Genomic DNA, 55,566 nt, shown 5'->3' on the forward strand with positions numbered 1-55,566 from the left:
GCCGCGGGAGTTCAGACGTGCGATGGCCTTATCAACCTAAGGGTGTGACCGTGTCCGGGGACACGGGGGCAAATCCACTACTGCAAATCGACTTTCTGCTGGAGACATGGGTGACCAATCCACCGCCGACAGCAGATGGGCGTATGCTGCATCTTGGCACCCTCTTGGGTGCGTGTGACGAGTGGATGAAGATTAAGGAGGGGAAAGAATCGAAGAACAGCGCGTTGCGAAGCGTTGCTGTGCAGGACCTTCGCAAGCAGGTGCTCTTACTTATGAATTACGAGCAGTTCCAACGCAAGAAGCAACTCTACGGCCCCCGCATAGGCGTTCCCCTTCAACCTGGCTACTCCGTCGAGCGAATGCTGTTCATTCAAGCTAGGAACCAGTTTCGCGACGCGAGAACGTATGGATTGGACGTGACGATTTCGCCGGTGGGCGGAAGCTTCGCCCATGATGTTCACACAAGGCAGCCATCTCCGTTGGTCCAAGGTCGACCGTTCGATCAGTTCAGGCCAGAGGACTTCACTGCCTACGAGAAGCTGGCTCCCATCTCGAGCCAAAGCATGTATGTCCACTATATGCGCAAGCATGAGCGCCTTGGAACGATGCTTACCGTGTCAAATGGGCGGCTTAGCCGCAACGGTGCCTGGTATTCGACGCCCAAGGGCATCACGATCTATGCCATGGATCTCTACGGAAACCTGTTCGTGCAGAACAGCACCGAAAACGGGCGCCTGGTCGGCAACGTCAGCTCGCAATTCAATCACTCGTCGCTCAATGCTGGCAATAGTGTGATCTGCGCTGGCGAGATTGTGGTCAAAGAAGGCATCCTTCGCGAAATCTCCAACGCCAGTGGGCACTATCGCCCTACCAGAGAAAATCTAATCGAATGCCTGCGCGTACTAGCGGATGATGGCCTGAACATGGACGAAGCAAAAGCGATCGTCCATACGGCTACAGGGGACGAGCACGATTCTGTCGCCGCCCTTTGCGCGCCGGGGCAAGCGGCCGCTTCGACCCCGCCGCCTGGCAGGCCGCGAGCGAACCGCCACGCGCCGCCGCCTCGATTTGAGCCTGCCGCCGAGCCGAGTCGCGGATGGACGAGGGGCACGAAGCCTCAGACCCCGCCGCCTCAATCAGAACCCGTCGCCGAGCCGAGCCGCGGATGGAACAACGGTAAGCCATTGTAAGGTTGAGCCTACAAATGGCTTAGAGCTACCTAAGCCCCTGGACAGCCGCTTGCGAGCGGTCACAGCCGGAGGTGTAGTGCATGGGTCACCCCGCCCGGCTCATCATCGAGCATGGCTTTGGCGCCACCAGCGTGGAGGCCATTGCCGCCGCCGGCATTTCCAAGAAGACCTACTACACCCGCTTTGCCGGCAACGCAGAAGTCTTCAAGGCGGCCATGCAGTGCTACGCGGCGCAGAATCTGCTATCTGGCCTATCTGGGCGGAGTTACTTTCGCCAGCCCATGGGCTAGGCGACTGGGAAAGATTGGCGTCGCCGCTGGGTCGCGGTGGCGAGCCTCTCCCAGGCTCCATTTATGAAGCGGGGTCAGCAAGCGGGAATCTCCCCAGGACCTGCAACCACCCCAGATCGCCCAGCTTCGCAGCGCGCACTTTCATTGCACCATCCGGATTCACGTGAGTCCCCATCGACAGGCATTGCAGCATGTTCACGCAGGCCAACGGTTAATCGCAAGCTGCCCCGATACCGCCCGGTAGCTCATATCATCCAGGCGCTTGCACACGTCGCGCCACCGATCATCATCCAGTGCACAGTAATCGAGCAAGAAGCGAATCGAGTTAATCTCGTTAAGTAGGATCAGAAGCGAGATTGCATGGCGGAAGGCCAGAGATCCATGCAATGCCGGCATGTAGGCACTGACGAACGCGCGCCACAAAAAGGCCGCATCGCATCTGCCGTCAATCTCAAGCCACCATCCAATGGCGGCCAGATCGAACCATTGCAGCCCGCATCCGCAATCGTCGAAGTCCAATAACGTGATCCGGGGGCCATCGATCCGCATGTTCCCCACACGATAGTCGCCGTGGCAAAAGCCGAACGGCATCTCAGCAGCCGACCAGCCCGCCGCCACCAAGCGCTCACAACGCTCCCGAACCGCAACCGACGGCACTTCCAGCGAAGGTGAATTTTTCTGCTAGACGGTTCAGCGTCCGACCAGCTTCACGAATATCTGCGATTTGCCTGCGAGGCGCGTAATCCTTTAGCGACGGCTGGTCATGAAGGCGTTTCAGCGCCTGCGCTGCCACGCCAAGATCATCCCTCGTCATTTCCAACGGACGCCCGTCTGCCCCATAGAACAACGCTGCATGACGCATCGCGCCATCCGACAGGGCAACACGAAAGCTACGCGCTCCTTCTAGCGTTGGATGTGCGACCGATACTGCCAGCACCTCATCCTGCTCGATCCGCTCAAGCAACCGCAACTCGGCGTCAACATCGTCTTCGCCCCGGCCATGGGTTCTGTACTGGCGAAGATAGTACGTCCGATCGCCAGAGTCGCAGAGGGAGAAGGTGCGGTTCACCCCCCGTACGACTTCACGCACATTGATCACGTCTATGCCATAGGCGGCCACGATGGCCTGGCACACGAGCGCGACGTCGTTGGAGGAAGCGGCTTCGCTGTCCGATGTCATAGCTTATGCGGTCAGTCGCATGAATCGTTCAATGGAGCCGGGCGAATATATGGACGCAATTTCAACGGCCACTTTAGGATTTGCCTGATTGATTCCATACCGCACGGCTAGTTCCATGTCTTGGTGGGCGACCTGCCATGCTCATGGAACACGGAAAATGGCCTCAATCAGAAACGATAACCTTCATCTTGAGAGATCGAAAGACCTCTGCCCTGCGCCGATCTTGGCTTACGTTCGTTCCGACGCTGAGGGCGCGCCATGGTGACCCGAACCTATCTGGTCAGAGGCGACAAGGCCGACAACGGCGCTGTCATCGTTGGCGGCAGCAGTTCCTACTTCTGGCACAGCAAGCCAGTTGCCCGCGAGGGCGATGCCGTCTACTGCCCTGTATGCAAGCGCCCGGGCGTGATTGTCTGTGTCGGTCCGCGCATCCCCTCTAGAGATAGAGGCAAGGAAGTGGCCCTCAGCGGAGACATCTGTGCATGCGGTTGCCGACCAGCGCCTGTCTTTCATGCCTCGCGTCCGTTCACGATGACTATCACCGCGGACCACATTGCGAAGCTGCGTGTCGCTATGCCCAGCGGCTTTGCTGCGACCACGCAAGCGTTGCACTCAGGCGAGCCCGCCAGCTACGACCAGCGCATCCAGTTGCTTGATGAAGGCAGCGGACGGCCCTTGGCAAACTGGCGGTATCGCCTGATCGGCGATACCGGAACGCATGAAGGCCACACCGACAGCAACGGCTTCACCACACCTGTGTTCGCGGACCGTGCGGCGACGGTCAGGCTTGAGGTCTTTGGGGAGGGTGCGTAACCATGCAACCGCTCAAGACTGTCAACGTCCGGCTGACGCCGGTTTCGGATAGGGAACCAGTCAAGGTGTACCTGTTGCGGCCGCGGGGTACATTGTATTGGGGTGGTGCTGGGCTGGATGGCCAATACGTCCAACCTCAGCTGGCAGCCTTCCGTCGAGCCGGCATTTCCCAGTGCTTTGCCGGGCTGACCAACTCTGCAACGCACGCGTTGCCGCAAGACTACGCCTTGGGTGGCATGCTGCTGGATGCCATCCGGTCTGGCATGGTGATCCGAAACCGCGACGATGGCGAATGGACAATCACCAGCGGCATGGCTGCGGAGGCACCTCAGTTCAACCTGATCGGCTACAGCTATGGGTCATTGCTGGCCGCTCAGACCGCGTGGTCATACGCCAGGCAAGGGCATATCATCGACCATCTGGTTCTGGTAGGGTCGCCAATCGCCGAAGCGTTTCTCACGGACCTGCGCGGCCATCGGAACATCCGGAAGGTTATCGTGATTGACCTGGTGCAGTATGGGGATCCGATCCATGCAGGCATTCCGTGGCTGGAGTTGGTGGCTGGTGCCCCATTGCTCAGCAGGCAGATGCTTGCAGGAAAAGGCGAAGGACATTTCTATTATGCTCATGTCGTTTCGGACAGTCCGCGACGTTGGGCGGCACTGGCGGAACGTCTTGTTGCCGAAGGGCTTAGGTAGATGAAACGCAAAGCAAGTAAGGTAGTTCGCCTAGTGGATCTATGTGCCATGGCCATGACCTTGCTGGGTATAACGTTCGCGGTGATTGCCGCTCGGACGCCCGTTACGCTCGCACAGGTCACAACCGGCCCATTGGCTGCGATTGCTGGCATCACAGTCTTCTGCGCAGCTGTATTGGCGCTCTGCGGTCTGCTGCTTTTGCTGTTTGTCTTACTGCGCCGGCCGGGCGAACGGTTGCGGGCATCTCTCTCCTACGCCCTTGGTGTCTGCCTATTTGTAGCGGTGTTTCTCGCGACTGATCGATGGGTTACTCGTCAGCTTCCTGAGCGGCATAGCGCCGCACAAATTGATGCGCCGCGGATGCATTCCAACACCCTTGTCATCGCGTCGCAAAAATGTCGAGCACATCGCGGGCCACATTGGCCCTTCTGAGTAAGTTGGTAGCAGGGCTCTGGCTCGAGTCCTGCAAAGAAGCGTTGCGCAGAGCGAGCTGATCAGGCTTGTCGTGAAAGCGAACGGCTGAGAGCAAGATGTTCCTCCAATGCGGCAAACGCTCAGGATTCTGGAGCCGGCAATATCAGCCACCTTGGCGGAGCAGTCCGCGATCTCCTGGGACGGGATGAAAGGGTCCCCTTTCTCCCATCGGCCTGCCGTGCCAGTCAGTATCGCCCGCCCCTATCACGCACCCGCAAGCGTCCTGGGCATCCCCGCCCCCGAGTACGCACTCAGGTTGTGCTGATAAGTCGTCTCCCCCTTGAGCGCCGCGATCTGCTGATCGAACGCCGCCAGCGTGGCGGCGATCTTGCGTTGCCGGACCTCGGGGTCGCTCCGCTCAAGCAGGCGCTGGTAGCGGTTCGAATTGGCGAAGACCGGCATCAGCCCGCTCCACCAGTTGCGTTGCACGCCCAGCTTGTCGGCAAAGTCGTCGCCGTGGAACAGCCGGCAGAAAGCGTGCATCAGACCCACCGCCGCGTCTGCGGGCATCCCCAGGGCAGGCCCCAGGCGTTGGGCGGCCGCATCCAGCATCTTGGCCGTCAGCGTCGCGGCGGCCTGATCGGGCTCGCCGGCGGCGGCATCGATCAGCGCCAGCATTTCCGCGCCGGACGCCTGGTCGGTCACCCGGCGGTAGTAGCGGTCTTCAATCCCCAGCAAGTGGGCCACCAGTTGCCACACGTGGTAGAGGTCGCGAAACTCGTCGGCATCAAATTCAATGCCAATCTTCTCCAGCGCGTTGAAGGGCACGTAGGTGAAATCCAGCCATGTGCGCAACATATCGAGCTGGCTGATGGGCATGCCGCGTTGCGCGGTGTCCCATCCGCGCGCCAGCAAGCCGACCCGCACGCGGGCGTGCAGAATGCGAACCTGCAAGGTATGTATATAGCCTTGCGCGCCGGCCGCCAGGCCGCCCGGGCGCAGCGTCTGCTGCTGCCAGACGGCCGTTTCCAGCAGGCGCCGCGGAGATTGCGCATTCAGGTTGCCGGTGGCCACCAGTACGCTGGCAATGGCCGGAGAACTATAGGTATGCGCCAGCGACCCCGGGCCAAGCGAGATGCTCGTCCACAGCGCGCCAATGCTCAGATAGGCTTCGGCCCCGCGCCGTATGCGTTCGGGATCCACCCACGGCGGAATCGACTCGGCCTGCCGGAGCAAGGCGTCGATGGCCTCGGGCGGGCCCGACAGGCTTGCGCGCCCTTCCCGCAGACCCGCTTGCAAGATCGCCGGATGGCCGGCCTGTCCGCTGTTCAGCGCGGCGATGGCCACATCGGCCAGCGGATCGGCGCTGGCGGCCATTTCCATCACCAGCGCCGTGGCTTCGGCGCCGAAACGCGCCGCAAGCGCGGCCTGGTCAATTGCACGGCCCGGCAACGCGGGGGACAGCCTGCCATCATGCGACATTCGGGTCTCCTGGATCAGCGGGAGAGCTGCATGCAGCCCTCTTATAATTCTTGGCCAAATGGACGGGTCGTTCTATAAAGAAAACGACAAAGGAAACGACATCGTTTCCTTTATAGGACGCCCGATGCCGATGCGCAAGTCCATGCTTTCCCTATGCGCAGATGCGGGCCCGCATCTGCCGTGGCACTCCCCCAATCAGGCCGACAGCGGAGAACAGTATTGCAATGCGCAAGGGCAGAGAAACCGCAATGACGGCAGCGCCATCCAGACAACCATCCGTGCGGCCATCCGGACGCCCCTCGCTGGAACGGGCCGGGCAGCTTGCCGACACCATCATGGATCACGCCACCCGGCTCTTTATCGAGCATGGCTTTGGCGCCACCAGCGTGGAGGCCATTGCCGCCGCCGCCGGCATTTCCAAGAAGACCTACTACACCCGCTTTGCCGGCAAGGCAGAAGTCTTCGAGGCGGCCGTGCTGCGCTACGTGGCGCAGAACCTGCGAACCGGACAGCCGGCGCAAGCCGACAGCGAGCCGCTGGAGGAACGCCTGGTCCGCATGGCCTGCGAGCTGCTCGAATGGATCCTGCGACCCGAGGTCCTGGGCCTGTATCGCGTGACGATTGCCGAAGCACCACGGTTTCCGCAACTGGCCCGAACCGTGGTCGACTTTGCCATCCTCGGCGCGGCACGCTCATTCGAGCCGGTATTCCGCACATGGGCTGCCGGCAATCCGAGCGATGACGAGATCGCCTTCGTGGCCTCGCAGTTCCTGCAGAGCGTGGCGGCCGAGCCGTTCCACCGGGCGGTTCAGGGATTGGATGCAGCGGGGTTGGATGCGCCGCGGCGGGAGAAGGTGCGGCGTGCTGTTCGGTTGTTTTTGCGGGGGTTTTCGCAGCGGGGTGAGGGCTGACCGACCGCGTCGGCAATCCTGTGTGGTGAACTTAGACTCGTCTCATTCTCCGACATGCGCGTGACGCGTAGGCTTGCCCATGGTGCTGAACACACCTCTGGTAACGGCCTCACCGCGCCCGTCAGCCTGCGGTTCTTCTATCCATAGATTTGCAGAGGCCGGGTAGCGCGCATCGATACAAGACCCGCGAGGGAAAGGATGCGGGCCGATTTGCCAGCGGTGTTCAAGTACCCGGCCGCCCTCTGAACAGGGGCGAAATGACAACCTCTTGGGAGGATTCGTTATGGCAAAGCGATCGAAGATTGAACACACGCGCACCATCAAGACTGGGCGCACTTACTTTCCCGTCATACCAGGTACTAGCAATGGCTTTACCGGCCTGCGGGCGATACCGTGGATTCGCCTCCGGGGTGTTTGGTTGGAAAAGGCGGGTTTCAGCGCGGGGCAAGCGCTGAAGGTTAAGGTACAGCGAAAGAAGGTAGTTATCTGGGTGATGGGGTAGCAAGAAAAGACGGTGAGAACGAGCGGTCGGCTCCGACCGCTCACAATGCAATCCCTTCAGCATTCCGATACTGCACATTATGATGCCCCGCCAAACCAGACCCAGCCCTCAGAACTCTAGAGAGCAAAACCAGGCGCAGTCGCGTAGGGCCTCAAAAAGAGCGATCTTCCAAGAGTTGCACTGATGTTGGCGCTCGGCGCGCAGCCTTCTGTCCAGTGTGTCCTGAATCTCATGCGGCTGCATCGGCGGCGATATGAAGTAGTGAATGAGTGCACTAAGTTCACTTGCCGCCTCTACGCCGAAACGCGAAGCAATCTTGTAATCGCGAAAGTGATTTGCAGCTCGTAGCGCCAGCAACTGGTTCCAGTGGAGGGGAGCTTGTACGAAGTATCTAACGCTGATGGGGACGGTTCGCAGCACCTCAGCAAAGATCCATTGTTCCTGCATCAATGGTCCAACATCGTAATATGGATGAAAACTCTGCGCATCATTAGCGGCGCGAGCCATCTTTCCCGTATTGCAGTCCCGACAGGACGGAACCAGATTCTCTGGAAGAACTGAAAAAAAAGGAAACGCTGACTTCGGCAAGAAGTGATCGATGGTGTAGACATGACCGAATCCACACGTCGGGCATCTTCCACCCGGAGCGGCGGAGCGCAAGTTATCGTAGATCTCGCGAGCGGATTTGTTTCGGGGAAGCATCTGGTGGTCATACAGGTTCTTCAACTCCCCTTTAGTTACCTGTCCTATGACCAATTCCGTATCGCGCTGATCAGATCGAGGCACTTCATGCAATTGTCCTTGATTAGCCAGGTTGTCGTAATAAGTGGCGACGTTGATCATATCGGGCGCGACTGCATTTAGCCGTGCCTTGAGCCCTACGTCGGCCGTGTCGTTAGCACATGCGTCAAATGCGGCATTTGGTGCGTACGTCGGTTTCTGTATCGCACGCATACTAATGCCCCCGCGAGGCGTAGAGCGAGCGTAGGATCGCTTGGCCTTCAAGGCCTATTTGATTTCCATAGTTAGCCAGAATCTGCTCGAAGCCCCCCCCGCTTTCGACCGCCTTAGCTAGCATGTCATGAAACCCCGATTTGCTAACTTCGAGGCCGAAGATCTCCCGAGTCAATGAGCCAACATTTTCACCAAACGTCTCAATTTCCGGCCGCTCGGCGCAAGTTGCGCTCCGGTATCGCCTTATCTTCCAGACACAACGCCTTGGCACCTCCTGCAATAGCACGGGAGAATGAGTCGCGATTAACGCTACCGCATTTCGAGTCGTCAGGAGTTCAGAAAGTGCTCTTGTGAAGGCTGATAGTAGCGGTGGATGCAGATGGCTTTCCGGCTCGTCTAAGAGCACGAGACTCTTCTCTTCGACAGTCTCGACGAGTTTCGTAATGGTCAACAACACAATCTTATGACCGGAGCTCATAAGGCGGAATACGCCTTCGGCGTGCTGAACTACGGCATTCGGCGCGAGGCTCTCGTCGACAAGTGACGAAAGGTTCATCTCCGAAAAATTCTCATCGAACTCTAGCGCGCTGATTGCCTTCCGCCATTGATGCCGCTTCGTCTCCATGCTTAAGCAAACCTGAAGACTTCCCAAGAATTCATTGGAAAGCTCGGTTAGTGGCTTCAGCACGAAATCATTAGGGGGTGCGGCACCAGTTCGCTTCTTTAAACCAATGTAAAAATAACTGATACCTTTAGTCCTATCTGGCTGATCAGGAGGCGGATTAAACGGATCGAATGCACTAAATGCGACCGACGTAACGCTGCTGAAGTACCCGAGTGGCATGACCGTTCGTGGCCCATACGCGTTTTCAGCAATCTCGAAACTACCAACGTCATGGGGAGGACGGCGCTCAACAATTGCTCCCACGATTGAGTTGAGCAGGGTGGTCTTCCCAACCCCATTTCGACCAATGATCACATGTATGTTCGTCGGCGGCAGGGAACCCGGCACCACCTCAAAATTTAAACGCATCGGCCCCGCACTGTCACCAAACTGGGCAGTGTAGTAGAAGCGATACTCAGTCAAAACCGCTCCACCACCGAGAATGCGACGGAACTGCCCGTCAATAGCGGAACGGCTAACGCTCCGGAGAAGTGATGTTAAAAATACATCTTGGTCTTTCGCCTTATCCTCGCGAATGGGGTCGAAGACAACGTCGCGCACGCGCTTAAGGTATTCTTCCCGCAGTGTGGTGGGAAGGAGCATCAATCGCTGATAGTACTCTGGCTCTTGTCCTAATGAGAAATAATGGTCAGGGAGTTCAGGGAAGGTCGGGGGAAGGCTGTCACGAGTGCGACCATGCCGCTGGCCAAAATAACCAATCTTCACGCTCCCCAAGTTGTGAGCCTTCCCGCTCTCATCATATATGCATACGGTGAAGAGCGTTTTAAAAGAGTAGTCATCCCAGTTATCTGGTAGCAACATGGCCGTACTCGCGTACCCAGCATCGTTGGCCGATATCTGGTTGACTTCGAATTGCAATGACATGCCAACCCCCGATAAATGTTAAATTCTATCTAGCAGCCGCCTTCCGATTTTCCGATCTCCTTGGAAAAAGACGGCAAATTGGGGACGGATCTATTTCTGATCTCTGATCTAGATCTTGGAATAGATCTGTCCCCTTTCTCGTAATATGCGGAGTTTCCCCGAATATGGCTCAGCTCACCATCCACCGAAGCTCGACGCCCTGCGCAGTGAGACTATCGTTGGCTGCGGCCATGACGGCACGCACGTTCTCAGCCAACCCGTTCGCTAAAAGTCCTGGCTGCACAGCATGCACAGATAGGGAAATGGCAATGGGATCATGCCTACGCACCAGATCCAGGATGGCATCGCGGTTGCTGATCAGACAGGGGGAATGGCCGCGATTCCGCCGGGGCAGCGTGCGACGTTCGATATGCCGAAGCAGTTCGTCCTTCCGTTGGAATCTGGCGGACTTCACTGCCTGCCCGGCCAACTCGTATACGTCGTCGACGCGCTCGCCGGATACCGGCCCGCCGGCGCCTTTGCAGTGATAAAGCGAAATAGCGAGACGATTGCTAGGTAGTGCTTTGCCTACGATGAAGTCGGCAGCCTCGCCTGACCGATGGTCAAAGATTATGAAGTCAGCCCCCAAGGTACCGGTGAGATGGTCTTGCAGGAATCGCTGTACGGTCATGCGATTGGGGTTGGTTGTGTCAAACTCGACGTGGGTCTCGCAACCTGTCCAGTCGTGGACGAGCAAGCTTTCCGGACGGATTGCTGTGCGCGCCAATCTGCGCTGCAGCGTGCCATGTGTGAAGGTGTCCAGTTCCTTCGTAAAGAAGACGAGGCCGTGCTCGTCAAGCCATTCGTCGATGGATACGTCGCCTTCTGAGGTGGCGACACGTAAGCGCGGGCTCTCTTCCAACAGCTCATAATACGGACTGCGATGCAGGCGGTATCGCACGCGTTGTGAACGGCTATCGTCGCCGATACGAAAGGTCAATACAGTGCCGTCCCCATTGACGGCGACATCCGTCATTTGCAGGTCAAGCAGACACGTAACGATCCGGTCTGCATCATCGCCAATAGTGACCTGTGGATTGTCGCGGTAGGCGACCTTCGGCCAATCCGTCATGCACGTCGACGCGGGAATGCGTTCGAGCGCCTCCCCGAAGGGCAGCAGATCTAGCCCCGAACGGCCAATATTAATCTGGTTTGCTGTCATACGCCCATGAAGCGCCGTCATCCAGTCCAAGATGTCCGGTATCGACAGCTTGCCGTTTGACCAGATGCGGCCGCCCGCGCTTGCGCCGATCACCTCGGCTTCGCCGTTGACTTGGCCCCGTCCCATAAAGTGGCCTTGTGAAAAGCTTGCTGCGTCGGTGTCACGCACCCCGCGGTCAGCATTGCTGCCTGCAACGATGCGGTAGGACTCGGTGGTGGCGGTCGGGGACGTGCTGCGGATGCCAATGCTGTAAAACTCTTGATCCGTCATGCCGTTGAGCACCTTACGAATTTGGCTGAACGCAAGCGGGGAAGCGTTGCCCCCGAAAAAGAATTCCACCAACTCGACGTAATACCGGGCCGAACGCTCAGTGGCGGTAATGAATACGAGCTGCGAGGCTGGAAAGTAGCGAACAAGGAAGCACGCATGAGCGGCGTCGACGAGGTGCTCGTCCCTGTACCAGACGGGTGATCTGACTGACTTTGCGAGCAGCAGGTATGTCAAATGATCATCGCTCAGCCAGGCGTTGGTGACCTGCAGCGATTTGAGCGTTTCGGGCGCCTTGGAGAAATCGGGAGCTTGACCCGCACGGTAGACGGCTATGTGCTGCGACAAACGAAATGCGCCGGGGTTGACTGCTTCGTAGTCGGCGTGCGGGTGCCCGGCCTGCGCGAATGACTGCAGCGTCTCGCGTTGTTGAAGGGACAACTGTTGCCGCGCCTCAACTACGTCGGCCAGCAGGACATCCCAGTCGACGCCATCGCGATAAAGCTCCGAGCTCTCGGCGTCAACGTCCCGAGGCACTGCAAGGAATGTAGCGGTGCCGGTTTGCTCGTCATTGGTACGCGCAAAGCGCCCAATGAACTGTAGGGTCGGCACGAGCGACTTGTGTGCACTGTGTAACACTGCAATCTTGAACTTGGGGAAATCATAGCCCTCCCCAAACATATCCACGCAAACGACGCCGTCCAGTTCCCCTGCCGCCAATCTGCGCTCGATTTCTTCGATCTGCTGCTTGGACCTGCGACTGGAAACTGCCTCCACGCGGAGCCCGGCGTCGACATACTGCTGTGCCAAGTGTTCCGCGCCCGAGATTCGCGCCGTACGCGCTAGCAGACGGTGTTGGAGTCCGGCTGCCGCGTCCCGGCGAAACACTTCAACTGCTCTGGCGACGAGCGCCTCGTCCCTGGTCTCGGGCAGCGCGTCTTCGTCAACGATCACGGGACTGAAAGTTACCTTCCCGAAGGCATTCTCTGAGACGGCCTGACGCAGGGCGTAGTAGAAGATCAGGCGCCCAGGTAGCTGCCGACGGTCTCGACGAAAGGGTGTGGCTGACAACAATACATGGCGGGCGTTTGGAGTCGCCCGAATAAAGGCGGCCCAAGTTTTCGCTGGCGAGTGATGCCCTTCGTCTAAAAGCACTAGGTCGAACATGTCCACTGGCGGGGGGGCGACGCCATCTAGTTCTGGACTAGCCGAATAGGGAGTGCAGATGACGACGTCGCTATTCTCGAGGGCCTGCCATTGCTGCGACGACGTCATGCGCTCCTCAACCATCGCAACACGAGGCCCCGGGAGCTCAGTCTCCGCCGGCAGCGCGGTGAGTCGCCGCAGGGTGTCGAGGGTGCGAAAGGCGCGCGCGGTCTGCGCCCGCAGCGTATTGGTCGGTGTAACGACCAGCACCCGACGCGCTTGAGCAAGAAAACAGGCGGCAGTCAGGACGGCCGTTTTCCCGTAACCCGTCGGCAGCGAAATCAGCGCCGGATCATGGCGCTCAATGAAGTGAGCCGCTAACGCGTACAGTGCCCCGACTTGCCCCCTACGCAACCCAGTGTTCGGTGCGTGGCCTTCACGCAGGGTCAAACATCTGGCGTTTTCGGCAAAGTATGCCACCCTGAGCCTCCCTAAAAATTCTGCGTTTGTTTTTTTGAATTCTTATGCCGAGTTTTTTCTCTACGCAACCCATCTGAAGACCGGTCTAGCTCTGAGTTCCGGGCCCCGCTTCTTGATCTGCGGCGAAAGAGGGACAGATCTATTTCTGCTGAATCTTGAAATAGCTCTGTCCCCTTTTTTCCGCCCCTGGCCGGCGGGCAGTGCCATGGATTCGATTGAAAGGCGTGTGGTTGGAAACCGCCGGATTCACGATTGGGAAATTGGTGGAAGTTGTGGTGCAGAATGGACGAATAGTTGTCCTAGCGAAATAGCGGGCTCGCAGCGACGAAGCTTGCCGATCTCGAATCGAGCATCGTGCATGTGCGCGTGATCGAGACTCCACGGAACGGCGACCCCAATTTCGTCCGCGAAACGCGTAGCGATTGGGGTCGCGTGACAACTCTGAATACTACTCGCCTGCCACCGCTGCTATCGTTGGCGCTTGGATGGTCTGCTTCCGCCAACTATCCACAGCAACGCCCAGCCCACCTACGTTCGCATCCGTTCCCCAACGCTCCCAGAAATCTACCGTCCCGCTATTGGGCCGCTGACCGGGCTCTTGAATTCGGATTCGGGTTGGAAGCAAACTTGCATCGCCTACGACCAAAGCTTCGCCGGTGTCTAGAATTGGCAGCAGATCTCCAAATCCCCCCAAACTATCCGGCAGCAGACGCCGAACGACATTTTGGTCATCGCCGTTTGTGAGACGCATTGCTACCAGGTTGTTGCACTGGCTAAGGACGGTTCGATTTACTTCAGACGGTCGCTGGCTGATCACCACCAATCCCACGCCGTACTTGCGGCCCTCTTTCGCAATGCGCTCAAAGATCTCCACTGAAATCTCACCGGCGCCACCAGATTGGTGACGTTCGGGGATATATAGGTGGGCCTCATCACAGAAGAGAGCGATAGGGTGCCGGACGTCAACGTTGGTCCATTGCTGCACCGAGAATGCAAGCTTTGCAACCAAACTCACAATGAGCGGCAGAATATCAGAAGGCACCTCCGAGAAATCGATGATTTTCACACCCCCGACACCATTGCCTTGATCTTTTGTACCGGCCAAAAGTGCGACAATGAGCCGATCGAGCCAACCGTAGTCCAGCGTCTCATCAGTCCCTTGAAACAGGAAGCCAAGTCGGCGATCTGTCCGTTTGTTCTCCAAGCGCTGGATTAGGCGACTGAGCTTCCCGTAGAACTCCCCTTGCTTTTCGCCTTTAGCACCCGGCACCATCTCCGTATTCAGACCGTTCAGTGCTCCTAGGACGGCATCAAGGGAAAAAGGAATGGGACTATCAATGGTGAAATTAGCCAGGACATCTTCGTGCCCCCCTGCAGTCAAATATGCCTCCTTGGCCTCCACAACCGAACGCGACATAACCATTGCCTGATTGGGAGCATTCTGATCGCTTCGGTCGACGAACATCGATGTCATCGCCTCGTAGCCCAGTAACCAATATGGTAGATAGATGACCCCATCGTCCAATGCAGCACCGTTCCCCAAGTCGGCGGGCCCGGCTATGCGGAAGTGACGAATACCCACACCATTCAAAGGGGAATATTCCCCATGAATATCAAAAACAATGGCGTTTGCATTCGGCAGCGTTGATACCTGCTCAAGGATTCGAGCCGTGGTCCACGACTTGCCTGAGCCAGTGCTACCGACAACAACAGCATGCCGCTGGAAAAATTTGTTCCCGTTTAAAAACGCCTCCGCCTTGTCATCAAGCGTGTAGTGACCAAGAGAAAGTTTTTGTGCCTCTGATGCGATATTGGCTATAACCTTCATGAAGTCGGTCAGCCTGTCACCCTCCAACGCAAAGCAATAAGCATCAATCTCCGGAACCGTTTCAAGGGTTCTCAGGAACACGTTATCCTTTTCCCCCAGCTTGTCGACAAGCGTGCCGATCAGCGCAATACGCACTACGTTGACTTCGGCGAGCTGCTCTTCTTCGCCATCATCTTCGTTCCCAGGCTGCGACGCCGCGGCACTGCGAATGATCCGCTGGATGATTCCTATGAGGTGTTGCCCTGCACGGCTGCTCTGGAGGACGGCTAGTCGATTGACCTGCAGCTTACGGAGTCTATCGATATCATCCACCGCAACTGATACTGTAGCAGTGTCCACTGCGCGCACACGCCCCAATGCCTCCGCGTCGCCATACTTCAGAATTCCCATCCCATCCTCACATGATTAAATCAAGAAACTCCCCGAGCTGCCAGAAGCTGGCACCCGGCAACACCATTCCCTGAGGAAATTCGTTTGAGAATGCCATTGTTCCCTCGCTGCACTCCTCAAGAGCTAAGTATCGACGGCATCGTCCGCTGTTGATATACCGCCGCGCTGTGGCGCTGATCTCTTTCGTTATTAGGATAAGAGGTATACCTTCAGCCTCACAGCGCTGAACAAGCAGCGGTTGAAGATGTTCGTCGTTAAATCCATATCCGACGCAAAGAAATGATGCAGCATCCCGGATAGCCGCATCCGCACTCTGAATGATGGTCCGAAACGGCTCGCCATGAGTACGGCGGTACTTATCGATGCCCGGCGTCACGATTAGAGGTTCAAGACCCGGCGGTATCCGGTTCATCGGAGGCAGTGACACAACGGCGCCCCGGTCGTCAGAGAACCATCCGAAAGAACCGTGGACCTTCCATACATTCACCGCTCGTACCGGACGCCCTCCGATGTAGATCTTTGGAGGACTATGCTGTGCGCGATGGCCAATGAGGCCGTGCGTGAAGCCCGTGTATGCGCAAAATTGAGCGCCCTCTGCTGCGTATTCCGCAACACGATCATAGTTTGGCGTTACGACCTGCACCGTCTGCGTCGTACTGGCTAGCAAGTGCTGGAACAACCTGCTGAGCGGAAGAATCGATCGATTCTTAATCACTTCATGAAATACATCGATGTCGTGCTCGTTCAGAAATTGCCAGGTCACACGAACAACGTGTGAGGTCACTCGCTCAGTTAACGTGACCTCAGTAAGCGCGGACTCTAAGTCCGTATGAGGAATCCGATCACAAAAGGTCGCCCATCCGTGGCGATCTTTTTCATCCCATTGAGCAGGAATATCCGAGTTTCTCAAATGAGTGGCGAGTGGCCCCATACCAGGTATTCCGTACGGGACGGAAGCACCGCTACCCAAGACTATAAGAGGTACCCTTGCGGCACACTCTTGAGAAAAAGCCCGCACATGCTTTATCGCGTCCATTGATACTCTTCTTCGACGGAGTTTTTACGCTAATAGATTAGCGGCTTCAATTGCCAGGTTATTTCATCCCTCACGGGGATCTCATAGATAGATCAAAATTAATATCAAAGCCTTATCGAGCCACGCTCGTAAGTCGCACGCCAAGGCTTTGCGCATTACCAAAAAAATGGGAGCAATCTGCTCCCATTTTCATCAAACAACAACATTCAATCCCAGCTCAACGCCCCACCCGTCTGATACTCAATAACCCGCGTCTCAAAGAAGTTGCGTTCCTTCTTCAGATCGATCATCTCAGACATCCAAGGGAACGGATTCTCCTCATTCGCGAACAACTGATCCAACCCAATCTGCTGGCACCGCCGATTGCAAATGAACCGCAGATACCCCTTAAACATCGGCGCATTCAACCCCAGCACCCCACGCGGCATCGTGTCCTCCGCGTAGCGATACTCCAGATCCACCGCCTTCTTGAACAACTCCGTAATTTCAGCCTTAAACTCCGCCGTCCAAAGATGCGGATTCTCCAGCTTGATCTGATTAATCAAATCAATCCCAAAATTGCAGTGCAACGACTCATCCCGCAGGATGTACTGATACTGCTCCGCCGCCCCAGTCATCTTGTTCTGCCGCCCCATTGCCAGGATCTGCGTAAAGCCCACATAGAAGAACAGCCCTTCCATGATGCAGGCGAACACGATCAGGCTCTTCAGCAGCTTCTGGTCGTTTTCCGGCGTGCCGGTCTTGAACGACGGGTCGGTCAGGGTGTCGATGAACGGGATCAGGAACTCGTCCTTGTCGCGGATCGACTGCACTTCGTGGTACGCGTTGAAGATCTCGGCTTCGTTCAGGCCCAGCGACTCGACGATGTACTGGTAGGCGTGGGTGTGGATGGCCTCTTCAAAGGCCTGGCGCAGCAGGTACTGGCGGCATTCCGGCGCGGTGATCTGGCGGTAGGTGCCCAGCACGATGTTGTTGGCGGCCAGCGAGTCGGCGGTGACGAAGAAGCCCAGGTTGCGCTTGATGATGCGGCGCTCGTCCTCGGTCAGGCCGTTGGGATCTTTCCACAGGGCGATGTCGCGGGACATGTTGATTTCCTGCGGCATCCAGTGGTTGGCGCAGCCGGCCAGGTACTTTTCCCACGCCCACTTGTACTTGAACGGGACGAGCTGGTTGACGTCAGTCGAGCCGTTGATGACGCGCTTGTCGGCGGCGTTGACGCGGCGGTTGCTTTGCGCGGCGGCGGCGTTGGGGTTGTTGCCCAGGATGCCGGCTTGCGTGGCGCTCGGCGGCAGGACGCCTTGCTGGTCAGCGGTGGCAGCCGATGCAGCGGGTTGCAGGGCAGGCTGCGGTGCGGCCTGCGGGGTGGCTTGAACGTCGTCGTCCCAGCTCAGCATGATGTGGTTCTCCGTGATTCGGTTTGGGGGCGGCGGTGGTTGGTCAGGTTTGACGCTTCACTTCGTTGTTGCGCCGGCCCTCACCCCCGCCCCTCTCCCGCAAGCGGGAGAGGGGAGCAAACAAGGGGTGGTTCTTGCTCTCTAGTCTTTCCTTGCCTTATTGGCAGGCTTCGCACTCTTCGAAGCCGGGGTCGCCCGGGCGCATCGTGCAGACCGCGCCTTCGGCTTCCGGCATGGCCGGGGCCGAGGCGGCCGCTGCGTCCAGGGCGGAGCCGCTGTCGCTGCCCGACGACACCGCGTTCAGCGAGCCGCGCGACACGGTGGACTTTTCCACGTGGGTGGCGGCCATCGTGCGCAGGTAGTACGTGGTCTTCAGGCCGCGCACCCATGCCAGCTTGTAGGTGTCGTCCAGCTTCTTGCCCGACGCGCCGGCCATGTAGATGTTCAGCGACTGGGCCTGGTCGATCCACTTCTGGCGGCGGCTGGCGGCTTCCACCAGCCAGGTCGGCTCGACTTCGAACGCGGTGGCGTAGATGTCGCGCAGGTCTTGCGGGATGCGGTCGATGCGCGACAGCGAGCCGTCGAAGTACTTCAGGTCGGCAACCATCACTTCGTCCCACAGGCCGCGTTCCTTCAGGTCGCGCACCAGGTAGTCGTTGACCACGGTGAACTCGCCCGACAGGTTGGACTTGACGTACAGGTTCTGGAACGTGGGCTCGATGCAGGCGGACACGCCGATGATGTTCGAGATCGTGGCGGTCGGCGCGATCGCGATGCAGTTCGAGTTGCGCATGCCGTGCTGCTTGATGCGGGCGCGCAGGCTGTCCCAGTCCATCGTGCTCGACAGGTCCACGTCCAGGTAGCCGCCGCGCTCTTCGGCCAGCAGCTTGAGCGAGTCCTGCGGTAGGATGCCGCGGTCCCACAGCGAGCCGGCATAGGTCTCGTAGCGGCCACGCTCTTCGGCCAGCTCCGTGGAGGCCTGGTAGGCGTAGTAGCACACGGCTTCCATCGAGGTGTCGGCGAACTTCACTGCGGCATCGCTGGAATACGGCGTGCGCAGCACGTGCAGGCAGTCCTGGAAGCCCATGATGCCCATGCCGACCGGACGGTGGCGCAGGTTGGAATTGCGCGCCTTGTCCACGGCGTAGTAGTTGATGTCGATCACGTTGTCGAGCATGCGCATGGCGGTGCGCACGGTCTTCTGCAGCTTGGCGTGATCCAGCGCGTAGGTGCCGTCGGCCTGCTTCGCCATGTGGGCGACCAGGTTGACCGAGCCCAGGTTGCAGACGGCGATCTCGCTCTCATTGGTGTTGAGCGTGATTTCCGTGCACAGGTTGGAGCTGTGGACGACGCCGACGTGCTGCTGCGGGCTGCGGATGTTGCAAGGATCCTTGAAGGTGATCCACGGGTGGCCGGTCTCGAACAGCATGCCCAGCATCTTGCGCCACAGTTGCAGCGCCGGCAGCTTCTTGAACAGCTTCAGTTCGCCGCTGGCGGCCTTGGCTTCATAGCCCAGGTAGGCCTTCTCGAATTCCTTGCCGACCTTGTCGTGCAGGTCCGGGCAGGTGGCGGGCGAGAACAGGGTCCACTCACCGCCTTCCATCACGCGCTTCATGAACAGGTCCGGGATCCAGTTGGCCGTGTTCATGTCGTGGGTGCGGCGGCGGTCGTCGCCGGTGTTCTTGCGCAGTTCCAGGAACTCTTCGATGTCCAGGTGCCACGTTTCCAGGTAGGCGCAGACGGCGCCCTTGCGCTTGCCGCCCTGGTTCACGGCCACGGCGGTGTCGTTCACCACCTTCAGGAACGGGACCACGCCCTGGCTCTTGCCGTTGGTGCCCTTGATGTGCGAGCCGAGCGCGCGCACGTTGGTCCAGTCATTGCCCAGGCCGCCGGCGAACTTGGACAGCAGCGCGTTTTCCTTCAGCGCTTCGTAGATGCCTTCCAGGTCGTCCGACACCGTGGTCAGGTAGCACGACGACAGCTGCGAGCGGCGGGTGCCGGAGTTGAACAGCGTCGGCGTGGACGACATGAAGTCGAACGACGACAGCAGCTGGTAGAACTCGATGGCGCGCGCTTCGCGGTCCTTCTCGTTCAGCGCCAGGCCCATGGCCACGCGCATGAAGAAGGCCTGCGGCATTTCGATGCGGGTTTCATCGATATGCAGGAAGTAGCGGTCGTACAGGGTCTGCAGGCCCAGGTAGTTGAACTGGAAGTCGCGGCCGGCGTCCAGCGCGGCGCCCAGGCGGGCCAGGTCGAAGGTGGCCAGCTTTTCATCGAGCAGCTCGGCTTCGATGCCGCGGGCGATGAACTTGGGAAAGTACTCGGCGTAGCGGCTGGACATCTCGCCCTGGGTCACTTCGGCACCCAGGATTTCCTTGCGGATCGTGTGCAGCAGGATACGGGCGGTAACCTGGCTGTAGTTCGGGTCCTTTTCAATCAGGGTACGCGCGGCCAGGATGGCGGAGTCGTACACCTGCGTCATCGGCACGCCTTCGTACAGGTTCTTCAGGGTTTCCTTCAGGATCGGCTCGGCGCTCACTGCGTTGCCAAGGCCGCTGCAGGCGTTGTCGATCAGGTCATGCAGCGCGGCGATGTCCAGCACGTGCGTGACGCCGCCATCGGTCACGTTGACCGAGATGCCGCCTTCCTGCACGCGGGCCACGGCCTGGGCGTTGGCCTGGGCGCGCTCGTCCTTGCGCTTCTCGCGGTACAGCACGTAGGCGCGGGCCACTTCATGCTCGCCCGAGCGCATCAGCGCCAGTTCCACGTGGTCCTGCACGTCTTCGATATGGATGGCGCCGCCGTTGGGGCGGCTGCGCACCAGTGCGCGCACGACGTTGTCAGTCAGTTGCTCGACGATCTCGCGCACACGCGCGGACGCGGCGCCCTGCCCGCCGTTCACGGCGAGGAAGGCCTTGGTCATGGCAACGGCGATCTTGGACGGCTCGAAAGCCACCACGGCGCCGTTGCGTCGAATGATCTTGTGATCCGGGTAGTTCGTATTGGCGGCGTTGGCGGGGGTCTGCTGCGCGGTCGGTGCAATACCGGCGGCGGCGCCACCCGTGGTGATTTCGTTCTGGGCCGTTTGCATGAGAACTCCTTTTTTTACCCTGGAAATAAGAGACAAAAGAGTCCCTGGCGAAATGCGGCGAAAAGAACGTCCCTCCCGGCGTGAGGTCGGGGGCGGATAGACTGCCTTTACGTGAACATTTCGCCAGGGACTCTTGTGATTCGCTGGCCTTAGCGGGCGGTTTCGAGACGATGCACGAACTTCGTGATCCCTGACTCACCCTTGGGGCCGGCTCCCCGGTTTGACTACTAGATATAGTGTGTGATGCGTGAAACTGGGCTAAGTATAGTGAAACGAATCCGAATGACCAGTCTTGACAAGCGCTATTTCGGGGGCGGTTGCGCCGATGCGGCAGCGCCACATGCCCGCAAGCCTAATACTCGCAAGGGTTTTCGCCAGACCGTTCGCAACTGCACATTTCACAAAAATTTTTTTGATTGTTGCGAGGTTGCGATAGCCCCACCCCGAGGCAGGGCATGTGCGCCGGAACGGGGCGCACGGGGATGGGGAATGACGTTAAGAATTCGTCACCTGGCCAGCCGCGCCAGGGCACTGGTAGGGCAACATGCCGGGCGCCACGCCGGCCTGCCTGGCAAAGCGTGCCCAGTCGAAATGCGGGCCGGGATCGGTCTTGCGCCCCGGGGCGATGTCGCTGTGCCCAGCAATCGCGCGCACCGGGTAGACGGCCAGCAGCGCCGGCACCAGCGCGGCCACGGTGTCGTACTGGGCCAGGGTGAACGGCAGGTCGTCGCAGCCCTCGATCTCGATGCCGATGGAGAAATCGTTGCAGCGGGCGCGGCCGAAGAAGTCGGACTGTCCGGCGTGCCAGGCCCGCTGCGTGCACGGGACAAACTGCACCAGTTCCCCCTCGCGCGTGACCAGGAAGTGCGCGGACACCTGCACCTGGTGGATGGTGGCAAAGTACGGGTGCTTGTTGGGATCGAGCCGGTTCTGGAAGAAGGCCTCGATGTCGCCGCTGCCGAACTGGCCGGGCGGCAGGCTGATGTTGTGCAGCACCACCAGGTCCACCGGCATGCCGGCCGGGCGCTCGTCAAAGTTTGGTGACGGCACGCGGCGCGCGGCGGGGACCCAGCCGTCGGCCTCTGGCAGATAGCGGTGCTCGGGCTTGCTCATGACGTGCCCTCGCCTTCCACGGTGCTGCGTTCGGCGGCGTCCATGGCCTCGCGGATGCCCAGTTGCTGGATACGGTAGCGCAGCTGGCGCAGGTTCAGGCCCAGCAGCGGCGCGGCCGCGGTGCGGTTGAAGTTGGTCTGCGCCAGCGCCTGCAGGATCAGCTCGCGCTCCACGGCTTCCAGCCTGGCTTGCAGGTCGATCGGGAAGACGATGCCGCGGCAGGCGCGTTCGGCGGGATCGCCGGCGGGCTCGGGTTCGGGCGCGCTGGCCGGGGCGGGCACCACGGGCGGCGGCTCTGCCGGGGCCGGCGCGGGAGCGGCGGCCGGCGGCACCGGCGCCCACATGCCTGCGGCGCCCCAGGGGGCGGAATAGTTGGTGGGCGCCATCGCCGGCGCGGGGGCATGCATCAGCCCGGCGCGCTCGGCGCCGGCGTCCAGCGGGCCCAGGTCGGCCAGCTCGATCTCTTCGCTCTCGGCAAAGGCGTAGGCGCGCTCCAGCAGGTTCTCCAGCTCGCGCACGTTGCCGGGGAACGGATAGGCCACCAGCCGTTGCAGCGCCGCCGGCGACAGCCGCTTGGGGCGCGGGTCGCCGTAGCGCACCGCCAGGTGGTCCAGGATGGCGCGCGCCAGCACCGGGATGTCTTCACCGCGCTCGCGCAGCGTGGGCATGCGCAGCGCCAGCACGTTCAGGCGGTAGTACAAGTCCTGCCGGAACTGCCCGGCCGACACCATCGCCGCCAGGTCCTTGTGGCTGGCGCACATCACGCGCACGTCGACGGCGTCTTCGCGGCTGGCGCCGATCTTGCGCACGCGGCGCTCCTGCAGCGCGCGCAGCAGCTTGACCTGCATCGGCAGCGGCAGGTCGGCCACCTCGTCGAGCAGCAGCGTGCCGCCGTTGGCGGCCTGGAAGAAGCCGCCGCGCTCCCCGTCGGCACCGGTGAAGGCGCCTTTGACATGGCCGAAGAACTCGGACTCCATCAGGTTCTCGGGGATGGCGCCGCAGTTGACGGCGATAAACGGATGCGCGGCCCGGCCGCTGGTCGCGTGGATGGCGCGCGCGGCGCGCTCCTTGCCGCTGCCGGATTCGCCGCTGATCACCACCGGCGCCATGCTGCGCGCCAGCCGCGACAGCGAACGGCGCACCTCCAGCATGGCGGCGGAATGGCCGGGCAGCAGGGCGGCGGCGCGGTCGGCGGCCTGCTCGGCCGCGGCGGCTTCGGCATCGGTGCTGTCGCGTTGCTGGCGGCCCAGCGCGTTCAGCACCAGGCTGCGCAGCTGCTCCAGCGATACCGGCTTGGCGATGTAGTCGAAGGCGCCGGCCTTGAGTGCTTCCACGGCGTTGTCGGCGCTGCCGTAGGCGGTGATGACCGCCACCGGGATGCGTTCCGGCGCGGCCGACAGCTGGCGCACGATCTCGATGCCCAGGCCGTCGCCCAGGCGCATGTCGGTCAGCACCAGGCTGTAGCGGCGCTGCGCCAGCTTCTCGCGCGCCTCGGCGAGCGAGCCGGCCAGCACCACGTCATGGCCCATGCGGCGGATCGAGATGTCCAGCAGCTCGCGCAGGTCGGCCTCGTCGTCGATGACCAGGATGGGATCGGGCGCTCGGGACATTCGGGGTGGCATGGGGTGGTGGCTGGGTTGGGACAGGTCAGGCGGCGGCCGCATCGGCACTCTCGATGCGCAGCGTCAGCACGAAAGCCTTGGCCGGCAGTGTATCGCGCGCGGCGGCGGCCAGCATGCCAGTGCGCTCCAACAGCGCCGGCAAGGCGATGGCGCCGTAGCGCACCTGGGCGTCATTGGCGCCGCACAGCTCGCGCGCCATGAACAGGCCCAGCCCGGTGCCCTGGGCGTTGCTGGTGAAGAACGGTTCGAACAGGCTGCGCTGGTGCTCGCGCGCGACTTCGGCGCCGTCGTTCCAGACGATCAGCTCGGCATGGTGCTGGTCCAGCGCATGCGCCAGCAGCCGGATCGATCCCGGCAGCCGGCTGCAGTAGCGCCAGGCGTTGTCCAGCAGGTTGCCCAGCACCTGCTGCAGCTGCGAGGCGTCGAACACCACCGGCTGGGCCACGTCCACGGTCAGCCGGATGGCATTGGCGTTGATGTCGGCCCGGCCCGCCGGGCGGGTCTCGCCGGCGCGCGGGCGGCGCGAGCGCATTTCGGCGCGCCAGCGCTCGACGATCTCGGGCAGCGCCTGCGCCAGGTGCACGGTGCTGCGGCCGGTGCGCGGGCGGCGCGACATCTGCAGCACGTCTGACACCACCTGGTCCAGCCGGCGCACGTTGTCGTTGATGATGCGCAGCAGGCGGGCGTCGATATCGACATCGGCGCCGCCATGGTCCTGCGCGGCGGGATCGCGCCGGCCGGAATCGCCCAGCAGCTCGCTGGCCTGGCTGATTGCCGCCAGCGGGTTGCGGATCTGGTGCGCGATGCTGGCCACCAGCCGGCCCATGGCGGCCAGCTTTTCCTGCTGCACCTGCTCGGCGATGCGTTCCCAGCTTTCGATATGGACCAGCACGGTGTCGCGCATCTCGTTGCGCAACAGGGCCTCATCCTCCTGCGACCAGGCCATGGCCTCGTTCTGGGCGATGGCCAGGCGCAGGCGGCCGGCGGCTTCGGGCGACAGTTCGCTCCAGGCGGCGGTATCCAGCGTGGCCGGCACGGTGCGGCCATGCGCCATGGTCGAGCGCAATCCTGCCAGCCCCGGCAGCACAAAGCGCAGCCGCAGCCGGGTGTGCTGCATGGTGCCGTCGGCCAGCGCGGTGCCGGACGCCATCGGCAGCAGCTGCAGGATGCGCGGCACGTCGTCCTTGCTGTGCAGCCAGTCGCGCAGCATCTCCATCAGCGGCTGCAGGCGCGGGATGCGGCGCAGGTCGAACAGCACTGCTTCTCCGCCCTGACCTGCCGCACCACCCAGCCGGCGCGAGTAGATGCGCTCATGCGGCTGCACGCCCAGCAGCACCACCGCCGCGGGGTTGGCGGCCACCACCGCGCCGTTGGCGCGCACCAGCATCACGCCGTCCTGCATGTCGTTGACCATGAGCCGGTTGACCAGCTGCTGCAGGCGCAGCTCCTGCTCGCGCGCCAGCGCCAGGCGCTCCTGCGCGATCTGGCGGTTGGCCAGCATATACATCAGCAGCGCCGCGATCATGAACACCAGGCCGAACAGGCCCGAGCCCAGCAGCCCGGCATCGGCCTGGTGCAGCAGGATGGTGTGCATGAAGGGCCCGCTCATCACCACCAGCGCGGAGATCGACGCGGCAAACAGCGCGAACAGCAGGCTGGTCAGTGCGCCGGCTTCCAGCGCGGGCAGCAGGAAGATCATGGCCAGGCCCTCGGCCTGCCCGCCCCGCCCCAGCACGCTGAAGACCAGCGCCAGCAGGGCCAGGTCGGCCAGCACCTGCACCCGCACGCGCAGATGGAAGTGCCGGCGCCACAGCGTGCCGGCCAGCATCGCCACGGCAATGCCAAGATAGGGCACGGCGATGGTCATGGCCGCCGCGTGCTCGATGCCGCCCAGGCCCCCGAGGTCGAACGGCACGGGCGGGATCGCATTCGTGATGGCGGTGACGGAGGCCGGCTCGCCGCGCCGCATCAGCGCAAAACCGACCAGCAGCAGGCCCACGGCCACGCGGGTCCAGCAGAAATAGCGCAGCAGGCGCCAGTGAAAGTCAGGCGGCTCGGGCTGGCGCCACAGCTGGGCCAGGCCGCGCCAGGCGTTCAGCCGCTGCCAGCCCGACGACGCCGGCTCTGTCATGCGCGGGGGCCGCTGCTGCTGTCGCTGCCCTCGGCCCGGCTTTCGTCAGGCAGGTGGCTGCGGCGGCAGTAGTGCAGGCCGCGCCAGGCAATGGCCTCGCCCTGCGGCAGGTGCACGCCGCACTGGGCGCACTGGACCATGGGTTCGGCGGTGGCGTCGGCCGGGCCGGCGGCGGCAGTGCGCTCGCTGGCCTCGCGGGCCTGGCGTGCGCGGTGTTCAGCCAGCCGCGCCTCGGCGCGGGCGCGCAGCCACCAGATGACGCCCAGCACCACGGCCAGCAGGATCAGGATACGTGCCATGGGGAATCAGAGGCGATGCAGGACGACTTCAATCACGAAACGGCTGCCGACATAGGCCAGCAGCAGGATGCCGAACGAGGCGATGACCCAGCGCAGCGCCACCTTGCCGCGCCAGCCGCGGAAGATGCGCCCGGCCAGGATGCCGCCGAACATGGCCCACGAGATCAGCGCGAACACCGTCTTGTGGTCCAGCCGGAAGGCGCGGCCGAACAGGTCTTCAGAGAACAGCAGGCCCGAGCCGATGGTCAGCGTCAGCAGCACAAAGCCGGCGCCAATCAGCCGGAACAGCAGCTTCTCCAGCGTCAGCAGCGGCGGCAGCAGGTCCAGCCAGCGGCCCAGCCATTCGCTGGGTTGCTGCTCCGGCGGCCGCGCCGGCGCGTGCCGGAAGCCATGCAGGCGCCGTTCGGCCAGCAGCATCAGGAAGGCGTGGAACGCCGCCAGCGTGAACAGCCCGTAGGCCACGTTGGCGATGATGAAATGCAGCTTGAACAGCGGCCGCGCCGCGTAGCCCAGGATCTGCGAGCCGGGGAAGGCCAGCGGCATCAGGCTGGCCACCAGCGCCACCGGGATCACGATCAGGCCCAGCCCCGCCAGCGAGAAGAAGAAGCTTTCGATCCAGTAGATGCCCACGCCCAGCCACAGCATGGCCGACAGTGCGAAGGCAAAGCCGAACATCATGCGCTCGGCCGGGAAGATGGTTTCATGCAGCAGCATGCCGTGGCTGGCCAGCGCCGCCAGCATCAGCACGTGCCACCAGGCCGGGCGCCCTTCGCCGTGCGCGCCGCCCGCCGGGGGGATGGGGCCGCCGCCGGCCACCAGCACGGCCGAGGTCGCCCCCCCTGCCGGGCCGGCAGCGGTGGCAAGGCGTGGGTGGCGCGTGGCCCAGCCGTGAAAGGCCAGGCCGCAATAGAGAAGTGCCGTCAGGGCATACAGTACAATGACCATTTACGCAGTTTACCTTAGTGCCCACGGACGGTGGCGGCCCGCTTGAACCGGTGTAGCAGGTGTTCCAGGCCCGCCCCGTGTGCAAGACTGCCTCCGATTTCAGCCCCGAGCCCTGCTCCGACTTCTCCCCCGATTCCTGCCATGCTGGACAATCTCACTCAACGCCTGGCGCGTGTGGTCAAGACCATGCGCGGCGAGGCGCGCCTGACCGAGGCCAACACCGCCGAGATGCTGCGCGAAGTGCGCCTTGCCATGCTCGAAGCCGACGTGGCGCTGCCGGTCGTGCGCGAATTCGTTGCCCGCGTGAAGGAAAAGGCCATGGGCGAGGAGGTTGTCAGCAGCCTCACCCCGGGCCAGGCCCTGGTCGGCGTGGTCCAGCGCGAGCTGACCGCCGTGATCGGCGGCGCCGACGCGGCCAGCGGCAACAACAAGGAAGCCGAGCTGAACCTGGCCGTGCAGCCGCCCGCCATCATCCTGATGGCGGGCCTGCAGGGCGCCGGCAAGACCACCACCGTGGGCAAGCTGGCCAAGTGGCTCAAGGAAAACAAAAAGAAGAAGGTGCTGACGGTCTCGTGCGACGTCTACCGCCCCGCCGCTATCGCCCAGCTCAAGACGGTTTCCGAGCAGGTCGGCGCTGACTTCTTCCCGTCGCAGCCGGACCAGAAGCCGGCGGACATCGCCCGCGCGGCGGTGGACTGGGCGCGCAAGCACTACCACGACGTGCTGATCGTCGACACGGCCGGCCGGCTGGGTATCGACGAGCTGATGATGCAGGAAATCGCCGCCCTGCACGCCGAGCTGAAGCCCGCCGAAACCCTGTTCGTGGTCGACGCCATGCTGGGCCAGGACGCGGTCAACACCGCCAAGGCCTTCAACGACACCCTGCCGCTGACAGGCGTGGTGCTGACCAAGCTGGACGGCGACGCGCGCGGCGGCGCGGCGCTGTCGGTGCGCCATATCACCGGCCGCCCGATCAAGTTTGTCGGCGTCGGCGAAAAGCTGGACGGCCTGGAGCCCTTCTACCCCGACCGCATGGCCCAGCGCATCCTGGGCATGGGCGACATCCTCGCGCTGGTCGAGGAAGCCCAGCGCGGCGTGGACATGGAAGCGGCCGAGAAGCTGGCCAAGAAGATCAAGAAGACCGGTGACTTCGACCTGGAAGACTTCAAGGCCCAGATCGGCCAGATGAAGAAGATGGGCGGCCTGGGCAGCCTGGTCGACAAGCTGCCGGCGCAGTTCGCCCAGCAGGCGCAGGGCGCCAACATGGACCAGGCCGAGAAGCAGGTGGCCCGCATGGAAGGCATCATCAACAGCATGACGCCCACCGAGCGCGCCAAGCCCGAGCTGATCAAGGCCAGCCGCAAGCGCCGCATTGCCGCGGGCGCCGGCGTGCCGGTGCAGGAAGTGAACCGCCTGCTCAACCAGTTCGACCAGATGCAGTCCATGATGAAAAAGCTCAAGGGCGGCGGCATGATGAAGATGATGCGCCAGATGGGCGCGATGAAGGGCGGCATGAAGGGCCTCTTCAACCGCTAGAATCCGTCCGTCGCACCCCGACTTGCCTCCCCCCGCAAAAGAACAGGAAAGACATCATGATGAGTGCCGTACAGGCCCGCGAGCTGTGGGCCAACTCCGAGGAAATCGTCTCCGCCGCGGAAGTCCAGGCGTCGCTGGACCGCATGGCCGCGGAAATCACCGCCAAGATGGGCGATGCCTTCCCGCTGGTGCTGTCGGTGATGGGCGGCGCGGTGGTCTTCACCGGCATGCTGCTGCCCAAGCTGGCCTTCCCGCTGGAGTTCGACTACATCCACCTCTCGCGCTACAACAACAAGACCGTGGGCGGCGAGATGCAGTGGCGCGTGGCCCCGCGCGAGTCGGTCAAGGACCGCGTGGTGCTGGTGCTGGACGACATCCTGGATGAAGGCGAGACCATGGCCGCGATCCGCGAGCGCATCATGGACATGGGCGCCAAGGAATTCCACGCCGCGGTGCTGTGCGAGAAGACGCTGACCAAGATCAAGCCCATGCATCCGGACTTCTGCGGCTTTGCCGTGCCGGACCGCTATGTGTTTGGGTGCGGCATGGATGCCAAGGGCTACTGGCGCAACCTGGACTCGATCCGCGCGCTGGTTTGATCAGTTAATACAGGCACCCGCCCGGGTGCCTGCCCCGGCGCCATCCTCAGGCGCCCAGGATCGGCCACAGCGAGGCCAGCAGCAGCACGGCCATGCCGATATTGAAGGCGCGCAGCACCCGCGGACGCGCCAGCCAGCGCCGCAGCGCAGAGCCGCACAGTGCCCACATCGCCACGCTGGGCAGGTTCACCACCCCGAAGATCCCCGCCAGCAGCAGCACGTTGAGCCACAGGTTGCCGTGCAGCACATAGGTGCTGCACGCACCCACCGCCATCACCCACGCCTTGGGATTGACCCACTGGAACGCCGCCGCCGCCCAGAAGCCCATCGGCCGCTTGACCTGCTGGTCCTGCACGCCGCCGGCGGTGGCCAGCTTCCACGCCAGCCATATCAAGTAGACCGTCGCCACCACGCGCAGCACCTGCCAGGTCCACGGGAAGGCGTGGAACATCGATCCCAGCCCCAGCCCGACCAGCCCCACCATCAGCGCAAAGCCAATGCTGACGCCGAGCAGGTGCGGCACCGTGCGCACGAAGCCGAAGTTCACGCCCGAGGCGAGCAGCATCGTGTTGTTGGGACCGGGGGTGATCGACGACACCAGCGCAAAGCCGGCAAACGCGGCAAAAACACCGGTTCCGGCGGCGAGTTGGGACACTTCCATGACTGACTCCAGGACGTTCAGGGAAATCAGTCTACGGTCAGTTAGCGGTACAGTACCGGTACAATTTTTGGAATTAATGCCGATACGGCGCCGGGCACTGGATCAGTACCGCGCAGTGCGCTCCTGCGAAACACAATCAGGCGTCGCTGCGGTACGGCCGTTCGCGCAGCCATTTGGTGGCGATCCACTTCTCGCCGGATGCCACCGGCAGGCCCGCGTGCAGGGTGCGTTCGTCCAGCGTGCCGTCGGGCAGCAGGTAGCTGAAGTACACCGCGTTGCCCTTGACCGGCGCCACCTCCAGCCCCACGCGCGGGAACGCGGTGGCGCCGCCCGCCTCGGGCGTGTTCAGGTAGATCACCAGGGTGGCGATGCGCTGCCCGCCGACGGACAGCTGGCGCGCCTCGCCGGGGCGCTGCGGGTTGAAGTAGTCGAAGTGCGGCTGGTACTCGCCGCCGGGCTTGTAGTTGAGGATCTGCAGGCCTTCGCCGTGCTCGGCGGGCACGCCGGTGACGGCGGCGATGCGCGCCTCGATGCGCGCGATCAGGGCGTGCTCGGCCACCTGGAACATCGCGCCCATGCTGGTGCGGGCGTCGATCAGGTTCTCGTCGCCGGTATCGGGGTTGACCACCGGCGAGCGCGCCAGGCGGCCGCGCGACAGCGCCACCAGGGCATCGCACTCGTCGTCGGTCAGCAGTTGCTGGAACAGCTGGACCTGCGGCGACGCGAGCCGGAACAGGATCGGCACCTGGCGGTCGCCGCCATCGGCCGCGTAGAGCGCGGGGGGGCCGGCGGTGGCGGCAGGGCGGGCCGGCGCGGCGCCATCGGCGCCTTGTGCGAAGGCCGCGGCCACGGCCCGGCGCGCAAAGGCGTCGTCATAGCCCGAGCGCAGCATCGACAACACCAGCGCATCGGCGGCAAAGCCCTGGGCGATATGCCGGGCCAGCCATTGTTCAAGTTCGGGCGAGGATTCGGTGTAGCCGGTCTTGCCGCCGGCAACGGATGCTTCGCGGATCATGACGGATTGGCGGTGACGCGCTGCGACGAGAACGGGTTGCGGGCAGGCGGCTCGGACACCGGTGCGCGCGGGCGCGACGGCGCGATCTCGGGCTCGCCGGCCACGGTGACCGTGGCTTCGGAATACTGCCAGCGCTTCCACGCCGCCAGCACCGCGTTCGGATATTCGGGGCGGCCGCGGCTGCCGTTGTAGCGGCCCAGCGCCAGGTACAGGTCGCCCTGCTCGCGGTCCAGGTAGTAGCGCAGGATGGTGCAGCCGTAACGCAGGTTGCTCTGCAGGTGAAACAGCTTGCGCGGGTCGCTGTCGCCGATGGCGCGCACCCAGAACGGCATCACCTGCATCAGCCCGCGCGCACCGGCCGAGCTGATCGCGTACTTGCGGAAGTTGCTCTCGACCTGGACCAGGCCCAGCACCAGCGCGGGCTCCAGCCCGGCGCGCTTGGCCTCGTAGTAGGCCACCTCGATCAGTTCCACGCGCACCTGCGGCTCGGGGATGCGCGAGGCCAGGCGGGCGGACATCTCGCCCAGCCATTTCAGGTAGGCCAGGCGCTCGCCGCCGGACGCAAATACCGGCCGCGTGGGCCGGTCATCGGCGATGGCGGCGGCCAGCGCGCCGCGCACGGAATCGGCGAGGTCTTCTTCCTTCTGCGCGCCGGCGTGGGCTGCCATGGCCGCGACGGCCAGCAGCAGCCCGCCCGCGCAGCGGCGGGCGGCACCGGTCATGCCGCGGGCGGCGCGCATGGGGCTCAGTTCGCCAGCTGGCTGCGCACGTGGCCGACCACGTCGGCCACGCTGACGGCGGTGGCCTGCGCGTCGCGCCGGCCCTGGTACTCGACCTTGCCTTCCTTCAGGCCGCGGTCGCCCACCACCACGCGGTGCGGCACCCCGATCAGCTCCCAGTCGGCAAACATCACGCCCGGGCGCTCGCCGCGGTCGTCCAGGATGACGTCCACGCCGGCGGCCAGCAGCTCGGCATGGATGCGGTCGGCCTCGGCCTTGACGGCTTCGGAGCGGTCGTAGCCCACCGGGCAGATCACCACCGCGAACGGCGCGATCGCGGCCGGCCAGATGATGCCGCGCTCATCGAAGTTCTGCTCGATCGCCGCGCCCAGGATACGGGTGACGCCGATGCCGTAGCAGCCCATCTGCATCGGCTGGGTCTTGCCGTTCTCGTCCAGGAAGGTGGCGTTCATCGATTCCGAGTAACGCGTGCCCAGCATGAACACGTGGCCCACCTCGATGCCGCGGCAGATTTCCAGCGTGCCCTGGCCGTCCGGCGAGGCGTCGCCGGCGACCACGTTGCGCAGGTCGGCCACGACCGGCTCGGGCAGGTCGCGGCCCCAGTTGACGCCGGTGTAGTGGTAGTCGCGGTAGTTGGCGCCGCAGACGAAATCGCTCATGTTGGCGACGGTGCGGTCGGCCACCACCTTGACCGGCTTCTTCGCGCCGATCGGGCCCAGGTAGCCCGGCGGCGAGCCGAAGGCATCGACGATCTCGTTCTCGGTGGCGAAGCGGAAGTCGGCCAGGCCCGGCACCTTGGACGCCTTGACCTCGTTCAGCTCATGGTCGCCGCGGATCAGCAGCAGCCAGATCTCGGCGCCGGCCTCGGTGTCCTTGGCCAGCACGATCGACTTGACGGTGCGCTGCAGCGGGATGCCCAGGAACTCGGCCACGTGCTCGCACTTGGCCTTTTCCGGGGTGGCGGTCTTGACCAGGTCTTCGGCCGGCGCGGCGCGGCTGGCCAGCAGGGGCAGCGCCTCGGCGGCCTCCATGTTGGCGGCGTAGTCCGAGGTCGGGCAGTAGACGATGGCGTCTTCGCCGGTGTCGGCGATCACATGGAACTCATGCGAGCCCGAGCCGCCGATGGCGCCGTTGTCGGCCGCCACGGCGCGGAATTCCAGGCCAAAGCGGCGGAAGATGCGCACGTAGGCGTCGTACATGTTCTCGTACGACTTGCGCAGGCCGTCCGTGTCGCGGTCGAAGGAATAGGCATCCTTCATGGTGAACTCGCGCCCGCGCATGATGCCGAAGCGCGGCCGGCGCTCGTCGCGGAACTTGGTCTGGATCTGGTAGAAATTGACCGGCAGCTGCTTGTAGCTGCGGATTTCCGAGCGGGCGATGTCGGTCACTACCTCTTCCGAGGTCGGCTGGACCGCGAAGTCGCGCTCATGGCGGTCCTTCAGGCGCAGCAGCTCGGGGCCCATCTTGTCCCAGCGGCCGGTTTCCTGCCACAGCTCGGCCGGCTGGATCACCGGCATGGACAGCTCCACCGCGCCGGCCCGGTTCATTTCCTCGCGCACGATGTTCTCCACCTTGCGGATCACGCGCAGCCCGATCGGCATGTAGTTGTAGATGCCGGCGCCCAGCTTCTTGATCATGCCGGCGCGCATCATCAGCTTGTGCGAAACGATTTCCGCGTCGGCGGGCGCTTCCTTGAGGGTGGAAATGAAGAATTGCGAGGCTTTCATCCGTAATTTCTCTCTGGGCCGCCGGGCTCGGGAAAACCCGTCCCGGCAAAATCCGGGGGCCGGCGGCACTGAATTGTGGGCACGCGCCTGAAACTGCCCTTCCGCTCGGGGAAAACCAGCATCCCCCGGTCCGGGCCCGGCTGCGCGCTTCCTTTATAATCAGCGTAATTCTAAAGGATTCGAGGTGCAGTCATGCTCGATCGTGAAGGCTTTCGCCCGAACGTCGGCATCATCCTCCTCAACGCACGAAACGAGGTTTTCTGGGGCAAGCGAATCGGCGAACACTCCTGGCAGTTCCCGCAAGGTGGCATCAAGTACGGCGAAACGCCTGAACAGGCCATGTACCGCGAACTGCATGAGGAAATCGGCCTGCTTCCGGAGCACGTCAGGATCGTCGGTCGCACGCGCGACTGGCTGCGTTACGAGGTGCCGGACAAGTTCATCCGCCGCGAGATCCGCGGCCACTACAAGGGCCAGAAACAAATCTGGTTCCTGCTGCGCATGGCCGGCAGGGACTGTGATATCCATCTGCGTGCCACCGAGCACCCTGAATTCGACGCCTGGCGTTGGAGTCATTACTGGGTGCCGCTGGAGGCGGTGATCGAGTTCAAGCGCGATGTCTACCAGCTGGCGCTGACGGAGTTGTCACGCTTCCTGAACCGGCACGCGCGTGTGCCGCTGAGTCCCTATGGCACACACGGCACGCACGGCCCCCACGGCATGCATGGCCGGCATGGCGGGCCGCGCAGCCAGGCGCTCAGCCGCGCCCAGCAGGCGCAGCAGGCCGACGCCGACTGCAATGCCGAGGCCGCGCACGCGACCGAGCACGATTCACCGGCAACGCCGGTTTCCACCTCACGGAGCACTGATGACTAGTTTCACCGGCCTGGGCCGCCGCCGCGGCCTGACCGCTGCCGGCATGCTGATTGCCGCGGCCAGCCTTGCGCTGGCCGGCTGCAAGACCACCGGCAAGGAGATGGCGGAGGAAGAAAGCACCTGGCTCAACCCGTTCGCGCCCAAGACCTTTGATGAGGCCAAGGCGATGCTGCCGGCACCGCCTCAGGACGCCAACCTGATCCCGTTCTCGGTGTCGGGCACCGGCTCGCTGTCATTCGCGGTGGACGGCAAGTCGGTCTCGGTCGGCAAGGACAACGTGGTGCGCTACACGGTCGTCACCACCAGCCAGAGCGGCGCGCGCAACGTGACCTTCGAAGGCCTGCGCTGCGATGCGTTCGAGCGCAAGCTCTACGCCACGCTGCCCAAGGGCGCCACCGAGTGGGTGCCCAACAGTAGCGACTACGGCGAGACCTGGCACCGCATGGAGACTGGCGTGCGCAATGCCTATGCCGCCACGCTGGCGATCGATTTCTTCTGCGAGGGCCGTACCGTGGCCGGCACCGCCGACGCCATGGTGCGCGACCTGCAATCGCGAGCGCCGCGCAAGCGCTGAAGCACGCAGCGTCGACATAAAAAAAACGGCGGGACTGCCTGGCAGCCCCGCCGTTTTTGTTTGCGCCCGGCCTGTACGCCCGTCAGACCAGCACCAGGTTGTCGCGATGGATCAGTTCGGGCTCGTTCAGGTGCCCCAGCACGGACTCGATCTCGGATGAGGGCTTGCGCGCGATCAGCCGCGCCTCGGCGCTGGAATAGTTGGTGATGCCGCGCGCCACCTCCTTGCCCTGCGCGTCGACGCACGCGATCACCTCGCCGCGGGCGAACTCGCCCTGCACTTCCGTCACGCCGATCGGCAACAGCGACTTGCCGCCGCTGGTGAGCTTCTCGACCGCGCCGTTGTCGATCACGACCCGGCCGCGCAGCTGCAGGTGGTCGGCCATCCATTGCTTGCGCGCCGTGAGCCGCCCGGTCGGCGCCAGCAGCTGGGTGCCGATGGCCTCGCCCGCGGCCAGGCGCTCCAGCACGTTGGCCTCGCGCCCGGAGGCGATGGTGGTATGGGCGCCGGACTTGGCTGCGCGCTTGGCCGCCAGGATCTTGGTCAGCATGCCGCCGCGCCCGATCGACGTGCCGGCGCCGCCGGCCATGGCTTCCAGCTCGGGGGTGCCGGCCAGGGCCTCGTCCACGAACTGCGCGGCCGGGTCCTTGCGCGGGTCGGCGGTGTACAGGCCGCGCTGGTCGGTCAGGATCACCAGCGCGTCGCCTTCGATCAGGTTGGTCACCAGCGCGCCCAGCGTGTCGTTGTCGCCGAACTTGATTTCGTCGGTGACCACGGTGTCGTTCTCGTTGATGATCGGCACCACGCCCAGGGACAGCAGCGTGAGCAGGGTCGAGCGGGCGTTGAGGTAGCGTTCGCGGTCGGCCAGGTCGGCGTGGGTCAGCAGCACCTGCGCGGTGCGGATGCCGTAGCGGCCGAACTGGCTTTCATAGACCTGCGCCAGGCCCATCTGGCCGACGGCGGCGGCGGCCTGCAGCTCATGGATTTCCTTCGGGCGGCGCACCCAGCCCAGGCGCTGCATGCCTTCGGCGATGGCGCCGGAGCTGACCAGCACCACTTCCTTGCCGGCCACGCGCAGCTTGGCGATCTGGGCCGCCCAGCGGGCGATGGCGTCGTGGTCCAGCCCCTTGCCGTCGTTGGTGACCAGGCTGGAGCCGACTTTGACGACGATGCGCTTTGCCTGCGCGATGACCGATTGCATGACGGGAATCCTGTCTCCCGGGCAGCCGGCGGCGGGCGCCGCGCCCGAATTGTCCGTGGGTATTCTTCTGTGGTGGGGCGCCAGCGGCGGCCCCGGCTTATGCCTCGCCCTGCCCCTGGTCGACGTTGTGCAGGCGCTCGTCCAGCCGGATGTCCGGCTCGGCCAGCGCCGCGGCTTCTTCGGCCTTGATCGCCTGCAGGTGGTCCTTGATCGCGTAGATCAGCTCGCGGCAGCCTTCGCCGGTCAGCGCCGAAATCTGGAACACCGGCCCCTTCCACTTGTAGCGCTTGATGAAATCCTTCACGCGGGCCGCGCGCTCGCCCTCGGGAACCACGTCGAGCTTGTTCAGCACCAGCCAGCGCGGCTTGTCGTACAGGGTTTCGTCGTACTTCTTCAGCTCGTTGACGATGGCCTTGGCCTCGGCCACCGGGTCGACTGCCTCGTCGAACGGCGCCAGGTCGACAATATGCAGCAGCAGGCCGGTGCGCTGCAGGTGGCGCAGGAACTGGTGACCCAGGCCCGCGCCCTCGGCGGCGCCTTCGATCAGGCCGGGAATGTCGGCGACCACGAACGATTGCTCATGGTCCACGCGCACCACGCCCAGGTTCGGGTGCAGCGTGGTGAACGGATAGTCCGCCACCTTCGGGCGCGCGTTGGAGATATGCGAGATAAAGGTCGACTTGCCGGCGTTGGGCATGCCCAGCAGGCCGACGTCGGCCAGCACCTTGAGCTCGAGCTTGAGCATGCGGCGCTCGCCCGGCTTGCCGTCCACCTGCTGGCGCGGCGCGCGGTTGGTACTGGACTTGAAATGCAGGTTGCCCCAGCCGCCCATACCGCCTTCGGCCAGGCACACGCGCTGGCCGTGCTCGGTCAGGTCGGCGATGACCTCGCCGGTGTCCATGTCGGTGATCAGCGTGCCCACCGGCATGCGCAGCGTGATGTCCTCACCGGCGGCGCCGTAGCAGTCGGAGCCGCGGCCGTTCTCGCCGTTGCGGGCCACGTGCTTCCTGGCATAGCGGAAGTCGATCAGCGTATTGATATTGCGGTCCGCCACGGCGAACACGCTGCCGCCGCGGCCGCCATCGCCACCATCCGGGCCGCCGAAGGGCACAAACTTCTCGCGCCGGAACGAGGCGCTGCCATTGCCGCCGTTGCCGGCGATGGCTTCGATTCGGGCTTCGTCTATGAACTTCATGATGATGGGTTTCCGTGATGGATCGGCGGATCAGCGGCTGGAAGCCTCCGACCGGGCTGGCGAACTGACATTGTCGCCAGAAAAGAAAAGGCCCCGCAAGCGTTGCGGGGCCTTCATCCTGCAAAGGCTGTTATCAGGCCGCCGGAACGACGCTGACTTGCTGCTTCTTGGCAGGGCCCTTGACGGCGAACTGCACGTGGCCGTCCACCAGGGCAAACAGCGTGTGGTCCTTGCCCACGCCGACGTTGTCGCCGGCATGCACGCGGGTACCGCGTTGGCGGATGATGATGCCGCCGGCGTTGATGGCCTGGCCACCAAACACCTTCACGCCCAGACGCTTCGATTCGGAATCACGGCCGTTCCGCGTGGAACCGCCGCCTTTTTTCTGTGCCATGTCTTACTCCTGTCGCTTTACCTGGTTACGCTCGATCGATCAGGCAACGATCGCTTCGATGCGCAGTTCGGTGTAATTCTGACGATGGCCCTGACGCTTCTGGTAGTGCTTGCGACGGCGCATCTTGAAGATCTTCACTTTGTCGTGACGACCTTGGGAGATAACGGTAGCCTTGACGGAAGCCCCGCTAACCAGCGGCGTACCAAACTTGATTTGGTCGCCGGCGCCCACTGCGAGCACCTGGTCGAGCGTGATTTCTGCGCCAATGTCTGCCGGTATCTGTTCTACTTTCAGTTTTTCGCCAGCAGCAACCTTGTATTGCTTGCCGCCGGTTTTTACGACCGCGTACATTGTCGAACCTCTCGGATGTGAATAAAACGCCGTATGCCGGCACTGGCGCACCCTGCGCGGCCGGTCAATTGCACGGCCTGGCGCCTGGGCGGGCTCAATGCGGCCCGGTTATCTCCCGCCGGTCAGAACCCGCAAAGCGAGCGCAGCTACCGGAGGAAACCGGGAATTATAAATGAGATCCGGGAAAAGGGCAAAGAAAACAGGCACATAGCCTGTGTGCGGCGGCATCGCCACAATGCAACCGCGCCCTGGCTCAGGTCAGGTCGGCGAGCAGGAATCCCGCCAGTGCCGCAAACGCCACCCAAAGGGCGGTGCGGCGCAGGTGGCGACGAGGCACGGGCTTGTTCATGGCTGCATTATAGTTGCGCGCCTTGCGAACACCCTGAGCGCATACCCTGAGCGCGAATCTTTAGAAGCGCGCCATACGTAGAACGCCACGCGCATCGCATATAATCGTCCGGTTTTGCGTAACGGTGATCATCTTGTCCCAGCCTTCCGCCACTGCCTTGCTTGCCCCGGTCGCTGCAGACATGCGCGCGGTCGATGCTGTTATCCGCCAGCGGCTGTCTTCTGAAGTCCCCCTGATCGAGCAGATCGGCGAATACATCATCGGTGCCGGCGGCAAGCGCCTGCGCCCGGTGATCCTGCTGCTGACAGCGCGCGCGATGGGCTACGACGGCAACCGCCACCATGAGCTGGCCGCCGTGGTGGAGTTCATCCACACCGCCACCCTGCTGCACGACGACGTGGTCGACGAGTCCGAGCTGCGGCGCGGGCGCGATACCGCCAATGCCGTGTTCGGCAACGCCGCCAGCGTGCTGGTGGGCGACTTCCTCTATTCGCGCGCGTTCCAGATGATGGTCGATGCCGGCAGCATGCGCATCATGGAGATCCTGTCCAACGCGACCAACGTGATCGCCGAGGGCGAGGTCCTGCAGCTGCTGAACATGCACGACCCCGACGTCACCGTCGAGCGCTACCTGCAGGTGATCCGCTACAAGACCGCCAAGCTGTTCGAGGCCGCCGCGCAACTCGGCGCCGTGCTGGCCGGCGCCGACGCCCGGATGGAAGAAGCCGCGGCAGAGTATGGCCGCCGCATCGGCACCGCCTTCCAGCTGATCGACGACATGCTGGACTACACCGCCAGCGCCGAGCAGATGGGCAAGAACGCCGGCGACGACCTGCGCGAAGGCAAGCCCACCCTGCCCCTGCTGCACCTGCTGGAACACGGCACGCCCGAACAGCGCCAGTTGGCGCGCGACGCCATCGTGCGAGGCGGCACCGAGCATTTCGATGCCGTGTTTGCCGCGATCCACGCCAGTGGCGCGCTGGACGTCACCTTCGAAGCCGCGCGGCGCGAGGCTGAAGCCGCCGAACAGGCGGCACGGCAGTTCCCGCCGTCGGAACTGAAGGAAACCCTGATCCAGCTCTGCGCGTTCTCATTGCAACGGCAGTCCTGACGCAACCGCGGGGAAGGCAGCGGAAGCGGGCAGAACGGCGATTTTCCTCGCCCTCTTCCATTCCCCAAAAAACGCTGCTAAACTTACGTTCTTTGCTGCAGACGGTCAGACGTTTGCCAGCAAACCAAATCGGGGTGTAGCTTAGCCTGGTAGAGCGCTACGTTCGGGACGTAGAGGCCGGAGGTTCGAATCCTCTCACCCCGACCAGATTTAAAAGGCCGAATCAACGTCAGTTGGTTCGGCCTTTTGTCTTTCTGCCCCCCTCCCCGATCCTCCGGCAACTCATCCCTTGATCGCCTTGCGCTGACGCTTGAATGCCTTCAGGTCGGCCGCGGAAAACAGCTGGCTACGACCCACTACCGCATGGGGCGCGAGCTTGCCGTCGCGCACCAGCCGCCGGAAGGTGGCAATTGAAACTTCGAGGTATTCGGCCGCCTCCGCGGCGGTGAAATCTGCTTCCGCGAGGTGGCCAAAGACTTCCTCGTGCGAGAAGTCCTCGTCCTTGAAAGCCTGCTCGCCCACCAGCGTGAAAAACTTGATGCGCTCCTGCGCGGGCATCTTGCTGACGGCCTTCATCAGGTCTTCTGCGGTCATGATGGTCATCCCTTTCTCTCTTCATCCTCGATCGCCAGGTGCAGCGGCTTGTGCGCCTTCTTGATGAACTGCATGAAGGGCTTCCTGCAAATTGGCGTCACGCAGTGTTATGCACGCACTTTTGATTCTATATCGGATCAAAAATGGCGTGGCGTCTCCCGTTGGGAAAAGGCCAAGGCAAACATGGGCGGGGACAGGGATTCCTCTCAAAAGGGCACCTGTCCCGCGCGCAAGGAAGCTGCCTGAAACGCCGCTTCTTCCCCGCGCAAGTAGGGTTGCGCCCGTGTCGCGCAAACGCCAACACCGCGCCCGCGCCGGCTTTACAAAAAGTGACCCCGGCGGCAAACTGCCCCGATCCGGGGACGTGGGTCCGTCCGCCCCCGCCTGCGTGGCATCCGCCACCGCCTAACCGCACCGCACAGCGCACCTGCCATGACACTCGGTCTTGCCCTGGCCCAGAGCCGGCGTATCGCGCCCGCCCTGCTTGCTCAGCTGGAGCAGGCCGCGCGTGAAAAGCAGTCGCAGCTGATCGACGAGATCGTCGGCAGCGGCACCATGAGCGCGCACGACCTGGCGCTGTTTGCCGCGGACAAATACCAGCTGCCGCTGCTGGACCTGGCCCAGTACAACCTGAACAAGGTGCCGCCGGCACTGGCCGGCAACCGTGAATTCCACGCGCACCGGCTGCTGCCGCTGGGCCGGCGCGAGAACCGGCTGGTGCTGGCGATGTCCGACCCGTCCAACCAGGCCGGGCTGGATGCGATCAAGGAAAAGTACAAGCTGCCGGTCGAAGCGGTGGTGGTCGAGCACGACAAGCTGATGAAGCACGTGCGCTCCGCCGGCGAGGCCCTGGGCACGCTGAAGAACATCTCGCCGGTGCAGGCCGAGCGCAAGATGATCGAATACGATCCGGTGGCCGCGGCCGGCAACCAGCGCAACCGCACCACCGCCGACAATATCGACGACGCCCCGGTGGTGCGCTTCCTGCAGAAGCTGCTGACCGAGGCCTTCCATCGCGGCGCGTCCGACCTGCACTTCGAGCCGTTCGAGACTTTCTACCGCGTCCGCTTCCGCGTGGACGGGGTGCTGCAGGAGGTCGCGCGCCCACCGCTGGATATCCGCGACAAGATCGCCACCCGCATCAAGGTGCTGTCGCGCCTGGATATTTCTGAAAAGCGCGTGCCGCAGGACGGCCGCATGAAGCTGCTGATTGCCCTGCCCAAGGACAAGGACGCCAAGGAGACGGTCGAGCGGGCAGTGGATTTCCGCGTGTCGACGCTGCCGACGCTGTTCGGCGAGAAGATCGTGATGCGGATCCTGGAATCTTCGTCCGACAAACTCGACATCGACCAGCTCGGCTATGAGCCCGAGCAGAAGGCGCTGCTGCTGGACGTGATCAAGCGCCCCTATGGCATGGTGCTGGTGACCGGCCCCACCGGCAGCGGCAAGACGGTGTCGCTGTACACCTTCCTGAACCTGCTGAACCAGGGCGACATCAATATCTCCACCGCGGAAGACCCGGCCGAAATCCAGCTGCCCGGCATCAACCAGGTCAACGTCAACGACAAGGCGGGCCTGACCTTTGCCGCGGCCCTGCGTTCGTTCCTGCGGCAGGATCCGGACATCATCATGGTCGGCGAAATCCGCGACCTGGAAACCGCCGACATCTCGATCAAGGCCGCGCAGACCGGCCACCTGGTGTTGTCGACGCTGCACACCAACGATGCGCCGACCACGCTGACGCGGTTGATGAACATGGGCGTGGCGGCCTTCAATATTGCCTCGAGCGTACTGATGATCACCGCGCAGCGGCTGGCGCGGCGGCTGTGCACCTGCAAGCGCGAGGGCGAGATCCCGCGCGAGGCGCTGCTGGAGGCGGGCTTCCGCGAACAAGACCTGGACGGCAGCTGGCAGGCCTACCACCCGGTCGGCTGCGAGCGCTGCAACGGCACCGGCTACAAGGGCCGCTGCGGCATCTACCAGGTCATGCCGATCACCGAGGCCATGCAGGAGATCATCCTGACGCATGGAACGGCATTGCAGATCGCCGAGCAGGCGCGCAAGGACGGCGTGCTATCGTTGCGCGAAGCGGGGCTGCTGAAGGTGAGGCAGGGCGTCACGTCACTCGAAGAAGTGCTGGCGACTACGAATACTTAGGGAAGCAGGACAAACGTAAATACAAGACGCAGAACAAGCGTCATTTACATCGGGGGTCAATATCATGGCGACGCGTGCACCAGCGGCGGGCGCCCGGACGGCGGCACCGTCACGGGCGAAATCAGGGAAGGGGCGCAAGGCACCCACCCAGTACATCTTTGAGTGGGAAGGCAAGGACCGCAAGGGCAAGACCTTCACCGGCGAGCTGCGCGCCGAGAACCAGGCCGAGGTCACCGCCACGCTGCGCAAGCAGGGCCTGACCATCGTCAAGCTGAAGAAGCGCAAGGCCGCGCGCGGGCGCAAGATCACCGAGAAGGACATCGCCTACTTCACCCGGCAGCTGTCGACCATGCTCAAGGCCGGCATTCCGCTGCTGCAATCGATCGACATCATCGCGCGTGGTCACGTGAACCCCAACTTCACCCAGCTGCTGTCCGACATCCGCTTCGACATCGAGGCCGGCAGCAGCATGGCCGCGGCATTCCGGCGCCATCCGAAGTACTTCGATACGCTGTACTGCAACCTGATCGATGCCGGCGAACAGGGCGGTATCCTGGATTCGCTGCTGGAGCGCCTGTCGCTCTACATGGAAAAGACCATCGCGCTGAAAGGCCAGATCAAGTCGGCGATGATCTACCCGATCGCGGTGCTGACGGTGGCCTTTGCCGTGACCGTGATCCTGATGCTGTTCGTGATCCCGGCGTTCAAGGGCGTGTTCTCCAGCTTCGGCGCCAACCTGCCGGCGCCGACGCTGCTGGTGATCGCCATCTCGGACTTCTTTGTCCAGTACTGGTACCTGGTGATCGGGGCGCCGGTGGCCGGCATCTCCTTCTACCTGCGCGCGCTGAAGAAATCGGAGAAGGTGCAGCGCGCCACCGACCGCGCGCTGCTGAAGCTGCCGATCTTCGGCAGCCTGTTCCGCAAGGCCGTGATCGCGCGCTGGACCCGCACGCTGGCCACCATGTTCGCCGCCGGCACGCCGCTGGTGGAGTCAATGGAGTCCGTGGCCGGCGCGGCCGGCAACTGGGTCTACTACGACGCCACGCGCGAGATCGAGCAATCGGTGCGCATCGGCACCAGCCTGACCAACGCGATGCAGGCCACCCATGTGTTCGACAACATGGTGCTGCAGATGACGCAGATCGGTGAGGAGTCCGGCGCGCTGGACAACATGCTGCTGAAGGTGGCGGAGTTCTACGAGCGCGAGGTCGACGATGCCGTGGCCGCGATCTCCAGCCTGATCGAGCCGCTGATCATCGTGGTGCTGGGTGTGCTGATCGGCGGCATGGTGGTGGCGATGTACCTGCCGATCTTCAAGCTGGGACAGGTGGTGTAATCGATGTTGTCTTCGTGGTCTGCTTCCCCCTACCCTTCGTCGGCCTCCACCGGCGGCGCGCCGCTGGTGGAGGCACTGGCGGCGTTGCCGCCCGCCTTCCTGGTGGCGGCCGCCGCGCTGCTCGGGCTGGTGGTCGGCAGCTTCCTCAATGTGGTCATCCACCGGATGCCGCGCATGATGGAGCGCGACGAGGCCAACTATATCGCCGAGCTGCGCGGCGACCCGCTGCCCTACCCCGGCCGCTACAACCTGATGGTGCCGCGCTCGGCCTGCCCGCATTGCGGCCACGCGATTGCGCCGTGGGAGAACGTGCCGGTGCTGAGCTACCTGTTCCTGCGCGGGCGCTGCTCGGCGTGCCAGGCGCCGATCAGTGTGCGCTATCCGCTGGTCGAGCTGGCCTGTGGCGTGCTGAGCGCGCTGGCGGCGTGGCGCTTCGGCCCCGGCGGACAGGCCCTGGCCGCGCTGGTGCTGGTGTGGGCGCTGCTGGCGCTGACCATGATCGATGCCGATACGCAACTGCTGCCGGACCAGATCACCCTGCCGCTGTTGTGGCTGGGCCTGCTGCTGAACCTGGACGGCGTGTTCGTGGCGCTGCCCGACGCCGTGATCGGCGCGGCTGCCGGCTACCTGGTGCTGTGGACGGCCTACTGGCTGTTCCGGCTGGTGCGCGGCAAGGAAGGCATGGGCTTTGGCGACTTCAAGCTGATGGCGGCGCTGGGCGCCTGGCTCGGCTGGCAGGCGCTGCCGGCGCTGGTGCTGCTGTCGTCGGTGGTCGGCGTGCTGTTCGGGCTGGCCAATATCGCGCTGCGCCGGCAGGAACGCGACACGCCCTTCCCGTTCGGGCCCTTCATCGCGCTCGCCGGCGTGGTGGTGCTGCTGTTCGGCCCCGGCGTGCTGCCGCTGTTTGCATGGCCATGACGGTGTCCGACGATCTCCGCTGAAGCTGGTATCGTTGCGGCAACATCGTCAACAGAGCTTCACATGCTGGAAATCGGACTGACCGGCGGCATCGGCAGCGGCAAGACCCGCGTGGCCGACATGTTTGCCGCGCGCGGTGCCGCGATCATCGACACCGACCTGCTCGCGCACGAGATCACCGCCCCGGGCGGGCGCGCCATCCCGGCGCTGGTCGAGGCCTTCGGCCCGGCCTGCCTGCGTCCCGACGGCGCCATGGACCGCGACGCGATGCGCGCACTGGTGTTTGCCGACCCCGCAGCCAAGGCGCGGCTTGAAGCGATCACCCACCCGCTGATCCGTGCACTGACCACCGAGCGCGCCCACGCGATCCGCGATGCCGGCGACCATCCCTACCTGATCTACGTGGTGCCGCTGCTGGTGGAATCGGGCTCATGGCGCGAGCGCGTGGGCCGCGTGCTGGTGGTGGACTGCACCGAGGCCACCCAGGTAGCGCGCGTGATGTCGCGCAACGGCTTCAGCCGCGAGCAGGTGCAGGCCATCATGGCCAGACAGGCCACCCGCGCCGAGCGCCTGGCATGTGCCGACGACGTCATCGACAACGACGGTCCGGTGGAGGCGCTGGTGGACCAGGTCGACCGGCTCGACCGCTACTATCGTGAACTGTCGGCGGCGGCCAGGGTCCATCCATAACGCGCAACCCGGCGCGCCAGCGCATGGCATCATGCACGCGACATTGTCCTCGGCCCGTGTCTCGCATAGAATGCGCTGGAATATGCGGGGAAATCACCGCATACTGGCGGCAACCGCCCGCCATATATCGCCCCTTCCGGCATTTCCCGGGCCTCATTCTGCACCGGGCCGCTCCTGAAAGCGCCCGACGCCCTGCACGGACATTGCACTTGATTCTGTACGAATACCCTTTCAACGAACGCATCAGGACACTCCTGCGCCTGGAGGACCTGTTCGATCGGCTGGAATACTTTCTCGGCCAGGATCATGCCCACCAGCACCATGTCGCGCTGACCACGCTGTTCGAGATCATCGACGTCGCCGGCCGCGCCGACCTCAAGACCGACCTGATCAAGGAACTGGAACGCCAGCGCCAGGCACTGGCGCCGCTGCGCGCCAGCCCGCAGATCGACCAGGAGGCGCTGGACGCCGTCATCGGCGAGATCGAGCAAGGCATCGCCATGCTCAACCAGACCGTGGGCAAGGCCGGCCAGCTGCTGGCCGACAACGAGTGGCTGACCAGCATCCGCAGCCGCGCGATCATCCCCGGCGGCACCTGCGAGTTCGACCTGCCGGCCTACTATGCCTGGCAGCACCGCCCCGCCGAAGACCGCCGCGCCGATATCCTGAAGTGGGTACGTCCGCTGCTGTCGCTGCGCATGGGCACCACCATCGTGCTGCGCCTGCTGCGCGAAGCCGGCCAGAGCGGCAAGGTGATCGCCACCGGCGGCAGCTACCAGCAAATGCTGTCCGGACGCAGCTACCAGCTGATGCAGGTCTACCTGGATGACTCGCTGCTGGCCTTCATCCCCGAGATGAGCGCCAACAAGTACATGCTGTGGGTGCGCTTCACGCAGCAGGACGGCGACCTGCGCCCACGCTCGGTCGATGCGGATATCCCGTTCCTGCTGAAACTCTGCAATTTCTGAAGCCTGCGCTGAACGCTATGCCTGCTGTCGTCAAATGCCCCACCTGCGGCACCGAGGTGGCCTGGGTGCCCGACAACAAATTCCGCCCCTTCTGTTCCGAGCGCTGCAAGCAGATCGATCTCGGCGCCTGGGCGTCCGAGAAATACGTGATCGGCGGCAAGCCGGGCGAGACCTCCGCCGACCAGACTGAAGACGAGGACGACTGAAGCGCCCTCGCCTTCAGCGTCCCTCGCGGTTCAGTGCGCCGCCGCCAGCACGCGGCGGTGGAAGCCCACGCATACCAGCGCGAACACCGCCAGGCCCAGCCACTGCGCGGTCGCTTCAAACCCGGGCCCGGCCAGCGCCAGTGGCGCATCCCTGCCCGACAGGCCGATTACCGCGGCCAGCATCACGCCGACCAGGCTTTCCCCCACGATCAGGCCCGAGGCCAGCAGCGTGCCGCGCCGCTCGGCATGTTCCAGCGCCAGCTTGACGTCGTCGCCGCGCGCGCTGGCGCGGCGGCGCTCGCTGCGCAGCAGGAGCCACGACAGCACCGCGCCCACCACCAGCGCCGAGCTGATGGTCGGCGGCAGGTAGATGCCGATGCCCACCGCCAGCACCGGCAGCCGCGCCGCGCCGCGGCGGCGGCGCAGCACCTCGTCGATGGCGATCAGCACCACGCCCAGCCCGATGCCGATCAGGATCATGGTCCAGTTGAGCTGGCGGGTGAAGATGCCGGTGGCGATCGCGGTCATCAGCGTCGCCTGCGGCGCGGCCAGCGCCTGGTTGGGGTCCATGTCCGCACGCGGCAGCGCGCCGGCGAAGCCATAGGCGCTGTAGAGCAGGTCCAGCACCGGCGGAATCACCGCCGCGCCTACCGCGCAGCCGATCAGCAGCGCCACCTGCTGGCGCCACGGCGTGGCACCGACCAGCCAGCCGGTCTTCAGGTCCTGCAGGTTGTCGTTGGCGATCGAGGCGACCGCCACCACCGCCGAGGTGGTGAAGATCGCCAGCGCAATCGCGAAGTTTCTGCCCTCGGGCGTGGCCAGCAGCCCGTCGGCCTTGCCCGCCAGCAGGATCAGCAGCGACACCAGGATCACCGCGATGATGCCGATGCCCGAGATCGGGCTGGCCGACGAGCCCACCAGCCCGGCCATGTAGCCACACGCCGCCGCCACCAGGAAGCCGAAGATAAAGGCGAACACCACCGCGTAGATCACCAGGCGCCAGCGTGCGCCGCCATCGAGCGGCGCCGGCGCGAGGAACCAGGCGAATACCGTCACCAGCACCGCCAGCAGCCCCAGCATCACCAGCCCGATCCATCTGGCCGGCATGTCCTGCTGCGTGCGCGGCATCTTGCCCTGCCCCGCCGGCCCGCCCTGCAGCGCGCCGAACGAGGCGCGGATGCCGTACAGCATCGGCCCGGCCAGCGACAGCAGCGTCCAGATCGCGGCAATGCCGATGGTGCCGGCACCGATGAAGCGCGCCTGCTGGCTCCACACCATGGCGCCGAAGGCCGACAGCGTGGCGCCGTCCGGGCGCGGCGTGATGGCCGTCAGCCACGGCACCGCGACGCCCCAGGTCAGCACCAGCCCGAGCAGCATGGCCAGCCCGCCGACGATTCCGACCAGGTAGCCCGCGCCCACCAGCGCCAGCGAGAACCCCATCGACAGCCGCACCACCGAGGCCCCGGCCGACAGCCAGAAGTTGGCGCCCTCGGCCAGCAGGCGCAGCCCGCCGGCGGCAAAGCTGAACAGCCCCGCCACCAGGCCGCCGGCCATCAGGTCGACCAGGCCGGTCGCCTGGGGCTTCTGCCCCGGCGCGGCCTGGTCTGGCGCGGCGCTGCCCACGCGCAGGATTTCCGCCGCGGCCACGCCCTCCGGGTAGGGCAGCTCGCTCTGCACCACCATCGCGTGGCGCAGCGGGATGCTGAACAGCACGCCCAGCATGCCGCCGGCCGCGCAGATCGCCAGCGTCTGCCAGAACGGGAAGCCCTGCCAGTGGCCCAGCATGACCAGGCCCGGCAGGATAAAGATGATCGACGACAGGGTGCCCGCGGCCGAGGCCTGCGTCTGCACCATGTTGTTTTCCAGGATGTTGGCGCCGGGGAAGAGCCGCAGCACGGCCATCGAGATCACGGCCGCCGGGATCGCCGACGAGAAGGTCAGGCCGACCTTCAGGCCCAGGTAGATGTTGGAGGCGGTGAACACGACCGTGATCAGCGCACCGAGGATGATGCCGCGCAGGGTCAGTTCAGGCAGGGAAACGTCGTCGGCGATACGATCGACACGTAGCATGCAGGTTCCTTTCCTGTGGATCAGGGCCTGGTCAGGCCCTGGCGGCGCGCAAGCGGGCGCCGCGGCCGCTTGCCCGACAGCGGGAAGGCAGGGTCAGCCGTTGCCCGATTCCTCGGCCAGCCACTCCACCACGGGAATGGTGGCCGGCAGCAGCGGCCCCACCGTCACCGGCGTGCGCTGCCACGAGAAGGCCTGGCCTTCGCGGCCGACGGGGTCGCCCCGCCAGTCGGTGACCTTGCAGAAATACAGCCGCACATAGGCGTGCGGATAGTCATGTTCCAGAATGTGCCAACGCTCGCATTGCGTTACATCAAGGCCCAGCTCTTCATGGAGTTCTCTGGCCAGTGCTGCCTCCACCGACTCACCGGGCTCCAGCTTGCCGCCGGGGAATTCCCAATAGCCCTCGTAGGGCTTGCCGGCCGGGCGCTGCGCCAGCAGGAAGCGTCCGTCGGGCTGCACCAGCACGCCGACCGCCACCTCAGTCACCTTGCGCGGCGGGTTGGCGCCGGTCTGCGCGGGGTTCTGCGTGGCCGCGCTCATGCCTTGGCGTCTCCGGCGACATCGGCAATATAGGGCTTGCCATGCTTGCCGCCCCAATCGCGCGCAAACTGCCAGGCCACGCGGCCCGAGCGCGAGCCGCGCTCCAGCGCCCACACCAGCGCGTCACCGCGCGCCGCGGCGATGTCCTCGTCGGTACAGCCAAAGTGCCTGAGCCAGTGGCCGACAATGGCCAGATATTCGTCCTGCTTGGGCGGGTAGAACGACAGCCACAGCCCGAAGCGCTCGGACAGCGAGATCTTCTCTTCCACCACTTCGCCGGGATGGATCTCGCCATCGTCGGTGTGGCGGTAGGTCTCGTTGTCCTTCATGTACTCCGGCAGCAGGTGCCGGCGGTTGGAGGTGGCGTAGATCAGCACGTTGTCCGACTGCGCCGCCACCGAGCCGTCCAGCGCCGACTTGAGCGACTTGTAGCCCGACTCGCCCTCTTCGAACGACAGGTCGTCGCAGAAGATCACGAAGCGCTCGGGGCGCTGCGCAACCAGCTCGACGATATCGCCGAGGTCGCCCAGGTCATCCTTGTCCACCTCAACCAGCCGCAGCCCGTCCCTGACGAAGGCATTGAGGCAGGCCTTGATCAGCGACGACTTGCCGGTGCCGCGCGCGCCGGTCAGCAGCACATTGTTGGCCGGCAGCTTGCTCACGAACTGGCGCGTGTTGGCGACGATGGCATCCTTCTGGCGCTCGATGTTCTTCAGGTCGTCCAGGTGGATCGGCGGCAGCTGGCGCACCGGCTGCAGGTAGCCGATATTGCCGAACAGGCTCTGCCGCTTGCGCCAGCGGAACGCCACGGCCTCCTGCCAGTCGGCGTCGCTCAGTTGCGGCGGCAGCCATTGTTCGAGTCGGGCAAGGAAGTTGTCGAGGCGGGCGGCGAGGTCAGACATGGCAGGGGCGCGCTAGGGGCGCGGTATCGGCTGGCAGGGGAATCGATGCCCTTCCCGCATGCACGGGAAGGACGGAAAGCTCAGGAGCGGTAGTCGGCGTTGATCGACACGTAATCGTGCGACAGGTCGCAGGTCCAGACCGTCGCTTCGGCCTTGCCGCGGCCGAGCGCGATGCGCACGGTGATCTCGGCCTGCTTCATCACGCGCTGGCCGTCTTCCTCGCGGTAGTCGGGGTTGCGGCCGCCGTCGCGGGCCACCCAGACATCGTCCAGCCACAGGTTGACGCGGCCGACGTCGAGGTCATCGACGCCGGCGTAGCCGACCGCGGCCAGGATGCGGCCCAGGTTGGGGTCCGACGCATAGAACGCGGTCTTGACCAGCGGCGAATGCGCCACCGCATAGGCGATCTGGCGGCACTCGGCCACGTCCTTGCCGCCTTCGACGCGGATGGTCATCAGCTTGGTGGCGCCTTCGCCGTCGCGCACGATCATCTGCGCCAGTTCCTGCGCCAGCGCGGTCACCGCGTCGCGCAGCGCCTCGAAGGCCGGGCCTTCGGCGCGCTCGACCACGGCGCCGGACTTGCCCGTGGCGATCAGCACGAACGAGTCGTTGGTCGAGGTATCGCCGTCGATGGTGATGCTGTTGAACGAATGGTCGGCGGCGTAGGAGACCAGCGCCTGCAGCACCGGCTGGGCCACGGCGGCGTCCATGGCGATAAAGCCGAGCATGGTCGCCATGTTCGGGCGGATCATGCCGGCGCCCTTGCTGATGCCCGACAGCGTCACGGTCTTGCCGTCGATCTGCACCGTGCGCGACGCGGCCTTGGGCTGCGTGTCGGTGGTCATGATGGCTTCGGCGGCGGCCAGCCAGTTGTCCGGCTTCGCGTTGGCGATGGCGGCGGGCAGGCCGGCCACCAGGCGGTCGACCGGCAGCGGCTCCAGGATCACGCCGGTCGAGAACGGCAGCACCTGCTCGGCGGCGATGCCCAGTTGCGCTGCCAGCGCGTCGCAGCTGGCGCGGGCACTGGCCAGGCCCGGTTCGCCGGTGCCGGCGTTGGCATTGCCGGTGTTGACCACCAGCGCGCGGATGCCCTTGCCAGCGGCCAGGTGCTCGCGGCAGACCTGCACCGGCGCCGCGCAGAAGCGGTTGCTGGTGAAGACGCCGGCCACGGTGCTGCCTTCGGCCACGCGCACCACCAGCACGTCCTTGCGGTTGGCCTTGCGGATGCCCGCCTCGGCCCAGCCCAGCTCCACGCCGGCGACGGATTTCAGGTTCTCTGCCTGGGGCAGCGGAAGATTGACGGGCATGTGGACTCCTCGTTCCTGCTTGCGTTATCTGCTTGCGGCTTCTGCTCGCAACTTGCTTGTCATCAGACGAACATGCCCGCGGAGGGCGGGCATGTCGTTTCCTTGCGCGTCACTCCCCAGACAGCGGGAACGACGTCATGCCGGGTACCCGGCCGGGCTCAGTTCAGCTGAGCCTGCCGTGGCACTGCTTGAACTTCTTGCCCGAGCCGCACGGGCACGGATCGTTGCGGCCGACCTTGGGCATGCCCGCCAGCGCCAGCTCGGCGGCGGCCATGGCCGCACCGGTGCGCGGCGACGGCGCTTCCTCGACCGGCTCGCGCCCTTCGGCGAACTCGTCGTGCTTGTACTGGATGTTCTCCAGGTGCGACAGGCCTTCCTCGATCTCTTCCGAAGCCTGCTCCAGCTCTTCCGGCGACTGGATCTGCACGTTGAAGGTCACGCGCGTGACTTCGTTCTTGATCAGGTCCAGCAGGCGCGCGAACAGCTCGAACGACTCGCGCTTGTATTCCTGCTTGGGATCCTTCTGCGCATAGCCGCGCAGGTGGATGCCCTGGCGCAGGTGGTCCAGCGCGGCCAGGTGCTCGCGCCAGTGCGTGTCGATGCTCTGCAGCATGACCGAGCGCTCGAAGCCGGCGAACGACTCGCGGCCGACCATCGCGACCTTGCCATCGTAGCGCTCCGCGGCCGCCTTCATGATCAGGTTGAGCAGCTCTTCGTCCTCGATGCTCTGCGCGCCCTCGATGGTCTGCGCCAGCGGCACTTCCAGGCCCCAGTCCTCGCGCAGGCGCGTTTCCAGGCCGGAGATGTTCCACTGCTCTTCCATGGTGTCGGCCGGCACGTGGTCGCGGAACAGCTCAACCAGCACGCTCTCGCGCAGGTTGGTCACCATGTCGCCGACATCCTGGGCTTCCAGCACGTCGTTGCGCAGCTTGTAGATTTCCTTGCGCTGGTCGTTGGCGACGTCGTCGTACTGCAGCAGCTGCTTGCGGATGTCGAAGTTGCGGCCTTCGACCTTGCGCTGCGCCGATTCGATCGAGCGCGTGACGATGCCGGCTTCGATCGGCTCGCCCTCGGGCATCTTCAGGCGTTCCATGATGGCGCGCACGCGGTCGCCGGCGAAGATGCGCAGCAGCTGGTCGTCCAGCGACAGGTAGAAGCGCGACGAACCCGGGTCGCCCTGGCGGCCGGCACGGCCGCGCAGCTGGTTGTCGATACGGCGCGACTCATGGCGCTCGGTGCCGACGATATGCAGGCCGCCGGCGGCCTTGACCTGCTCGTGCAGCGAATGCCACTCATCCTCGAGCTGCTTGATGCGTGCGGCCTTCTCGGCGTCGGACAGGTTCGGGTCCGCCTCGATAAAGCCGGATTGCTTCTCCACATTGCCGCCCAGCACGATGTCGGTACCGCGGCCGGCCATGTTGGTGGCAATGGTGATCATCTTGGGGCGGCCGGCCTGGGCCACGATCTCGGCTTCGCGCGCGTGCTGCTTGGCGTTGAGCACCTGGTGCGGCAGTTGCTCGCGATCGAGCAGGCCCGACAGGTATTCCGAGGTCTCGATCGAGGTGGTGCCCACCAGCACCGGCTGGCCACGCTCGTAGCAGTCGCGGATATCGCGCACCACGGCGTCGTAGCGCTCCTTGCCGGTCTTGTAGATCTGGTCCTGCTGGTCCTTGCGCTGGGCCGGGCGGTTGGTCGGGATCACCACCACTTCCAGGCCGTAGATCTCCTGGAACTCATACGCTTCGGTGTCAGCCGTGCCGGTCATGCCGGCCAGCTTGTTGTACATGCGGAAGTAGTTCTGGAAGGTGATCGTCGCCAGCGTCTGGTTCTCTTGCTGGACGGTGACGCCTTCCTTGGCCTCAACGGCCTGGTGCAGGCCGTCGGACCAGCGGCGGCCGGTCATCAGGCGGCCGGTGAACTCGTCGACGATCACGACTTCGTCGTTCTGCACCACGTAGTGCTGGTCGCGATGGAACAGGCTGTGCGCGCGCAGGGCGGCGTACAGGTGGTGCATCAGCGTGATGTTCTGCGGCGCGTAGAGCGACTCGCCCTCGCCGATCAGGCCTTGCTGCGACAGGATCTCTTCGGCCTTCTCGTGGCCGGCTTCGGTCAGGTAGACCTGGTGGCCCTTCTCGTCGACGTAGTAGTCGCCCGGCTTCTCGACGCCGGTGCCGTCGGCCTTCTCTTCACCGATCTGGCGCTCGAGCAGCTTGGGGATGCCGTTCATGCGCTGGTACAGGTCGGTCTGGTTCTCGGCCTGGCCGGAGATGATCAGCGGGGTGCGGGCCTCGTCGATCAGGATCGAGTCCACTTCATCGACGATGGCGTAGTTGAGCGGGCGCTGCACGCGTTGCGACGGGTCGTAGACCATGTTGTCGCGCAGGTAGTCGAAGCCGAACTCGTTGTTGGTGCCGTAGGTGATGTCCGAGTTGTACGCCGCCTGCTTGGCGTCGTGCGGCATCTGCGACAGGTTCACGCCCACCGACAGGCCCAGGAAGTTGTACAGCCGGCCCATCCACTCGGCATCGCGCTGCGCCAGGTAGTCGTTGACGGTCACCACGTGCACGCCCTGGCCGGTGATGGCATTCAGGTACACGGCCAGCGTCGCGGTCAGCGTCTTGCCTTCGCCGGTGCGCATTTCGGCGATCTTGTTGTCGTTCAGCACCATGCCGCCGATCAGCTGCACGTCGAAGTGGCGCATCTTCATGACACGCTTGCTGGCCTCGCGGCAGACGGCGAAGGCCTCGGGCAGCAGCGCCTCGAGCGATTCGCCGCCGGCGTGGCGCTGCCGGAAGGTCTCCGTCATGCCGCGCAGTTCGTCGTCCGAGAGCTGCTCGAACTTCGGCTCCAGCGCATTGATCTGCGCCACCGTGCGGCGGTATTGTTTGATCAGCCGCTCATTGCGGCTGCCGAAGACTTTCTTGAGAAGGCCGGTGATCATCGATTGCTTTCACCTGCGCGGAACCGGGCGGCACCCCAGGGATGCGGGCTGCTCCGGCGGCCGGGCGAGGAATGGATAGATTGGCGCAAAACGCCGAGTTTATCATGTGCCGGGGTCACGGCCGGAACGCGCCTGGCCCCGTCCCGCAAGGGCAGGCAAGCCTGCCGGATGTCGGCCACGCGTGTGGTCCGCAGATTGCCCGCGTGATTGCCCGTGCGCCCATTGGCCACAGTTTGGGGCGGCCGCCGCAGCTTCAATCCACAGTCGGGCAAGGCGGCCAGCGCGCCCCTTGCTAGAATGCATGCATGCGCCGCTTCACCCATCACGCCCTGCAGACCCCCGCCGCCAAGCCGCTCAACGACTGGCTGGCCAAGGCCGGCCCGGTTTCGACGCTGATGCAGACCGCGCGCCAGCTGTCGGTGCTCGAGGCCGAGGTGCTGGCACTGCTGCCCGCCGGCATGCGCGACGGCCTGGCCGTGGCCGGGGTCAAGCGTGACGCCACCGACCCGAACGCCCAGGTGCTGCTGTTGCTGGCCGCGCACGGCGCCGCCGCTGCCCGCGTGCGCCAGGTAGTGCCGACGCTGCTGGCACGGCTGCAGCAGCGCGGCTCGCATATCACCGCGATCCGGGTGCGGGTGCAGCCGGAGGTGTCGCGCCACGCGGACTGGGAAGTGGAGCCCGTGCAACGCCAGCGCACCGGTGGCCGCATGACGCCCACGGGACTCGCCAATCTGGACCAGCTGGCGCGCAGCCTGCCGGATTCGCCGCTGCGCGACGCGCTCAATACGCTGCTCGCCCATCACCGCTAGCCCGTTGCCGAACACGAAAAAGCCGACCCTCGGGTCGGCTTTTTTCTGCGCCAGTTCGCCAGGATCAGGCAAACGCCGGCTGCGCCTGCGGCAGGAACGCGACCGGGGCTTCCTCGACGCGGTCGAAGGTGACCAGTTCGTAGGCTTCCTGGTCGGCCAGCAGCGCGCGCAGCAGCTGGTTGTTCAGGCCGTGGCCCGACTTGTTCGCCACATAGGCGCCGATCAGCGGGTGGCCCACCACATACAGGTCGCCGATCGCATCCAGGATCTTGTGGCGCACGAACTCGTCGCCGTAGCGCAGCTCTTCATTGTTGAGCATGCGGTGCTCGTCCAGCACGATCGCGTTGTCCAGGCTGCCGCCGCGCGCCAGGCCCATCTCGCGCAGGGCTTCCACCTCGTGCGCAAAGCCGAAGGTGCGGGCGCGGGCAATCTCGCGCACGTAGCTGGTGTCGGCAAAGTCGATCGAGAAAGTCTGGCCGGTCTTGTCGACCGCCGGGTGGCGGAAGTCGATGGTGAACGACAGCTTGAAGCCGAAGAACGGCTCCAGCCGCGCCAGCTTGTCGCCCTCGCGCACTTCCACCGCTTTCTTGACGCGGATAAAGGTCTTCAGCGCGTTCTGCTCTTCAATGCCGGCCGACTGCAGCAGGAACACGAAGGACGCGGCGCTGCCGTCCATGATCGGGATTTCCTCGGCGTCGACATCGACATAGAGGTTGTCGATGCCCAGGCCCGCACAGGCCGACATCAGGTGCTCGACGGTCGAAACGCGCGCGCCATCCTTCTGCAGCACCGATGCCAGGCGCGTGTCGCCGATGGCCGACGCGGCCACGGGAATCTCGACGGCCTCGGGCAGGTCGACGCGGGTAAAGACGA

The 55,566-nt window shown here is 64.1% G+C and carries 50 protein-coding genes and 1 tRNA gene (1 of these 51 only partly in view); 21 read left to right on the forward strand and 30 right to left on the reverse strand.

What is annotated here, in order from left to right; all coding sequences use genetic code 11:
- Nucleotides 1-1,190 (forward strand): IQM protein middle domain-containing protein (locus AC1Q6V_RS31120; RefSeq protein ID WP_492316429.1); only part of this gene is annotated, 1,190 nt, incomplete at its 5' end.
- Nucleotides 1,191-1,270: 80 nt separating this feature from the next.
- Nucleotides 1,271-1,480, forward strand: a complete 210-nt coding sequence (locus AC1Q6V_RS31125) for a helix-turn-helix domain-containing protein (RefSeq protein WP_439668260.1) — start codon at nt 1,271-1,273, stop codon at nt 1,478-1,480.
- A 195-nt stretch (nt 1,481-1,675) separates the two neighbouring features.
- On the opposite strand, the gene AC1Q6V_RS31130 is transcribed toward AC1Q6V_RS31125, so the two are convergent.
- A complete protein-coding gene (locus AC1Q6V_RS31130) occupies nt 1,676-2,071 on the reverse strand; it encodes a phosphotransferase (RefSeq protein ID WP_454749894.1) in 396 nt (131 codons plus the stop codon).
- Between the two features lie 34 nt (nt 2,072-2,105).
- Nucleotides 2,106-2,660 (reverse strand): aminoglycoside phosphotransferase/kinase family protein, encoded by a 555-nt coding sequence (locus AC1Q6V_RS31135; protein ID WP_439668262.1) that lies wholly within the window; start codon nt 2,658-2,660, stop codon nt 2,106-2,108.
- Nucleotides 2,661-2,918: 258 nt separating this feature from the next.
- Between AC1Q6V_RS31135 and AC1Q6V_RS31140 the strand changes: the two genes are divergently transcribed.
- Genes AC1Q6V_RS31140 through AC1Q6V_RS31150 form a run of 3 tightly spaced genes read left to right on the forward strand, consistent with a single transcriptional unit; the run spans nt 2,919 to nt 4,603 of the window.
- On the forward strand, nt 2,919-3,473 hold the full coding sequence (locus AC1Q6V_RS31140; protein ID WP_037025049.1) for a PAAR domain-containing protein: 555 nt from the start codon (nt 2,919-2,921) through the stop codon (nt 3,471-3,473).
- A gap of 2 nt (nt 3,474-3,475) precedes the next feature.
- Complete coding sequence (locus AC1Q6V_RS31145; RefSeq protein ID WP_011616052.1) at nt 3,476-4,171, forward strand: thioesterase domain-containing protein; 696 nt, start codon at nt 3,476-3,478, stop codon at nt 4,169-4,171.
- A gap of 48 nt (nt 4,172-4,219) precedes the next feature.
- On the forward strand, nt 4,220-4,603 hold the full coding sequence (locus AC1Q6V_RS31150; protein WP_454749895.1) for a hypothetical protein: 384 nt from the start codon (nt 4,220-4,222) through the stop codon (nt 4,601-4,603).
- 246 nt (nt 4,604-4,849) lie between these two features.
- On the opposite strand, the gene AC1Q6V_RS31155 is transcribed toward AC1Q6V_RS31150, so the two are convergent.
- Nucleotides 4,850-6,037 carry an oxygenase MpaB family protein gene (locus tag AC1Q6V_RS31155; protein ID WP_492344714.1) on the reverse strand — a complete coding sequence of 396 codons (1,188 nt, stop codon included), beginning with the start codon at nt 6,035-6,037 and terminating at the stop codon, nt 4,850-4,852.
- 365 nt (nt 6,038-6,402) lie between these two features.
- On the opposite strand from AC1Q6V_RS31155, the gene AC1Q6V_RS31160 reads away from it, so the two are divergent.
- Complete coding sequence (locus AC1Q6V_RS31160) at nt 6,403-6,978, forward strand: TetR/AcrR family transcriptional regulator (RefSeq protein WP_284495477.1); 576 nt, start codon at nt 6,403-6,405, stop codon at nt 6,976-6,978.
- Nucleotides 6,979-7,261: 283 nt separating this feature from the next.
- The gene (locus tag AC1Q6V_RS31165) at nt 7,262-7,480 is read left to right on the forward strand and encodes a SymE family type I addiction module toxin (protein ID WP_454749897.1); all 219 of its coding nucleotides are present in this window, start codon (nt 7,262-7,264) and stop codon (nt 7,478-7,480) included.
- 108 nt (nt 7,481-7,588) lie between these two features.
- Here AC1Q6V_RS31165 and AC1Q6V_RS31170 read toward each other — a convergent pair whose 3' ends face one another.
- The 3 genes from AC1Q6V_RS31170 to AC1Q6V_RS31180 all read right to left on the reverse strand — a co-directional run bounded on the left by AC1Q6V_RS31170 (nt 7,589) and on the right by AC1Q6V_RS31180 (nt 13,077).
- The gene (locus AC1Q6V_RS31170) at nt 7,589-8,323 is read right to left on the reverse strand and encodes an HNH endonuclease (RefSeq protein ID WP_454749898.1); all 735 of its coding nucleotides are present in this window, start codon (nt 8,321-8,323) and stop codon (nt 7,589-7,591) included.
- 112 nt (nt 8,324-8,435) lie between these two features.
- Nucleotides 8,436-9,983, reverse strand: coding sequence for an AAA family ATPase (locus AC1Q6V_RS31175; protein WP_454749899.1), 1,548 nt, complete (start codon nt 9,981-9,983; stop codon nt 8,436-8,438).
- Nucleotides 9,984-10,152: 169 nt separating this feature from the next.
- Nucleotides 10,153-13,077 carry a DEAD/DEAH box helicase gene (locus tag AC1Q6V_RS31180; RefSeq protein ID WP_454749900.1) on the reverse strand — a complete coding sequence of 975 codons (2,925 nt, stop codon included), beginning with the start codon at nt 13,075-13,077 and terminating at the stop codon, nt 10,153-10,155.
- Nucleotides 13,078-13,277: 200 nt separating this feature from the next.
- On the opposite strand from AC1Q6V_RS31180, the gene AC1Q6V_RS31185 reads away from it, so the two are divergent.
- A complete protein-coding gene (locus AC1Q6V_RS31185; RefSeq protein ID WP_454749901.1) occupies nt 13,278-13,388 on the forward strand; it encodes a SymE family type I addiction module toxin in 111 nt (36 codons plus the stop codon).
- Between the two features lie 137 nt (nt 13,389-13,525).
- Here AC1Q6V_RS31185 and AC1Q6V_RS31190 read toward each other — a convergent pair whose 3' ends face one another.
- The 9 genes from AC1Q6V_RS31190 to AC1Q6V_RS31230 form a co-directional block, all read right to left on the reverse strand.
- Nucleotides 13,526-15,295: an ATP-binding protein gene (locus AC1Q6V_RS31190; protein WP_454749902.1), complete on the reverse strand. Its 1,770-nt coding sequence runs from the start codon at nt 15,293-15,295 to the stop codon at nt 13,526-13,528.
- A gap of 7 nt (nt 15,296-15,302) precedes the next feature.
- Entirely contained in the window at nt 15,303-16,226 is a 924-nt protein-coding gene (locus AC1Q6V_RS31195; RefSeq protein ID WP_454749903.1) for an SIR2 family protein, read from the reverse strand.
- A 311-nt stretch (nt 16,227-16,537) separates the two neighbouring features.
- Nucleotides 16,538-17,725 carry a ribonucleotide-diphosphate reductase subunit beta gene (locus AC1Q6V_RS31200; RefSeq protein ID WP_116313103.1) on the reverse strand — a complete coding sequence of 396 codons (1,188 nt, stop codon included), beginning with the start codon at nt 17,723-17,725 and terminating at the stop codon, nt 16,538-16,540.
- A gap of 157 nt (nt 17,726-17,882) precedes the next feature.
- Nucleotides 17,883-20,816, reverse strand: a complete 2,934-nt coding sequence (locus tag AC1Q6V_RS31205) for a ribonucleoside-diphosphate reductase subunit alpha (RefSeq protein ID WP_454749904.1) — start codon at nt 20,814-20,816, stop codon at nt 17,883-17,885.
- A 495-nt stretch (nt 20,817-21,311) separates the two neighbouring features.
- On the reverse strand, nt 21,312-21,929 hold the full coding sequence (gene ampD / locus AC1Q6V_RS31210; RefSeq protein ID WP_454749905.1) for a 1,6-anhydro-N-acetylmuramyl-L-alanine amidase AmpD: 618 nt from the start codon (nt 21,927-21,929) through the stop codon (nt 21,312-21,314).
- Nucleotides 21,926-23,551, reverse strand: a complete 1,626-nt coding sequence (locus AC1Q6V_RS31215; RefSeq protein WP_193385846.1) for a sigma-54-dependent transcriptional regulator — start codon at nt 23,549-23,551, stop codon at nt 21,926-21,928. Before AC1Q6V_RS31215 ends, ampD begins: the two co-directional genes overlap by 4 nt.
- Nucleotides 23,552-23,576: 25 nt before the next feature.
- On the reverse strand, nt 23,577-25,682 hold the full coding sequence (locus AC1Q6V_RS31220) for a sensor histidine kinase (protein WP_454749906.1): 2,106 nt from the start codon (nt 25,680-25,682) through the stop codon (nt 23,577-23,579).
- On the reverse strand, nt 25,679-25,981 hold the full coding sequence (locus tag AC1Q6V_RS31225) for a PP0621 family protein (RefSeq protein ID WP_454749907.1): 303 nt from the start codon (nt 25,979-25,981) through the stop codon (nt 25,679-25,681). Before AC1Q6V_RS31225 ends, AC1Q6V_RS31220 begins: the two co-directional genes overlap by 4 nt.
- A gap of 6 nt (nt 25,982-25,987) precedes the next feature.
- The gene (locus tag AC1Q6V_RS31230) at nt 25,988-26,926 is read right to left on the reverse strand and encodes a cytochrome C assembly family protein (RefSeq protein WP_010814736.1); all 939 of its coding nucleotides are present in this window, start codon (nt 26,924-26,926) and stop codon (nt 25,988-25,990) included.
- 141 nt (nt 26,927-27,067) lie between these two features.
- Between AC1Q6V_RS31230 and ffh the strand changes: the two genes are divergently transcribed.
- Both ffh and AC1Q6V_RS31240 read left to right on the forward strand, forming a co-directional pair.
- Nucleotides 27,068-28,462 carry a signal recognition particle protein gene (ffh, locus tag AC1Q6V_RS31235; RefSeq protein ID WP_010814737.1) on the forward strand — a complete coding sequence of 465 codons (1,395 nt, stop codon included), beginning with the start codon at nt 27,068-27,070 and terminating at the stop codon, nt 28,460-28,462.
- A gap of 56 nt (nt 28,463-28,518) precedes the next feature.
- A complete protein-coding gene (locus AC1Q6V_RS31240) occupies nt 28,519-29,061 on the forward strand; it encodes a hypoxanthine-guanine phosphoribosyltransferase (RefSeq protein WP_011616075.1) in 543 nt (180 codons plus the stop codon).
- A gap of 46 nt (nt 29,062-29,107) precedes the next feature.
- On the opposite strand, the gene AC1Q6V_RS31245 is transcribed toward AC1Q6V_RS31240, so the two are convergent.
- The 4 genes from AC1Q6V_RS31245 to AC1Q6V_RS31260 form a co-directional block, all read right to left on the reverse strand.
- The gene (locus AC1Q6V_RS31245; protein WP_010814739.1) at nt 29,108-29,722 is read right to left on the reverse strand and encodes a LysE family translocator; all 615 of its coding nucleotides are present in this window, start codon (nt 29,720-29,722) and stop codon (nt 29,108-29,110) included.
- Nucleotides 29,723-29,858: 136 nt separating this feature from the next.
- On the reverse strand, nt 29,859-30,737 hold the full coding sequence (locus AC1Q6V_RS31250) for a 2OG-Fe(II) oxygenase (protein ID WP_010814740.1): 879 nt from the start codon (nt 30,735-30,737) through the stop codon (nt 29,859-29,861).
- Complete coding sequence (locus AC1Q6V_RS31255) at nt 30,734-31,477, reverse strand: lytic transglycosylase domain-containing protein (protein WP_454749908.1); 744 nt, start codon at nt 31,475-31,477, stop codon at nt 30,734-30,736. Before AC1Q6V_RS31255 ends, AC1Q6V_RS31250 begins: the two co-directional genes overlap by 4 nt.
- A 5-nt stretch (nt 31,478-31,482) precedes the next feature.
- Entirely contained in the window at nt 31,483-33,204 is a 1,722-nt protein-coding gene (locus tag AC1Q6V_RS31260; RefSeq protein ID WP_011616078.1) for a proline--tRNA ligase, read from the reverse strand.
- A 192-nt stretch (nt 33,205-33,396) separates the two neighbouring features.
- Between AC1Q6V_RS31260 and AC1Q6V_RS31265 the strand changes: the two genes are divergently transcribed.
- Nucleotides 33,397-34,080, forward strand: coding sequence for an RNA pyrophosphohydrolase (locus tag AC1Q6V_RS31265; RefSeq protein WP_010814743.1), 684 nt, complete (start codon nt 33,397-33,399; stop codon nt 34,078-34,080).
- Nucleotides 34,073-34,654 carry a CNP1-like family protein gene (locus tag AC1Q6V_RS31270; RefSeq protein ID WP_010814744.1) on the forward strand — a complete coding sequence of 194 codons (582 nt, stop codon included), beginning with the start codon at nt 34,073-34,075 and terminating at the stop codon, nt 34,652-34,654. The genes AC1Q6V_RS31265 and AC1Q6V_RS31270 overlap by 8 nt, the downstream gene beginning before the upstream one ends.
- Before the next feature lie 82 nt (nt 34,655-34,736).
- Here AC1Q6V_RS31270 and proB read toward each other — a convergent pair whose 3' ends face one another.
- The 4 genes from proB to rplU form a co-directional block, all read right to left on the reverse strand.
- Entirely contained in the window at nt 34,737-35,855 is a 1,119-nt protein-coding gene (gene proB / locus AC1Q6V_RS31275; RefSeq protein WP_010814745.1) for a glutamate 5-kinase, read from the reverse strand.
- Between the two features lie 97 nt (nt 35,856-35,952).
- The gene (gene obgE / locus AC1Q6V_RS31280) at nt 35,953-37,050 is read right to left on the reverse strand and encodes a GTPase ObgE (protein ID WP_454749909.1); all 1,098 of its coding nucleotides are present in this window, start codon (nt 37,048-37,050) and stop codon (nt 35,953-35,955) included.
- Between the two features lie 133 nt (nt 37,051-37,183).
- On the reverse strand, nt 37,184-37,444 hold the full coding sequence (rpmA, locus tag AC1Q6V_RS31285; RefSeq protein ID WP_010814747.1) for a 50S ribosomal protein L27: 261 nt from the start codon (nt 37,442-37,444) through the stop codon (nt 37,184-37,186).
- Nucleotides 37,445-37,483: 39 nt separating this feature from the next.
- Nucleotides 37,484-37,795 (reverse strand): 50S ribosomal protein L21, encoded by a 312-nt coding sequence (gene rplU, locus AC1Q6V_RS31290; RefSeq protein ID WP_006576525.1) that lies wholly within the window; start codon nt 37,793-37,795, stop codon nt 37,484-37,486.
- 530 nt (nt 37,796-38,325) lie between these two features.
- On the opposite strand from rplU, the gene ispB reads away from it, so the two are divergent.
- Nucleotides 38,326-39,255 carry an octaprenyl diphosphate synthase gene (ispB, locus tag AC1Q6V_RS31295; RefSeq protein WP_454749914.1) on the forward strand — a complete coding sequence of 310 codons (930 nt, stop codon included), beginning with the start codon at nt 38,326-38,328 and terminating at the stop codon, nt 39,253-39,255.
- Between the two features lie 130 nt (nt 39,256-39,385).
- Nucleotides 39,386-39,462: transfer RNA gene (locus tag AC1Q6V_RS31300), tRNA-Pro, on the forward strand.
- Nucleotides 39,463-39,537: 75 nt separating this feature from the next.
- On the opposite strand, the gene AC1Q6V_RS31305 is transcribed toward AC1Q6V_RS31300, so the two are convergent.
- Entirely contained in the window at nt 39,538-39,831 is a 294-nt protein-coding gene (locus AC1Q6V_RS31305; protein WP_234788259.1) for a helix-turn-helix domain-containing protein, read from the reverse strand.
- Nucleotides 39,832-40,281: 450 nt separating this feature from the next.
- Between AC1Q6V_RS31305 and pilB the strand changes: the two genes are divergently transcribed.
- The 6 genes from pilB to AC1Q6V_RS31335 all read left to right on the forward strand — a co-directional run bounded on the left by pilB (nt 40,282) and on the right by AC1Q6V_RS31335 (nt 46,124).
- A complete protein-coding gene (pilB, locus tag AC1Q6V_RS31310) occupies nt 40,282-42,006 on the forward strand; it encodes a type IV-A pilus assembly ATPase PilB (protein WP_011616081.1) in 1,725 nt (574 codons plus the stop codon).
- A gap of 64 nt (nt 42,007-42,070) precedes the next feature.
- Complete coding sequence (locus tag AC1Q6V_RS31315) at nt 42,071-43,342, forward strand: type II secretion system F family protein (RefSeq protein WP_011616082.1); 1,272 nt, start codon at nt 42,071-42,073, stop codon at nt 43,340-43,342.
- Between the two features lie 3 nt (nt 43,343-43,345).
- The gene (locus AC1Q6V_RS31320) at nt 43,346-44,260 is read left to right on the forward strand and encodes a prepilin peptidase (RefSeq protein WP_454749911.1); all 915 of its coding nucleotides are present in this window, start codon (nt 43,346-43,348) and stop codon (nt 44,258-44,260) included.
- A gap of 63 nt (nt 44,261-44,323) precedes the next feature.
- Complete coding sequence (gene coaE / locus AC1Q6V_RS31325; protein WP_010814753.1) at nt 44,324-44,950, forward strand: dephospho-CoA kinase; 627 nt, start codon at nt 44,324-44,326, stop codon at nt 44,948-44,950.
- Nucleotides 44,951-45,159: 209 nt separating this feature from the next.
- On the forward strand, nt 45,160-45,918 hold the full coding sequence (zapD, locus tag AC1Q6V_RS31330; RefSeq protein WP_010814754.1) for a cell division protein ZapD: 759 nt from the start codon (nt 45,160-45,162) through the stop codon (nt 45,916-45,918).
- A 17-nt stretch (nt 45,919-45,935) separates the two neighbouring features.
- Entirely contained in the window at nt 45,936-46,124 is a 189-nt protein-coding gene (locus tag AC1Q6V_RS31335) for a DNA gyrase inhibitor YacG (RefSeq protein ID WP_010814755.1), read from the forward strand.
- A 30-nt stretch (nt 46,125-46,154) separates the two neighbouring features.
- Here AC1Q6V_RS31335 and AC1Q6V_RS31340 read toward each other — a convergent pair whose 3' ends face one another.
- The 5 genes from AC1Q6V_RS31340 to secA form a co-directional block, all read right to left on the reverse strand.
- Nucleotides 46,155-48,194: an OPT family oligopeptide transporter gene (locus AC1Q6V_RS31340; protein ID WP_454749912.1), complete on the reverse strand. Its 2,040-nt coding sequence runs from the start codon at nt 48,192-48,194 to the stop codon at nt 46,155-46,157.
- A 93-nt stretch (nt 48,195-48,287) separates the two neighbouring features.
- Nucleotides 48,288-48,734: an NUDIX domain-containing protein gene (locus tag AC1Q6V_RS31345; RefSeq protein ID WP_011616085.1), complete on the reverse strand. Its 447-nt coding sequence runs from the start codon at nt 48,732-48,734 to the stop codon at nt 48,288-48,290.
- Nucleotides 48,731-49,636, reverse strand: coding sequence for an ATP-binding protein (locus AC1Q6V_RS31350; protein WP_010814758.1), 906 nt, complete (start codon nt 49,634-49,636; stop codon nt 48,731-48,733). The genes AC1Q6V_RS31345 and AC1Q6V_RS31350 overlap by 4 nt, the downstream gene beginning before the upstream one ends.
- A gap of 80 nt (nt 49,637-49,716) precedes the next feature.
- Entirely contained in the window at nt 49,717-50,943 is a 1,227-nt protein-coding gene (argJ, locus tag AC1Q6V_RS31355; protein ID WP_011616086.1) for a bifunctional glutamate N-acetyltransferase/amino-acid acetyltransferase ArgJ, read from the reverse strand.
- 163 nt (nt 50,944-51,106) lie between these two features.
- Complete coding sequence (secA, locus tag AC1Q6V_RS31360) at nt 51,107-53,884, reverse strand: preprotein translocase subunit SecA (protein ID WP_010814760.1); 2,778 nt, start codon at nt 53,882-53,884, stop codon at nt 51,107-51,109.
- Between the two features lie 305 nt (nt 53,885-54,189).
- Between secA and AC1Q6V_RS31365 the strand changes: the two genes are divergently transcribed.
- Nucleotides 54,190-54,693, forward strand: coding sequence for a hypothetical protein (locus AC1Q6V_RS31365; RefSeq protein WP_010814761.1), 504 nt, complete (start codon nt 54,190-54,192; stop codon nt 54,691-54,693).
- A gap of 64 nt (nt 54,694-54,757) precedes the next feature.
- Here AC1Q6V_RS31365 and lpxC read toward each other — a convergent pair whose 3' ends face one another.
- Nucleotides 54,758-55,566: the 3' portion of a UDP-3-O-acyl-N-acetylglucosamine deacetylase gene (gene lpxC / locus AC1Q6V_RS31370; RefSeq protein ID WP_010814762.1), read on the reverse strand. The gene runs 109 nt beyond the window's last position; 809 of the gene's 918 nt are visible here — the last part of the coding sequence; its start codon lies beyond the right edge, outside the window; its stop codon occupies nt 54,758-54,760.

Source organism: Cupriavidus sp. GW823-FHT07B10, from assembly GCF_058794355.1.

What these genes read in the sequence shown, in the direction of transcription:
- AC1Q6V_RS31140 (WP_037025049.1), top strand. Translation starts at nt 2,919, where the DNA reads ATGGTGACCCGAACCTATCTGGTCAGAGGCGACAAGGCCGACAACGGC.
- proB (WP_010814745.1), bottom strand. Translation starts at nt 35,855, where the DNA reads ATGCAATCGGTCATCGCGCAGGCAAAGCGCATCGTCGTCAAAGTCGGC.
- secA (WP_010814760.1), bottom strand. Translation starts at nt 53,884, where the DNA reads ATGATCACCGGCCTTCTCAAGAAAGTCTTCGGCAGCCGCAATGAGCGG.
- AC1Q6V_RS31215 (WP_193385846.1), bottom strand. Translation starts at nt 23,551, where the DNA reads ATGCCACCCCGAATGTCCCGAGCGCCCGATCCCATCCTGGTCATCGAC.
- AC1Q6V_RS31175 (WP_454749899.1), bottom strand. Translation starts at nt 9,983, where the DNA reads ATGTCATTGCAATTCGAAGTCAACCAGATATCGGCCAACGATGCTGGG.
- pilB (WP_011616081.1), top strand. Translation starts at nt 40,282, where the DNA reads ATGACACTCGGTCTTGCCCTGGCCCAGAGCCGGCGTATCGCGCCCGCC.
- AC1Q6V_RS31250 (WP_010814740.1), bottom strand. Translation starts at nt 30,737, where the DNA reads ATGATCCGCGAAGCATCCGTTGCCGGCGGCAAGACCGGCTACACCGAA.
- rplU (WP_006576525.1), bottom strand. Translation starts at nt 37,795, where the DNA reads ATGTACGCGGTCGTAAAAACCGGCGGCAAGCAATACAAGGTTGCTGCT.
- AC1Q6V_RS31320 (WP_454749911.1), top strand. Translation starts at nt 43,346, where the DNA reads ATGTTGTCTTCGTGGTCTGCTTCCCCCTACCCTTCGTCGGCCTCCACC.
- AC1Q6V_RS31145 (WP_011616052.1), top strand. Translation starts at nt 3,476, where the DNA reads ATGCAACCGCTCAAGACTGTCAACGTCCGGCTGACGCCGGTTTCGGAT.
- AC1Q6V_RS31315 (WP_011616082.1), top strand. Translation starts at nt 42,071, where the DNA reads ATGGCGACGCGTGCACCAGCGGCGGGCGCCCGGACGGCGGCACCGTCA.
- AC1Q6V_RS31265 (WP_010814743.1), top strand. Translation starts at nt 33,397, where the DNA reads ATGCTCGATCGTGAAGGCTTTCGCCCGAACGTCGGCATCATCCTCCTC.
- AC1Q6V_RS31200 (WP_116313103.1), bottom strand. Translation starts at nt 17,725, where the DNA reads ATGCTGAGCTGGGACGACGACGTTCAAGCCACCCCGCAGGCCGCACCG.
- AC1Q6V_RS31170 (WP_454749898.1), bottom strand. Translation starts at nt 8,323, where the DNA reads ATGATCAACGTCGCCACTTATTACGACAACCTGGCTAATCAAGGACAA.
- AC1Q6V_RS31135 (WP_439668262.1), bottom strand. Translation starts at nt 2,660, where the DNA reads ATGACATCGGACAGCGAAGCCGCTTCCTCCAACGACGTCGCGCTCGTG.
- AC1Q6V_RS31160 (WP_284495477.1), top strand. Translation starts at nt 6,403, where the DNA reads ATGGATCACGCCACCCGGCTCTTTATCGAGCATGGCTTTGGCGCCACC.
- AC1Q6V_RS31335 (WP_010814755.1), top strand. Translation starts at nt 45,936, where the DNA reads ATGCCTGCTGTCGTCAAATGCCCCACCTGCGGCACCGAGGTGGCCTGG.
- coaE (WP_010814753.1), top strand. Translation starts at nt 44,324, where the DNA reads ATGCTGGAAATCGGACTGACCGGCGGCATCGGCAGCGGCAAGACCCGC.
- argJ (WP_011616086.1), bottom strand. Translation starts at nt 50,943, where the DNA reads ATGCCCGTCAATCTTCCGCTGCCCCAGGCAGAGAACCTGAAATCCGTC.
- rpmA (WP_010814747.1), bottom strand. Translation starts at nt 37,444, where the DNA reads ATGGCACAGAAAAAAGGCGGCGGTTCCACGCGGAACGGCCGTGATTCC.
- ampD (WP_454749905.1), bottom strand. Translation starts at nt 21,929, where the DNA reads ATGAGCAAGCCCGAGCACCGCTATCTGCCAGAGGCCGACGGCTGGGTC.
- AC1Q6V_RS31220 (WP_454749906.1), bottom strand. Translation starts at nt 25,682, where the DNA reads ATGACAGAGCCGGCGTCGTCGGGCTGGCAGCGGCTGAACGCCTGGCGC.
- AC1Q6V_RS31365 (WP_010814761.1), top strand. Translation starts at nt 54,190, where the DNA reads ATGCGCCGCTTCACCCATCACGCCCTGCAGACCCCCGCCGCCAAGCCG.
- ispB (WP_454749914.1), top strand. Translation starts at nt 38,326, where the DNA reads ATGCGCGCGGTCGATGCTGTTATCCGCCAGCGGCTGTCTTCTGAAGTC.
- AC1Q6V_RS31245 (WP_010814739.1), bottom strand. Translation starts at nt 29,722, where the DNA reads ATGGAAGTGTCCCAACTCGCCGCCGGAACCGGTGTTTTTGCCGCGTTT.
- AC1Q6V_RS31350 (WP_010814758.1), bottom strand. Translation starts at nt 49,636, where the DNA reads ATGTCTGACCTCGCCGCCCGCCTCGACAACTTCCTTGCCCGACTCGAA.
- AC1Q6V_RS31240 (WP_011616075.1), top strand. Translation starts at nt 28,519, where the DNA reads ATGATGAGTGCCGTACAGGCCCGCGAGCTGTGGGCCAACTCCGAGGAA.
- AC1Q6V_RS31225 (WP_454749907.1), bottom strand. Translation starts at nt 25,981, where the DNA reads ATGGCACGTATCCTGATCCTGCTGGCCGTGGTGCTGGGCGTCATCTGG.
- AC1Q6V_RS31260 (WP_011616078.1), bottom strand. Translation starts at nt 33,204, where the DNA reads ATGAAAGCCTCGCAATTCTTCATTTCCACCCTCAAGGAAGCGCCCGCC.
- AC1Q6V_RS31195 (WP_454749903.1), bottom strand. Translation starts at nt 16,226, where the DNA reads ATGGGGCCACTCGCCACTCATTTGAGAAACTCGGATATTCCTGCTCAA.
- AC1Q6V_RS31205 (WP_454749904.1), bottom strand. Translation starts at nt 20,816, where the DNA reads ATGCAAACGGCCCAGAACGAAATCACCACGGGTGGCGCCGCCGCCGGT.
- AC1Q6V_RS31345 (WP_011616085.1), bottom strand. Translation starts at nt 48,734, where the DNA reads ATGAGCGCGGCCACGCAGAACCCCGCGCAGACCGGCGCCAACCCGCCG.
- AC1Q6V_RS31305 (WP_234788259.1), bottom strand. Translation starts at nt 39,831, where the DNA reads ATGAAGGCCGTCAGCAAGATGCCCGCGCAGGAGCGCATCAAGTTTTTC.
- ffh (WP_010814737.1), top strand. Translation starts at nt 27,068, where the DNA reads ATGCTGGACAATCTCACTCAACGCCTGGCGCGTGTGGTCAAGACCATG.
- AC1Q6V_RS31190 (WP_454749902.1), bottom strand. Translation starts at nt 15,295, where the DNA reads ATGGGAATTCTGAAGTATGGCGACGCGGAGGCATTGGGGCGTGTGCGC.
- AC1Q6V_RS31270 (WP_010814744.1), top strand. Translation starts at nt 34,073, where the DNA reads ATGACTAGTTTCACCGGCCTGGGCCGCCGCCGCGGCCTGACCGCTGCC.
- AC1Q6V_RS31130 (WP_454749894.1), bottom strand. Translation starts at nt 2,071, where the DNA reads ATGCCGTTCGGCTTTTGCCACGGCGACTATCGTGTGGGGAACATGCGG.
- AC1Q6V_RS31230 (WP_010814736.1), bottom strand. Translation starts at nt 26,926, where the DNA reads ATGGTCATTGTACTGTATGCCCTGACGGCACTTCTCTATTGCGGCCTG.
- AC1Q6V_RS31165 (WP_454749897.1), top strand. Translation starts at nt 7,262, where the DNA reads ATGGCAAAGCGATCGAAGATTGAACACACGCGCACCATCAAGACTGGG.
- AC1Q6V_RS31150 (WP_454749895.1), top strand. Translation starts at nt 4,220, where the DNA reads ATGGCCATGACCTTGCTGGGTATAACGTTCGCGGTGATTGCCGCTCGG.
- AC1Q6V_RS31340 (WP_454749912.1), bottom strand. Translation starts at nt 48,194, where the DNA reads ATGCTACGTGTCGATCGTATCGCCGACGACGTTTCCCTGCCTGAACTG.
- AC1Q6V_RS31255 (WP_454749908.1), bottom strand. Translation starts at nt 31,477, where the DNA reads ATGCGCGCCGCCCGCGGCATGACCGGTGCCGCCCGCCGCTGCGCGGGC.
- AC1Q6V_RS31125 (WP_439668260.1), top strand. Translation starts at nt 1,271, where the DNA reads ATGGGTCACCCCGCCCGGCTCATCATCGAGCATGGCTTTGGCGCCACC.
- obgE (WP_454749909.1), bottom strand. Translation starts at nt 37,050, where the DNA reads ATGAAGTTCATAGACGAAGCCCGAATCGAAGCCATCGCCGGCAACGGC.